A 57671-nucleotide genomic window follows, 5' to 3' on the forward strand; every position below is an offset into this window, starting at 1 on the left:
CGAGTGAACCGGATGTGATGAAACCGTGCAGTGCCGGACACCTGGATGGGGTACGGCGACGTGGGCGGGACTGCGGTGCTGAGGGGCAGACCTCTTCGTCAGACCTCTTCGCCGGGGATGACGTCGTCATCAGAGCCGCGCCGCGGCGGCATGGACGGACCGCGGAAACCGGGACCGCCGGTACCGGGGCCTCCCGGCCCGGTACCTCCGGTGCCGGTCGTGCCCGGGAACGTCGCACCGCCGAAGGTCGCGCTGCCGGCGGGGCCGATCGACATCGAGCCGATCTTCCAGCCCAGGACCAGGAGGACGACGCCGAGGACGACCAGCAGCACTCCCAGGGCCCACAGCAGTCCGGTCAGGGCCGCGGCCGGGTTGAAGAGTGCGAGGAACCCGTAGCCCACCGCCAGGACGCCGGCGATGAGCGTGAGCCACCAGGCGGTGAAGCCGATCCGGCGCAGACTCAGGGACAGCGCGACGGCCAGACCGCCCACCAGCAGCGAGGCGAACGCGACGAGGAAGACGAGCGCGGCCCCGGCAGCCTCCGGGATGAAGAGCAGGAGGAGTCCCAGGATGCCCGGCACCAGCGTCCCCAGCAGACTGCCCTGCTTCCGCACCACGGAGAGGACGGCGGAGACGATCGCGGAGGCCAGCAGCCAACCCGCGAAGACGAGGACGAACGCGGTCGCGGACTGGAACGGCCACACGAGGAACAGGATGCCGGCGACGACGGAGAAGCCGCCCTGCACCATGAAGGACACTCGCAGCCGCTTGAACATGCGGGTGAGTGGATCGGGGCCGCCCGCACCGGGAAGCCCGCCGTTCACGGGTGTCTGACTCATTCCATCTCGCTCTCCACGGGTGCGCGACCTCCCGGATGAACCGGGTGTGCCACCCCGTCGGGTGTCTGGTCCGTACCGGCGTCCGTCGTCTGCTCCAGGTCCAGGAGCCGGCGTCCGACCGGGTACTCGTTCAACACGGCAGGCAGGCGTCCTGATTCCCCGGACTGGTAGACCGCGAGGATCCGTCCCCGTCGAGCGGTCTGCGCGCCCTCCCCGCCGCCGGGGTCACCCGTGCCGGTGCCGGGTGCTGCGACGGCGTCCTCGGATCTCTGATCCGCCGTCACGCGCCGCAGCGTCTGCGCGGCGACGGCGGCGGGGGAGTCGAACAGCGCGACCTCGCGGATCCCGCGAGCCTCCAGCGCTCGCACGATCCGGTCCGCGACGAGTCCGTAGTGGGTGCAGCCCAGGACCACGGAGGCGACGTCGGGCGGGGTGGCGTCCGCGGCCTCGGCGATGGCGGCCTCGATGCGGGCCGGTGAGCCGGCCTCGATCGCCTCCGCCAGGCCCGAGGCCGCGATCCGGGCGACCGGGACGTCCGCGGCGAACGCGTCGATGAGCTTGCGCTGGTAGTCGCTGGCCGTCGTCGCGTCCGTCGCCCACACGGCGAACGGGCGGCCCGTCGCCGCGGCGGGCTTGATCGCGGGGACGGTCCCGATGATGGGGATCCGGGGCTCCAGCTCCGCCCGCAGGGTGCCCAGCGTGTGGACGCTGGCGGTGTTGCAGGCGACGACGATGGCATCCGGGTCCCACGCGGCGAGAGCTCGGGCGGAGCGGAGCACGACCTCCGTGAGCCGGCCGGCGGTGAGCGCGCCGTAGGGCATGTTCTGCGGGTCCATCGCGAGGAGGAGGTCCGCGTGCGGTGCGCGGGTGGCGACGGCGTCCGCGAAGCCCACGAGGCCCAGGCCGGAGTCCAGGAGGCCGATGCGGAGGCGCGTCATGGCGTGTCCTCCGAGGCCGTGGGACTCAGCAGCCGGGCCCGCCTGGCGGCGCGACGATCGCGCCTGCTGCGGCGATCGAGGAAGGCGCGGATCTCGCGCAGCTGCGCGATCGTGAGGCCGTCGTGGAACTCCGGGGCGACCATGAGGAGCCTGTCGTCGTCGTAGTCGTGTGCGAAGCGCGCGTGTGTCGCGGGGGCGGCGAGGTCGTCGTCGACCCACACGGCGCGGCGGTCCGGGTCCTCGTCCAGCCACGCGCGCATGTGCAGCGCCTTCCACCACTTGTCCGGATCCGCCGCGTACCGGTTGAAGGTGTTGTCCGGCATGGGCACGACGTCGAACGTGTGGCGGAACCCCAGTGCGGGCTCCAGCTCCTCCGTGCACCGGTGCGACCACGTGGACAGCCACACGATGTCGGCGTCGTGGGTCTCGACCAGACGGTCCAGGAGGCGGACGATCCGCGGCCGGTAGTGGAGCTCGAACATCCACGCCCGCGCCTTCCGCCGCCGCTCCCGGTAGTAGCGCAGGCCGCGGACGGGGTACGAGTTGAGGACGCCGTCCACGTCGAGGAACAGGGTCGCGGGGCCGTGGGACGACCGCGAGTCCCGCGGGCCCTCGCCCCGGTCCTCCGCGCGCACAGTCGTCCCACTCACGCGTGCAAGCCTACCGGCCCGGAATCGTCAGAACAGGAGAAGCGGCGGCACGAACCACAGCGCCAGCAGCGCGACGACGACGATGATCATCGTCCACGGCAGGCCCACGGACTTCATGCCGTGGCCGGTGATGAGGTCGTCCAGCCGCCGCTCCTGCTGGGCCGTGGGCCACAGGACCACGACCCGCCACACGACGTACGCCGCCGCCACGAGACCCAGCACCCACGCGAGCTGGAACCAGCCCGGCAGCACGAACAGCAGGCGGACGGCCAGGAACGCGGCCACGACCGCGAGGACGGCCCCCAGCAGACCATTGCGGGTGCGGCCGCGGGCGGTTCTGGCCCTGGCGAGGGAGGCGAGGGCCGGGTCGCGGGACTCACTGACGGCCGCCTTCGCGGGGCGCAGCGCCCATGCGCCGGAGGCGGTCCAGAAGATGAGGAGCAGCGCGCCGATGGCGGGCAGGAAGGCTTCGAACATGGTCACTCCTCCGACTGTTCGTTCGAGTCGTCGTTCCGGTCGCTCTGGTCGTCGGACCGGTCGCTCGCGTCCGCGGGCGCGGTCTCCACGAGGTATCCCAGGCCCGCGTCCACCCAGGTCTGGGTGTCGCTCAGGACGACGAGCGCGCGGCCCTCAGGGGTGAAGCCCGCGACGGCCCGGTACCCGCCGGTGCCCCCGTTGTGCCAGGTGACGGTGGCAGCGGAGGTGTCTGCGACCTTGGCGTCCTCGCCCATCGGGGTCGTCATCCAGGCGTAGCCGATGTTGTCGCCGTCCTCCAGTTCCGTCCGCGGTTCGACCGCGTCCATTCCGGGTGCGGAGCCGTCTGCGACCGCACCCATCCAGATCGCCATGTCGTGGGCGGTCGAGCGGATGGAGCCGGCCGGGGCCTCCGCCCCCAGCGTCCACGGGCCGGTGGGGACGCCGGAGTCCGTGTGGCCGGCCGGGGCGCCCGCGGGCAGGTCGGCGTAGGTCTGGGGCACGATCGTCTCCTCCATCCCCAAGGGATCCAGCAGCCGTTCCTGGACCAGCTGCGGATACGGGACCCCGGCGGCCTGCGCGATCGCGTGCCCCAGCAGGGCGAAGCCCGTGTTCGAGTACACGTACGTGCCCGGGTCCGTCTCGAGGTCCGCGGCGCGCTCCAGCATCTGCGGCAGCGACTCGACGTAGCCGTCCATCCGCAGGAAGGTGCGCCACGCCTGCGCGGGCGGGACCGCGTCCGCGGACTTCGGCAGGCCCGTGTGCTGGGTCGCCAGCTGCTCCATCGTGAGATCCCCCGCCGAGGTCCCGGCCAGCTCGTCGAACACCGCACCAAGGGTGGTCCGGGCCGTGAGCTCGTCGCGCTCGATCGCATCCGCGAGGAGCGCGGATGTGAAGGTCTTCGTGACCGACCCGATCTCGAACTGGTCGTGCTCGTCCGCGTGCCAGCCGGCGAAGCGCACGGTGCCGTCCGCCTCGACCGAGGCCGCGGAGACGCTGCGGAGGTAGCCCGCATCCAGGTGCGGGGCGAGGGCGGCGGCGAACTGCTCGTCGCCCGTGGGCTCGCCCGTGAGGCCGCGCTGCCAGGGGACGAAGGCGGCACCGGCGAGCAGAGTGACGGCGGCCAGGGCGCCGGCGAGTATGCGGCGCCTCATGACGTCGCCGCCATGACGAGGGCCAGCAGCGGGATGGTGCGCTCGCCGGGGACCTCCCAGCGGCCTCTGCGGGGGGAGCGCAGCCAGCCGGCGGCGGCCAGCTGATTCAGGTGGTGGTAGACCTGCCCGCTCGTGCCCAGGCCCGGCAGGGCGGACAGCTCCGCGGTCTGGTGCGTGCCGGCGAGGACCGCCTGCAGCAGGGCGAGGCGAACGGGATGCGCGAGGGCGGACAGGGCCGGGGCGGCGTCCGCGAAGTCACCGTCGAGGATCGTCGTGGTGGGCAGCCCGTACTGCCAGCGGTAGCCGCCGTCTCCCGCCGCGAACGTGCCCGCGTAGAGGACGACGTCGTCATCCGGATAGCGCTCCCGCATACCGGTGAGGACCCAGTAGGGATCGTCGGGGGAGGTGGCCGCGGCCGGGGAGTGGGGCGGGGACGACGGGGTGGTGTGAGCGAGGACGGGGTCCGGGTCGGTCGGTGCAGGGGCGCTGGTGGTGGCAGCGGCAGTGGTGGCTCCGGCGGCCTCGGCGTCGGTGGTGGCAGCGGCAGCGGTGGTCCCGGCGTCTCCGGTGCCCGTGGCGGTGGCGGTGCCCGTGGCGGTGGCGGTGCCCGTGGACGCTTCGAGGCGGTCGAGGCGCGCTTCGATCCGCGCCAGCACTGCGGCCAGCGAGTCCGGGGAGTGTCCGTCGCCGGCGGTTCCGACCTGAGTGGGAGTCATCATGGCCATGAATCTACGGAAGTACGTAAGAGCGTGTCAAGGGCGGGTGGTGTCCGGTTGCCCGCGATTCGTGCGTGGCCGGGGCGCGCGTCGCGCGGGTCGTGTCCAGTCGCCAACGTCTCGCGACGCATGGGGTTGATGTCCGAGGGGCCCCGGCGCGCCTATGTGCGTCGGACCTGCTCACGGTGTGTCGCGGGAGGAGGGGCGGCGTCACCGTCCTGCTCCTGTGGGTCCAGGCATCTGACGCGTGGTTCCGGTTCCGCCCCGACTGCACGGCCCGACCACCCGGCATGACGAAATCCGTTCCAGTTCGGGATATGATCCTGCCGTCCCATCGATCCCGATCCTGAGGAGAGCCGCAGCGCCGGCCGTCACCCGCGGATCCCCGGCCTCTGAGGTCTCCATGCTCCTGTCCTCCCCTGCGCGCGCCCGCTTCCTGACCGCGCTGGTCGCCGTCCTCGCGCTCGTCGCTCCGATACTGCTGTCCGCCGCGCCGGCGCAGGCCGCGGTGAAGAAGCCGCTCGACATCGTGACGATCTACTACAACCCGCCCGGAGCGGACCACGCGCGCAACAGCCTGCGCACCAAGGAGTACATCCGGGTGAAGAACACCTCGTCCTCCACCCTCAACCTCACCGGGTACACGATTCGCGACAGCGGTCCGTGGAAGTTCACGTTCGCGAAGGGCACGAAGCTGAAGAGGGGCAAGACCCTCACGATCCGGTCCGGCATCGGGAAGACGAGCTCGACGACCCAGTACTGGGGCGCACCCAGCTACATCTGGAACAACACCGGCGACACCGCCCGCCTCTACAACTCGAAGGGCAAGCTCCTGGAGTCCTGCCGGTACAAGGGCAAGCGCACGAAGGCCACGAAGACGTACGTCCGCTCGACCGCGACGACGGCCTACTGCTGAGCGTCCGTCGCTGAGCGCCGAGCCCATCGCCGTAGGCTGACGCCATGAGCGCGCAGCCGCCCGCGTCGAACGCGGCACCTCCCGCATCCCGGGCCGTCCGCGAGGTCGACGCCGTCATCGTGGGATCGGGCCCCAACGGGCTGGCCGCCGCCGTCACCTTGGCGCGTTCCGGTCTGCGCGTCCTCGTCCTCGAAGCGGAGGCCACGCCCGGCGGCGGCGTCCGCACGCTCGACCTGGGCCTGGCCCCCGGCCTCATCCACGACCTGTGCGCGGCAGTCCACCCGTTAGCCGTCGCGAGCCCCTTCTTCCGCGCCTTCGACCTGCCCGCCCGCGGCGTCGACCTCATCACTCCGTCCGTCTCGTACGCCCAACCGCTGGACGACGCAGCCGCGGTGCTCGCCCACCACGACCTCGAGCGCACGGCGGATGCCCTGGGCGCCGACGGCCCCGCCTGGCGTTGCCTCTTCGCACCGCTGGCGACCGCGCCGCACGCCGTCGTCGAGCTGGCCCTGGGCGACAAGCGCTCCCTCCCGCACCTGCGAGGACTCGCCGACCTGCGGGCCGCCGCCGGATTCGCCATCGGCGCCGCTGTCGACGGCACTCCCGCCTGGAACCTGCCCTGGCGCACCCAGGCCGCCCGCGCCCTGCTCACCGGCGTCGCGACCCACGCGATCGGACGCCAGCCCTCGCCCACGACCGCCGGCACCGGCCTCCTGCTGGCCGCGCTCGCCCACGCGGACGGTTGGCCGATCCCGGTGGGCGGCTCCCAGGCGATCACCGACGCGCTGCTGGCCGACCTGGTCGCGCACGGCGGCGAGGTCCGCACCGGCACCCGGGTGCGCTCGCTTCAGGACCTGCCCCCGGCCTCGGCGGTCCTGTTCGACACCACCGCCGAGGCCGCAGCCGCCATCCTGGACGATTCCCTTCCCAGCCGGGTCGCCCGCGGACTGCGGGGCCTGGAGCACGGCCCCGGCGCGGCGAAGGTCGACCTCGTCCTGGACGGCCCGATCCCGTGGGCGGACCCACGCGTCGGTGAAGCGGGCACCGTCCACGTGGGCGGCACACGTGCGCAGATGGCCGACGCCGAGGCCCGGGTCCGGTCCGGACGCATGCCCGCCCGGCCCGTCGTGCTGGTGAGCGACCCCGGCGGGTTCGATCAGTCGCGGGTGGTGGGCGGACTGCGTCCGGTGTGGGCCTACGCGCACGTCCCGGCGGACTGCCCGATCGACCCCACCCGGTTCGTGCTGGCCCAGCTCGAACGATTCGCCCCCGGCGTCCGCGACCGGGTGGTCGCCGTCCGCGGCACGCCTGCCAGCCGGATGGCCGAGCACAACGCGAACCTGGTGGGCGGGGACATCAGCGGGGGGACGATGAGTCTGGGCCGTTTGGTCGCCCGGCCGCGGTATGCGTGGAGCACGCACCGGCTGGCGAAGGCGGCGGAGGTGCGAGGGGCCGGTGACTCGCGCGGGTTCGGTGAGGCGCGCGGGTCGGGTGCGGCTTTGGGGTCCGATGCCGCGCCCGCGGCGTACCTCTGCTCGTCCGCGACGACGCCCGGGCCGGGTGTCCACGGGATGGCGGGACTGTACGCGGCACGCTCCGTGCTGGCGGACGTGTTCGGCGTCCGCGAACTGCCCGATCTGGGTCCGGGCGGGATTGCGGAGGCAGGGGTCCACCGGGTATCGTAGGCTGGGGATTCACGCGAGGTCGAAGGAGACGAGCATGGAGAAGCGGCTGGCCACCTGGATGTCACCGGAGTCGAACCGGTGGTCGTTCACGCATGTGCGGGAGGTCATCCCCACCGCGCGGATCGCGCGCGGGGAGACGACCACGGAGCTGGGGGAGGCCGCGCACACACTCGATCCGAGCGCGGCGCTGCCGGATCTGGGGGTCCCCCTCGACCGGTACCTGGCGGAGACGCACACGGACTCGATCGTCGTGCTGGCCGACGGCCGGGTGTCCTTCGAGTGGTACGCGGACGGCAAATCAGGCGACGACCTCCATATCAACTTCAGCGTCTCGAAGTCGTTGACCGGCCTGGTCGCCTGGGCGCTGGCATCGGAGGGCGCGTTCTCCTTCGCCGACCGCGTGACGGACTACGTGCCGGAGGTCACGGGGTCGGCCTACGACGTGACGATCCAATCCCTCTTCGACATGGCGGTCCCCCTCGACTTCTCCGAGGACTACGCGATGGGCGACCCGCGGATGCTCGACTACCGCCGCTCGACCGGGTGGATCCCGGGGGAGAGCGAGGGGCTCCACGCGTTCCTCCCCACGCTCCAGCGCAGGGCGGACGAGGGTGCGGAGTTCCACTACGCCTCGCCCACGACGGACATGGCCGGCTGGCTGCTGGAGCGTGTGAGCGGTCGTCGCCTGGCGGAGCTCTACTCGACGTACGTCTGGCAGCCCATCGGCGCGGCATCGGACGCGGACATCACCGTCGACCCGTTTGGCGCGGGTCGGGCGGCGGGCGGCATCTCCTGCACGACCCGCGATCTGGCCCGCGTCGGCCACCACCTCGTGGACGGCGGCGGGGTGTTCGGGGAAGACTTCCTCCGCGACCTCCACTCCGGCGATGCGGCGCGGTGGCAGGCGTATGCGAACATCGCGGACTTCCCGCGCGGCTCCTATCGGAACTTCTGGTACGTGCCGGACACGGACGCTGCGGTCCTCTACGGCGTGGGCATCCACGGGCAGGGGCTCTACGTCGATGTGGAGCGGCGGATCGTCATCGCGAAGCACAGCTCCTGGCCCGTCCCCATCACGGACGCGCTGCACACCGCTCAGTACAGCGGGATGCGCGACCTCGCCGCCCTCGTCGCCGCCTGAGCGCGGCTCGCCGCCTCAGCCCTGCGCCGCGGGAGCAGGCGCCGCAGTGAGGTCCAGGACGTGCGCCGGATCGAAGGTGCCGAACTGCGACAGGAACTCCCGGTCCGCGTCCGGGATCCGGGTGGGGCGCTGTGTTGAGGGATCGAGGACCACCAGGACGTTGAGGCCGTCGAAGACGACCGCGTCGTCCTGGATGCCACGGCACGTGATCGTGAACGAGGAGCCGCCCACACGGCCGATCCCCAACTGGATCGCCAGCTCCGTGCCGTAGAGGACGGGCGTGCGGTAGTTGAGCTCGACGCGCGCCACCAGCTTGGGGGCGGCGATCGCCTCGCGGTCCCGCATCGTGTTGAGCCAGTCGATCCGCGCCTGCTCGACGAGGGTGAGCATGCGGGCGTTGTTCACATGTCCCAGGATGTCCAGGTCCGACCAACGGATCTGCGGGGTGGCGACGTAGGCGGGGAAAACGGTCACAGTGTCTCCTGGGGTCGAGGGCGGTGGAGCCCGCATGTCGGGGAAGCGGCGTTCGGTCGAGCGGGACCGTGTTGCCCGAGGCGCGGGTCACGTCTAGGGTCCAACTTAGCAATCGTTCGACAGTAGACGGCGCGCGGCCCCGCGCGCGCCGGTCACGACACAGGAGTCGTCATGTCATCTCCGTCCCCGTCAGATGCCCAGCGGCCCACCGAACAGCACGGCGCGCACGCGTCCCGTGCCACAGCAGACGGCCCGCCCCGTCCGCTGACCGGTGTGCGGGTCATCGACCTGGGCGGGATCGGTCCCGGACCCTTCGCCAGCATGGTGCTGGCGGACCTGGGGGCGGAGCTCATCCGCGTCCACCGGCCGCAGGAGGCCGCGCAGGGCACCACCGGGACCGGGATGAGTCCCGTCAACCCGGTGCTGGACCGCGGCAAGCGCTCCGTCGTGCTCGACCTCAAGTCCGTCGAGGGTGTGGCCGCGGCCCGTCGCCTGGTGGCCACCGCGGACGCCGTCATCGAGGGCTTCCGCCCCGGCGTCGCCGAACGCATGGGCCTGGGACCGGCCGACCTCATGGGCGAGAACCCGCAGCTGGTCTACGGTCGCATCACCGGCTGGGGGCAGACCGGACCGGACTCGCACCGCGCGGGTCACGACATGAACTACATCGCCGGTTCCGGCGTCCTCTCGCAGCTGGGCCGTGCCGGAGAGGCCCCGCAGTTCCCCACGAACCTCGTCGCGGACTTCGGCGGCGGCGGCATGCAGCTGGCACTGGGCATCGTCGCGGCACTCCTGCGCGCGAAGACGGGTGGCCCCGGCGCGGTCGTCGACGCGACGATGGGCGACGGCGCGAACCTGCTGTGGTCGATGCAGTTCGGCATGGAGGCCCAGGGCGTCTGGCAGGAGGGGCGCGGCACCAACATGCTGGACTCCGGCGCGCCGTTCTACGACGTGTACCGGACCTCCGACGACTTGTTCGTGAGCGTGGGCTGCATCGAGCCGCAGTTCTACGCGGAGTTCGTGGAGAAGCTGGGGCTGGCCGACGCGCTGGGCGGCCTGCAGCCGGGCCATCACCTCAAGCCCGAGCACTGGGACCTCCAGCGGACCGTGTACACGGAGGCGATCGCCTCTCGCACGCAGGCGGAGATCGACGAGCTGTTCGCCGGATCGGATGCCTGCACGATCGGCATCCGCTCCTTCGCGCAGGCGGAGGCCGATCCTCACAACACCGCCCGCGAGCTCTTCTTCCGCGACGAGGCGGGTATCCGCCACCCTGCCCCGGCTCCGCGGTTCGCGGATCTGGGCGGTGCCACCTGGGCCGGTGGTCAGCAGACCGCCGCCGAGGTCGGGGCCGGCTCTGCAGATCCCGCACCTGCCGCTGGTGCGGCTGAGGGTCCGGCGAGCGGGTCCGCCACCGCGGTGCGTGGTGGCGGCGAACCCTACGTTCAGCCCGGCGCGGCACCCCAGGTGGGCGCGGACACGGACGCACTGCTGGCCTCGGCAGGGCTGAGCGCGGACGAGATCACCGCACTGCGGGAGGCCGGCGCCGCGGTCTGAGCACGGCTGAGGAGCCGGCTTCCCCGGACCGGCTCGTGCCGGGGACCGGTTGAGCCGAAGACTGCGGCCGGACGAACCTCCGTCAGTCGCCGGGTGCCACGGTGACCCGACAGACGTGCGTGCGCGACGCGCCGACCTCCAGATGCCGGAGGTCGGCACGCTGCGCGTCCGGGGTCGTCGATCCGGTCTCCTGCGGGCGACCGGCCCACGGCTCCAGGCAGACGAAGTCCCCGCCGGGTGCGGACCAAAGGGTGAGGGTGTCGAACCCCTCCCACGCGATCCGAATGCGCGGACCGTCCCCGTCCAGTCGCCGGTAGACGATCGCCGTGTCCGCGACGTCGGGGAACAGGACCGCGCTCTCCTCGAAGTGCGACCGCCGCAGCGGGACGAGTGAGCCCGCTGCTCCCAGTTCGTCGACCGTGCTGTGCGGTTGCGGCAGCAGCAAGTCATCGGTCAGCCGGTGGAAGACCTGCGGGGTGGGCGACTCGAACTCGACCACGTGCACGGGCGCGTCCTGTGCGATCGGATCCTGCGCGGTCGGGGGCGCGGTCACCGTGGCGGACGACGGCAGTCTCTCGTCCTCGGGACCCGCGGTGGCGGAGTCGCCCGCGGCGCCCGGCAGGGGCCACGCGAAGGCGGGGTGCCAGCCCAGGGCGTAGGGCATGGTCGTGCCCGCGCCGTGATCGTCGGTCGTCGTGTTCGTGACGGTGAAGCGCAGGGTGGCGGTCGCGTCCTCGAGCGCGTACTCGACGCGCAGGGTGAAGTCCCAGGGGTAGGCGGTCAGAGTCGTGGGCGAGGAGACCAGCTCGAGGACCGCGCGCGTCTCGTCATGCTCGATCACCGTGAAGCCGAGGTCGCGGGCCAGCCCGTGCTTGGGCATCGGCCAGGAGCCGGTGGTCCCGGTCGCGTCCTCCGCGCGGATCACGTCGTCCGTGTGACGACAGATCGCGGGGAAGAGCAGGCACGCGCTGCGGTTCCAGGGGTCGCCGGCCTGCCAGAGGAGTTCGCGACCGTGCGCGTCACGGAGCGAACGCGGCTCCGCGCCATGCGACGAGACGCCCAGGGTGAGCTGCGGGGTGCTGAGGGTGATCACGCGGACTCCTGTCGGGTGGCCGGAACTCCCATTCTGCCTGCACTGCCCATCACCCGGTGCGCGTCCATGTGAGGAACTGTTCCGCGGTGAGGATCGGCTTGTCCCACCGGGCGGCGTTCTTCGCCTTCGTCGATTGGGAGCCGGCCTCCGCGACGACCAGTACGTCGGTCTTCGTCTTCGTGAGGGTGGGAACCGCCACGAGCCCGCGGTCCTCCGCCAAGCGGTGAAGCTCCTCCTTTTCCCACCGGCCCAGCGACGGGGTGTCGACCGTGCCGGAGAAGCACACACGCGCACCGTGTACCAGCACGTCGTCCGCCTGTGCGGGGCCGGCGGCCTCGAAGTCGTGCGGCAGTACGGATACCCCGAAGTGCTGCTCAACGTCCCTCAGTCGCTCGACAACCTGCTGGTCGGGGGCGAGGAGGCGCTGCCAGGTGGACGCGAGCAGGTTCGCGAGGATCTGGGCGGAGTCGTCGTCGGGACTCAGGTTGCCGCCCACGACGAACGCGGTGGGTGCGGTCGTTCCCGACGGCCCGGTCGTGCGGGACAGCAGGTAGCCGTGACCCGTGACCGTCTGGCGGAATGACGTGCCGGACCCGGCCAGGGGTGTGCCTGCCGTACGCAGGCGGGCGGAGGCGTCGCGGATCGTGCGGGCGCGCTCCAGAGCCGTGGGTGCGGTGAGGCGGCGGGCCTCGTCGGGCAGCAACAAGTGGGCGGGGATGTCGATCCCCAGCGGCATCTGCTCCACCACGTCGTTGCGCTTGAGTTCGAAGTCGACGAGCGACAACTGATCGTCGATGCCCACGCCCACCGGTACGCGTCCGGCCAGCAGTCCGCTGAGGGCGGGCCATGCCTGCGCCAGCAGCGGCGCCAGCTGGACGTCCCGCGTCGTGAGGGCGAACTCCGTCCCTGCCTGGAAGAGGTCCTGCGTGGGGTTGATGACGGTGCTGACCTCATCGCCGTCGTCGGTCACGACCGCGATCTCGACGGGTCGGGGCCGATAGCGGTCACCCTCGTTGCCGACCGTCAGCACGGACACGAATGCTTCGCCCAGGGCCTCATCCGTGACGGATCCCGTCGACAGGTAGCGGCGCACGCGCTGGTCGGTTTTGAGGTCGCGGGGGATCACATCGCGCTTGAGGACGAGGCCGTCGAGGCTGGTGCATCGCGACAGCGCCACGTACAGCTGCCCGTTGGCGAACGTGCCGCCGGTCAGGTCGACGACGACCCGGTCCAGGGTCTGGCCCTGTGACTTGTGGATCGTGATCGCCCACGCGAGCTTCATCGGCAGCTGCTCGAACGTGCCGACGACATCATGGACGAGGGAGCCGCCCTCCACCCGAGGGCGCGTGATCTCCCAGACGTGGGTGCGGACGTATTCGGTGCGCCCGCCGCGCATCTGCACGGAGACGACACGACCGTCTTCGTCCTCCACGATCGCGGTGACCCGGCCCAGCGTTCCATTGACCCAGCGGCCCGTCTGCTCATTCGTGAGCATCATGACCTGCGCACCCACGGCGAGGCGGAGTGATTCGTCCGTGGGGAACTCGAAGCCGTCCGTGTCCCCGGTGATCGTCGCGTCGAAGGTCTCGATCGGATCGGGAAGACGTTCGAGCATCCTCCTGTTCCTGCTGCCCACGATCCGATTGGTCGTGGCGAGGGTCAGCCAGAACTCGTCGAGCGGCGGTTCGAAGTCCGGGTCGGTCCGACGATTGAGCGCCGCACGCGCGTCGGTGAGCAGCGTGCCCTCCCGGACCGCATTGAGGAGCTCGACCATCCGGTCGTCGCCCTGTTGGCGGAACACGGTCGTCAGTTCGACGAGCGGGAACGTCTCCGTGTCGAAGGAGTGGGCGGAGAAGAAGAACGGAGTGCCGAAGTTCGTCTCGATCCAACTGGCCTCCGCATCCGTCACGACGGGCGGCAGCTGGTAGAGATCGCCCACCAGCACCAGCTGCACGCCTCCGAACGGCGTGCCCGGCCGTGGCCCGAACCGTTCGAGCGCGGCTGTGAGCGCGTCGAACAGGTCCGCCCGCACCATTGATGCCTCATCGATGATGAGGGTATCGAGGTCGCCCAGCGCCTGCGCGAAGCGCCGAGGGTAGTACGCGCCGCTGCGGACGTGTTCCACCGTGACTCCCAGGGGGAACGAGAACAGGCGGTGGATCGTGTACCCGTCCACGTTGAGAGCCGCGATGCCCGTGGGAGCGACGGTGATGGTGCTGCGGTCCGTCTGCGACAGGAAATGCCGGATCAGCGTCGACTTACCGGTGCCGGCCTTACCCGTGAGGAAGAGGTGGTGTCCCGCGTGCAGGTGGTCGAGGGCATCCCGGAAGTCCGGAGTGATCGTGATCGATCTGGCCGCGGCCGGCGACGAGGCGGACGTGGGTGCGGGACTCTGTGAGGGAGGAGCAGGAGCGGGCACCGGATCAGGATCCGAGGTCGGTGCCGGAGCGGAGACAGGGGGTATCGGCTCTGGTGGAACGGGTGGGGGCGGGGCGTCAGGACGCGCCGGTGCCTGCAGTCCCTTCGCCTCGCGGTACTGGTCGACGATCTGAGCCTTCAGCCGTCCCCGTTCGCCCACCGCGATCCCGTTCTGTCGCGCCCACGCGCGGATCGCGCCGGGCGACTCGTCCACTGGGCGGGGACGAGGCGGCTCTGCAGAGGGCTCAGCCGGGGCAGGGGGCCGGGATGGGGGCGGTACCGGTTCTTGGACAGGAGATAATGCGGGTACGGGGGCTGCGGGACCCGGCTTCGTGCGGACAGGCATCTGTGCGGACGGACGGGGAGGACCCGACTGTGCCGCCTGCAGAGCGTGCGTCGCCGATCCCGCCGGGGCGTGTCCCGTGCGCTGATCCTCCGCGAGATACGCCTGCAGGATCTGCACGACCGCAGTCGCATCCCCCAGCGCGCTGTGCGCCTTCCTGTTCCTGATCCGCAGCGCCCGGCAGCAATCCTCGAGCTTCCGCCTCCTGAGTTGCGGCAGGTACAGGTGGCTGGCCTCGAACGTGCAGTACGTGGAGCAGCGGGGGAACGGCATGGACGCGCGTGCGAACTCGGCGCGCAGGAACGCTTCGTCGAACTCGACGTTGTGAGCGACGACGACCAGGCCGTTCAGCAACGACCCGATCGCCTGCGCGACGTGGGCGAACAGTGGAGCGTGGGCGACGTCCCGGTCCGTGATGCCGTGGACGTGCGTGGCACCCACCGGCTGCTCCGGATTGATCCGGGTGGACCAGGAATCGACCTGCGCGCCGGTCTCGTCCGTGCGGATGATCGCGATCTCGACGATCCGCTGAGTCTGCGGGTGGAGGCCCGTGGTCTCCACGTCGATGACGGCGAACCGCGGGTGACGGGACGCCGCAGCCGACGCACGGTGCGCACCCTTCGAGCGGAACAGGTCGAACATGCCCACGGCGGTCCTTCCACACAGGTGACGAGCAGTGCTCCGATCTTCGCAGATTGCACGGACACGGCCTGCAGGTGCCCAGCCGTCCGCGGATGACCGGCGGGTCGTGCGGTCGTCTAGTGCTCAGCCGTCCCTGGCCCTCTGTCAGTCCGGGCCATCAGTGCGTGCGGCTCGCAGGTCCTCCACCAACTGCTCCTGCGTCAGCACCGTGAAGCCGATGCCGTCGCCACCCGCGTCCCGGTGCGCTGCGATCGCGCGGCGGACCCGTTCCGCGCAGAAGGCGGCAATCGTCGGGAAGTCGGCCGCGACCACCCGTGCGGGAGGCGGGCCGCCGCCCTGGGGAACTGCGGCCTCGGCGGCGGTGTCGTCCACATCCGCGGAGGCGGTCAGGCTGCGGCCGCCCGTCGACGAGTACTCCGTGCGCAACGGCTCCGGCAGCTGCGCCAGCAGGAACCGGCGGCGGCCGCCGTCGCGCAGGTTCGACCGCAGCACGGCCTCCGCCGTCGTGCCGGACCCGGCGAAGAAGTCGAGGACCAGCGCGTCCGGATCGTCCCAGGTCTGGGACTCGATGAGGCTGCGCAGCAGCTCGACGGGCTTGGGGTAGCCGAAGATCCCGCCCAGGTTCAGCCGCTCCAGGTCCGTGCTGCCGTCCGCGTTCATGACCCGGATGATCGAGTAGAGCTTCGAGGTGGCGTCCCGGGCGGGGGTGAGGCGGACGACCGCGTGCCGGCGCTCGCCCGTGGCGGCGTCCGGCTGGCCCCACGGCTGCAGGCGGTACTCGCCGGTCGCGAGCTTCGCGTCGACCTCCGCGAGCTTCGCCTCCCCGCGGACCCGGGCGATGTCCTCGTACATGAGGCGGCGCTCCTCGCCCCGCCGGTAGCGGCCGAAGCTCACCCGCAGGAAGTCGTCCTCGACGAGCATGCGCTCGCCGTCGATCACCTCGTAGCGGGCCGGCGGCTTCTTCTCCGTCACGAACGGCCCTACCTTCGCGGCGTCCTTCCCCCAGACGTGGATGTAGTCGTGCCCGCGGACGAACGTGCGCGCGTTCCCGCCGCCCTTCGCCCGCTGGTGGATGAGCGTGCCCAGGCTGTTGGCCTCGCCGAACACGTCGTGGCCCAGGATCTGCGCGTAGGCGGATTCGCGGTCGTCGATGTGGAGGAAGAGGACCCCGTCCTCGCGCAGCAGGTCGCGGGCCAGCTCCAGACGCGGGCGCATGAAGTCCAGCCATTCCGCGTGCCTCGGGGCGCCGCGGGTGGAGCCGGTCGTGCCGAACCGGTCGTGGTAGGCGTGGGCGTTGCCCGTGTTGTAGGGGGGATCGATGTAGACGACCTTGACCGTGCCGCGCAGCCGGGGGAGCAGGGCGCGGAGGATCGGAAGGTTGTCTCCCTCGACCAGCAGGCCGGAGGGAGAGTCGGCGGACAGGAGCGGTGCGAGGGGATCGGAGGCGGAGGGGGTCAGCACCGCTCCAGTATCTCGGAGCGGGGAACCCCCTCGCCCGCCGCCCCGTCAGTCGGACAGGTCTGCCGCCAGGTCGCTCTCGCTTCCCGAGGCATCCCCGATCTCCCCGGCGTCGTCGGTCGACTCCACGAGCGCGTCATCAGCGCCCTCGACTCCGGATCCCGGGGGCCCTTCCGCGCCGGGCTCGACGCTGCGCATCTGCCGGGCGGCGTCGCGGTCTGCGAGCTCCTCGCCGATCGGAGGCAGGTCTCCGGCCTCAGCAGCAGCGTCTCGGATGTCCTCGTCCGTGGGGTCCAGGGTCGTCGGATCGTCGACGACGCGCTCCTCGTCCGGTGTGGTCGGCACGGGATCGGTCTGGTCGCTCATGGCACCTCCTCGCCTCGTCCATCAGGTCATCCCATCGTCCCACCCGCGGCCGCTCGACGACAGGGGTCCGCCGCAGTCGGGATCTCGTGGCAGGTCAGCGCCTCCGGCACTCATGGTGATCTGGGACACTGATGACATGAGAACCACTCCGCAGCGCATCGCCGTCGTGGGCGGTGGGATCATCGGCACCGCCGTCGCCCGCGAGCTCGCCCTCCGCTTCGACGACGCCACCGTCACCCTGTTCGAGAAGGAATCGACGCTGGCCGCCCACCAGACCGGGCACAACTCCGGGGTCGTCCACGCGGGCCTCTACTACGAGCCGGGATCGCTCAAGGCGCGACTGTGCCGCGAGGGGGTCGAGAAGCTCGTCCGCTACGCCGTGGAGAACGGCATCCCCTACGACGAGTGCGGCAAGCTGGTCGTCGCCCAGGACACGGACGAGGTCGACCGTCTCGAGGCGATCTTCGAGCGCGCGAAGGCCAACGGCGTCCCCCACGTCCGCCTGCTGGACCGCCACGAGATGCGCGAGGTCGAGCCGGGCGTCCGCGGCGTCCTCGCCCTCCACTCGCCGCACACCGCGATCATCGACTACGCGACGCTCACGGAGTCCCTGGGCCGCGACCTCGAAGCGGCCGGCGGCCAGATCCGGTACAACACGGAGGTCGCCCGCCTCGACACGCTGTCCTCCGAGGTCCGCGTCATGCTCGCCCTCCCCGGCGCCCAGGGCTCGAAGGTCACCGAGCCGGCCGGCACGTTCGACCTCGCGATCACGTGCGCCGGTCTTCAGGCCGACCGCCTGGCCGTCGCCAGCGGCCTCGAGGAGGACCCGCGGATCGTCCCGTTCTACGGCGACTACTTCGTGGCCTCGGGCCCGGCCGCCCAGGTGGTCAAGGGCCTCATCTACCCGGTGCCGGACCCCGCCTACCCATTCCTGGGTGTCCACCTGACCCGCAGCATCGACGGGTCGCTGCTGCTGGGCCCCAACGCATTCCTGTCGCTGGGCCGCGAGAAGTACGAGCGGAAGATGGGCCCTATCGGCGGCCTCGACTTCGGCGATCTGGGCCGGACCCTGGGCTACAAGGGCTTCTGGAAGTTCGCCTCCCAGAACATGAAGGCCGCCGCCCGCGAGGCCCGCACCGCGCTCAGCCCCCAGGCCTTCCTCGCCGAGGCGCAGAAGTTCGTGCCGGACCTCGACACGACCGCCGTCAGCCCCGGCCCCCGCGGTGTGAGGGCCCAAGCCCTGAACCCGGACGGCACCCTGGTCGACGACTTCGTCATCACCAGCCGAGGCCGCCTCACCCAGGTGCGCAACGCACCCTCACCGGGGGCCACCAGTTCGCTGGCGATCGCCCGCCACGTCGTCGACGAGGCGCTCGCCTCCCTCGACTGACGCGAGGGGACTGGACTGACGCGAGGGCGCGGTCCGATCGCCGCGCATCAGTCCAGATCGAGCTCGTCCTTGTCCAGGCCGGGGAACTGCAGCTCGTACTTGAACAGCTCGCCCTCGTCCTGCTCGATGATGACCGATCCGTAGTAGGTGCGCTCGTCCGTCTCCAGATCGCAGATCCCGGAGCCGCGACCGTCGTACATCGACACATCGTGGGCGCAGACGACCTCCGTGACGGGGACGTCGAACTTGTTGACGAACAGGTCCTTGATGTCCGCCTCCAGCGCCTCCGCCGGGAACGTCCCGGTTCCGTCCTCGTCCAGCTCGACGGAGGAGTCACCGGCCAGCGATTCAGTCGAGATCCAGTCCTCCTCTTCCTCGCCGGACCCGCCCGCACCATCAGCCCCGTCAGTCTCGCCAGCGACACCCGCCCCGGCCTCCGTGGTCGCCCCCGCCTCCGGGGAGTCGGCGGTGGGCTGGTTGGGGGGCTCGCCCGCGCCGTCCGTGCCCTCCGTGGAGGGATCGACCTGCACGCAGCCGGCCTGGGCGGAGCCGCACGGCTCGTCCGTGCCCTGGCCGAAGGGCAGGAGGCCGCAGCCGCTGAGGGTGAGGGCGCCGGCGACACCGGCCGCCGCGAGGAGGCCCCGCGCGGAGCGGGCCAGTGGCGTCACTGCTGCGTGTGTCGACTCACCCTGGTCCCGCGCGACGGCGGTGCGATCGTGGTGGAGTCCCATGTCATGTCCTTCCAGTGGGTCCGCGCGAGTGCCGCGCGGCGGATGCGGTGAGTCCGGATGATCAGAACTCGAGCTCGTAGTACACGTTCTGGCCCTCGACGCTCGTCACCTTGACGACGCCGTAGTGCTCCTCGCCGCCGGACGTGACCGTGCACGACTGCGAGCCGGTGTTCCGGAAGATGCTCATGTCGCCCGAGCACTCGACGGCGCTGACCGGCGTGCCCTGCTCCTCGTACGCGTCCGCGATGTCGCCCTCGAGGGTGGCCTGCGGGATCGTGCCGTTGCCGTTGTGGTCGATCGTGAAGTCCGCGGACTGCTCCGAGGTGCTGTCGCCCCCGGTGCCGGTGTCGGTCCCGGTGTCGCCGGTGTCGGTGCCCGCGCCGTCCCCCGTACCGGTGCCGGTGTCCGTCCCGGTCCCCGTGTCCGTCTCGGCGTCGCCGCCGGTGCCCGGGTCCGGCGCCGTCGTCTCGTCCGTCCCGGCTGCGGGGTCCTGCGACGCCTCGCCGGCGGGAGGCTGGCCCCCGTCCTCGCCGAAGTTGATGGTCACGCCGTCACAGGCGGACAGCGACACGGCTGCGGCGAGGCCGCTCACGGCGACTGCGGTGCGGAGAAGGATCGTGGAGCGCATGATGGTTCCTCACGTCTGAGATCTGGAAACGCGTCCAGCCTCTCAGCGCGGAACCCCCTGCAGGCGCCCGTTCGTGTATGCGTCCCGTGTCGCGTGTTCCCGTCCCGCAACACCCGGTGCACACCCCGTCACGGCGGCAGCGTCACGCCTGCCCCCACCGGCGAGGTCGCCTCGCCTGCGACGGCGCTCCGCCGGCTGTCACTCGCCCTCGCGCGCTCCCGGCCGCCAGTACCCCATGAACGAGCACGACTTCCGCTCGAGCCCCTGCTCCTTCAGCAGCACCTGGCGCAGTCCGCGGACGGTCGTCGCGTCCGCGGCGACCCACACGCGCAGGCCGCCGCCCTCGGCACCCTCCTCCCAGAGGATGCCGGCCTCCGTCGTGCTCACGTTCTCGTCGAACTCGACCGCGCCCGAGGTCTCGGTCGCCACTGCGTCTCGGCCCGCCTCCGCGGTCCAGGCCGCCGTCCAGTCGCGCACGGCGGCGGTGAGCCGCTCGCCACGGGCGTGCTCCTCCCCGGCCCCGGCGCCGGGGGAGCGGGGCAGGTAGGTGACGGCGACCTCGGCGGCGGTCTCCAGCTCCATCGCATCCGCGGAAGCCGGCACCTCGACGAAGGCGGCTCCGGTCACGTGCGCGGGCAGGCTGCGGAGGATGTTCGCGATGGCTGGCTGGGCGGTCTCGTCGCCGGCCAGCAGCACGGTCGAGGCGCCGCTGCGGCGCCAGGCCAGGCCCTGCGTGTCGGCCTCCGGGTGGTCCGCGTGCGCGCCCACGAGAAGGGCGCGGTCGCCCACCTGCGCCTCGAGCGCGAAGCGGCTGGCAGGTCCGCTGGTCCCGTGGGTCACGAAGTCGACGTCGACCTCCGCCTGCTCCCGGCGCACGAAGCGCGCGGTGTAGGTGCGCATGACGGGGCGCTCGTCGTCGGGCTGGTCGCGCCACCAGTCCATCCACGACGGCGCCGCCGCGGCGGAGTCCAGCTGCTGGTCCGTGCCCAGGACCAGTTTGATGCGCTGGTCCAGGCAGGTGTCCGCGAACTCCGCCAGGTCGGGCCCGGCGAAGGTGAGGCGGACGAAGTTCTCGCTGAGCGTCTGCCTCCCCGCGAGCGTGACGGCGAACGGACGGTATGCGGAACGAGGTGCCATGGGTGGGGGTCTCCTGGGAGGGCGGGGTGGGTCGTAACGCACCCCACACTAAGGCACACCTCACTTCCGCGGCCAGGGAGTGGGGTGGCGGCTCGAGGGGTGGGCCGGGGTGGCCACCAGCTCCCACCCGTGTGACAGAACATGACGATGCATGACGAACATCGGCGCTGCCGCGGGGCGATCCGGGCAGTCTTGAGGGTCGACACCCCGCACGCTCTCCCGGAGGCACCCCATGACGACCACAACGCACTCGTCCGCTCCACGGCGGCCTGCCGCCGGTGGCCTCGACCCCCAGGCACGTCGCCGGCAGCGCAAGTCCTTCTTCGCGAGCATCGTCGGCCAGCTGCTCGAGTGGTACGAGTGGAGCGCCTACGCGGTGTTCGCCCCGTACATCGCCGCGGCCCTCTTCAACCCGGACGACACCGTGTCCGGACTGCTCGCGACGTTCGGCGTCTTCGCGATCGGCTTCCTCTTCCGTCCGCTGGGCGGCATCGTCTTCGGTCGCATCGCCGACCGCCGGGGCCGTCGCTTCGTCCTCGTGACGACGATGCTCCTCATGGCCGGCGCGTCCGTGGCGATCGGCCTCCTGCCCACCTTCGCGTCGATCGGCCTCGCCGCCTCGCTCCTGCTGCTCCTGGCCCGCATCGTCCAGGGCTTCGCGCACGGCGGCGAGTCCGCGACCGCGAACACCTACATCGCGGAGATCTCGCCGGCGCGCAGCCGCGGCCTGTGGGGCTCCGCCGTCTTCATGACCATCTTCGGCGGCGCGTTCCTCGCCTTCGTCGTGGGCGGCATCATCACGGGCTCGCTCGCGGAACCGCAGGTCCAGTCGTGGGGCTGGCGCATCCCGTTCCTCCTGGGCGCGGTGCTGGCCGTCGTCGCACTGTGGCTGCGCGTGGGCATGGTCGAGTCCGAGGTCTTCGAGGCAGAGGAGGACGCCGAGGCCCCGGCCGGCTCGTCCGACGCCGCGGACTCCCCGGTCCCCACCGCCCGCACGGAGCGCGACCCTGCGCAGGACGGGCTGCCGGCGGAGTCCTTCTCTGCACGAGCGCTCGCCCCGCTGCCGCCCGCGCTGTCGCTGGTCCTCGTCTTCTTCCTGGTGTCTGGCGTCGCGGCCAGCAACTACACGTGGACCTCCTACGTCTCGACGTACGCGCAGACACAGGAGGGCATGGACCCGAACGGGGCCTACTGGTCGCTTGTAGCCGCACTCGTCGTGGGACTCGCGTCGCTGCCGTTCTGGGGCTGGGTGTCCGACCGGGTGGGGCGCAAGCCCGTCCTCTACGTGTTCAGCATCGGCATCATCGTGACGGTGTTCCCGCTCACGGGCTTCATCGACGACCGCCCGTGGACGCTCTTCGTGTCGACGTCGATCGCGCTGTTCCTCCTGTCCGCGGGCGCCGGGCTGCTGGCCTGCGTCATGGCGGAGACGTTCCCCACCTCCAGCCGCACGGCGATGATCGGCTTCGCATACTCGATGGCGACGGCCGTGTTCGGCGGCACGACCCCGTACGTGAATCAGCTGGCGGTCTCTCAGGGCGTCCCGTGGGCGTCGAACCTCTTCATCGCGTTCGCCGCCGCGCTGGCACTGTGGGCCGCGTGGCGCCTGCCGGAGCGCAAGGGCATCGACCTCACGATCGTCCGGTGACCCGAGGCCGGCGCGCCCGGAGCTGACGGGCCCGCGCAGCCTCTTCCGCTGGACCCCTCTCCTCACGACACGCCGCGTGAGTGTCCGGGACACCTGGTTTCGCCTATGTGTTTCGGACACTCACGCGGCGTGTCGCGGTTCTGGGGGATGGGGTCGGGGCGGGAGGCGGAGTGGGCGTGACGGAGAGGGGCGCTTCGGCGTCCCGGTCGTCAGTCCCCCTCCGGAGCGTGGCGCTCCAGGAACGAGTAGACCTCCGTCGTATCGACGCCGGGGAAGACGCCCGGCGGCAGGGCGGCCAGCAGTGAGGCGTGCGTGCGTGCGGACGGCCAGCTGGCGTCCTCCCACTTCTGCGCCAGATCATCCGGCGCCTGCCGGCAGCACGCGGGATCCGGGCAGTTCGAGGCGGATCGCTTCGTCGTCTCGCGGCCCTCGAACCAGCCCACATGGGCGAAGGGCACGCCCACGCTCACGGAGAAGTCGCCGCCGGGCAGGACGCGTGCGGTGCACCAGAACGTGCCCGCGGGGGTGTCCGTGTACTGGTAATAGGGACTGAAGCGGTCCGCGACCCGGTGCACGGTGCGCGAGGTGAAGCGCTTGCACGCGTACTGCCCCTCGATCGCCCCCAGTGGATCCGTGGGGAACGGGAGGCCGTCGTTCGAGTAGGCCTTGTGGACCGTTCCAGAAGAATGCACCTTCATGAAGTGCACCGGCAGCCCCAGATGGGCCGTCGCGAGGTTGGTGAAACGGTGCGCGGCCGTCTCGTACGAGACCCCGAACACGTCACGGAGCCCCTCAATGGAAATCTCACGATTCTTCTTCGCCTTCTGGAGCAGCGGGACGGCCTCCGACTGGGGCAGCAGAAGGGCCGCCGCGAGGTAGTTCGCCTCGACCCGCTGCGTGAGGAATTCCTCGTAGTCCGCGGGCGCGGAATGGCCCAGCAGATGCGACGCCAGGGCGGTCAGCAGGTGCGACCGCGGATCGTGCCCCGTCACGTCGTCATGCGACAGGTAGAGGCGCTGGTTGCGGGTGTCCGACACCGCGCGGGTGGACGACGGCAGGTCGGAGACGTAGTGGAGTGAGTACCCCAGGTGGTCGGCGATCCGCGCGGTCTGCCGCTGCGACAGTGGTCCGCCGCTGTAGCCGATCCGGTCCAGGACGTCCTGGGCCACCTGCTCCAGTTCCGGGAAGTGATTGCCCTGCACGCGCATCTGCTCGCGCAGCACGCGGTTGACGCGCCGCGCCTCCTCCGGGGTCGCGGCGCGGCGCCGGACCATCGTCGACAGCTGGCGCTGCAGGCCCGCGATGGCCTCGAGCGCGTCCTGCGGCAGCGACTTCACCTTGACGGCGGGCAGGTGGAGCGACGTGTACAGCGGGGAGAGCTGGTTCCTCTCGACCTCCAGCTCCAGGGCCTGCCGCGCATCGACGGGGGTGGGGTCCAGCAGGTCGTCCGTCGTGACGCCCAGGGCGGTCGCGAGGTCGCGCAGCTGGCCCAGCGCGGGCTCCCGCTTGCCGTTCTCCAGGACGGAGATCTGCGAGGCCGCGCGGCCGATCCGATCGCCCAGCTCGCCCAGCGTCAGCCCGGCCTCCGTCCGGAAGTGCCGGATGCGGCGGCCGATGCTCAGCGCATCAGCCGTGGGCTGTGAGCGGGCCTCGTCCGAGCCCTCTGTCGCGCGTCGCACGCGTGCGGAGATCACCATGTCACCACTGTGACACAGACCACCGACTTTTCAAAAGAATGGAGATTCTGCATCCACACAGAAGAAGCCCTGAACTTCTTCGAGAGTTCTTCACATCAGCCGGTTCCGCTCCGGAAGACTGGATGTCACAACGCAGCACCCCGCCGCACCGATACGACGCAGCACCGCTCCGGCGGAGCACGGAGGACCGGCCGCGGCCCACCCCAGAAGGAGACAGACGCATGACGCAGCAGGACATCCACGACGCACAGGCCATCCAGCGCGACTGGGCCACGAACCCCCGGTGGTCGGGCATCGCCCGCGACTACACCGCCGAGGACGTCGTCAAGCTCCGCGGCTCCCTCATCGAGGAGCACACGCTGGCCCGCCACGGTGCCGACCGTCTGTGGGACCTCCTCCACACCGAGGACTTCGTCAACTCCCTGGGCGCGCTGACCGGCAACCAGGCCGTCCAGCAGGTCAAGGCCGGCCTCAAGGCCATCTACCTCTCCGGCTGGCAGGTCGCGGCGGACGCGAACGTCGCCGGTCAGACCTACCCGGACCAGTCGATCTACCCGGCGAACTCGGTTCCGCAGGTCGTCCGCCGCATCAACAACGCGCTCATGCGCGCCGATCAGGTGGAGCGCTCCGAGGGCGACCTCAAGGTCGACGACTGGTTCGCCCCGATCGTCGCGGACGCGGAGGCCGGCTTCGGCGGCACCGCGAACGTCTACGAGCTCATGCGCGGCATGATCGCGGCGGGTGCGGCCGGCGTTCACTTCGAGGACCAGCTGGGCTCGGAGAAGAAGTGCGGTCACCTGGGCGGCAAGGTGCTCGTCCCCACGTCGCAGCACATCCGCACGCTCAACACGGCCCGCCTGGCGGCGGACGTGGAGAACGTCCCCACCCTGGTCGTCGCCCGCACGGACGCCGAGGCCGCCACGCTCATGACGTCCGACATCGACCCGCGCGACCAGAAGTACGTCACCGGTGAGCGCACGGCCGAGGGCTTCTACAAGATCACGAACGGCATCGAGCCCTGCATCGACCGCGCGCTGGCCTTCGCTCCCTACTCGGACCTGCTGTGGATGGAGACCTCCACGCCGGACCTCGAGGTCGCGAAGCGCTTCGCCGAGGCGGTCCACGCGGAGTACCCGGACCAGATGCTCGCGTACAACTGCTCGCCGTCGTTCAACTGGAAGAAGCACCTGGACGACGCGACGATCGCGAAGTTCCAGCGCGAGCTGGGCGCGATGGGCTACAAGTTCCAGTTCATCACGCTGGCTGGCTTCCACTCCCTCAACCACTCGATGTTCGACCTGGCTCACGGCTACGCCCGCGAGCAGATGAAGGCGTACGTCGAGCTGCAGGAGAAGGAGTTCGCCTCCGAGGACCGCGGCTACACGGCCACGCGTCACCAGCGCGAGGTGGGCACCGGCTACTTCGACCTCGTCGCCACCGCCGTCAACCCGGATTCGCAGACGACCGCGCTCAAGGACTCGACCGAGTCCGCTCAGTTCTCCAGCTGAGCCACAAGCCGAGGTCCCGGCCGACAGGTCGGACACCTCACCGCCCGGATCAGTCGACCGAGCCAGTCGGCTGATCCGGGACAGGCGGATCGGCCGGTCCGGCGCAGGGTTTCTGGGGTTTCCCTGCGCGGGGCCGGCCGATTTCCTCATCCGCCCACCCGACTCACACCCTGACTCGCACTCTCCCGCACGTTCCCCTTCCCCGCACCACTCGCACAGGAGTCACCATGTCCACCCATACGGCACCCGCATCGCAGGAGCTGAACCCGTCCATGTCCGCTCGGGCCGCAGGCGGCCGCATGGTTGTCGCCGGCCCGATGGAGCCCACGTTCGACACCGTCCTCACCCACGAGGCGCTCGACTTCCTGGCAGCCCTCCACGCCGAGTTCCTCACGGAGCGCCGGGTCCTCCTGGCCGACCGCGAGCCGCGCCACCGCGCGATCGCCCGCGGCGAGCTGCCGACCCACCGCGAGGACACCCGCCACATCCGCGAGGATGCGAGCTGGACGGCGATCGGCCACGAGGGCGCGCCCGGCCTGTCCCGCCGCCGCGTCGAGATCACCGGCGCACCGGACGGCCGGACCGCCGTCAACGCGCTCAACTCCGATGCAGACTCGTGGCTCGCGGACTTCGAGGATGCGATGTCCCCCACCTGGAGGAACGTCGTGCTGGGCCAGGTGAACCTGCGCGCGGCCGTGCGCAACCGCCTCAAGCACGTGACCCGGGTGGGCAAGTACTACGAGCAGCGCTCCAGCCGCCGCCCCGATGCCGCTCAGCCCACGATCGTCGTGCGTCCTCGCGGCCTCCACATGCCCGAGGCCCACCTGCGGTACGTGGACCGGAACGGTGCGGAGACCGCGGCCTCGGCGTCGCTGGTGGACTTCGGCCTGTACGTGTTCCACAACGCGGCCGAGCTGGCCGCCCGCGGCAGCGGCACCTACCTCTGCATCCCCAAGATCGAAGGTGCCTCCGAGGCCCGCTGGTGGAACCGCCTCCTGGAGCGCTCGCGCCAGCTCCTGGGCCTGGAGCCCGGCACGCTGCGCACGACGGTCCTCATCGAGACGGTGGGTGCGGCGATCGAGATGGAGGAGATCGTCTGGGAGCTGCGCGACCACTGCGCCGGCCTGCACGCCGGTCGCTGGGACTTCATCTTCTCCATGACGAAGGCCTTCCGCCACGACCCGACGTTCCTCCTGCCGGACCGCAAGGAGGTGACGATGGAGCTGCCGTTCCTCACGCACTACGCGCAGCGCATCATCGACGTGAGCCACCGCCGCGGCGTCCACGCGCTGGGCGGCATGGCGACCGCTTTCCCCGACCGGGAGGACCCGGAGCTCACCGCGGCGGCCCAGGAGGGCGTGCGCCACGACAAGGAGCGGGAGGCAGCGCAGGGCTTCGACGGCACCTGGGTCGCCCACCCCACCCTCATTCCGGTGGCCCGCACGGCCTTCGAGGAGGTGCTGGGCGATGCCGACCACCAGATCGAGCGGATCCCCGCGACCACGGGTTCGGGCGAGAGCGGTCAGATCACGGCGGCCGACCTGCTGTCCCGCGATGGGCTGCCCACGCCGGAGGACCTGCGTGAGCACGTGAGCGAGGAGGGTGTGCGCACGAACATCCGCGCCTGCCTCGCCTACCTGGACGCGTGGCTGTCCGGGAAGGGAGCGCTCAAGGTCGACCACCTCGTGGAGGACGTCTCCAGCGTCGAGATCTCCCGCGCGCAGATCTGGCAGTGGATCCGCCGCGGCGTGAAGATGGACAACGGTCGCGTGCTCACCCGCGTTCTGGTGGACCGCTACGTGGCGGAGGAGCTGGCGATCACCTCGCGCAACCCGCTCGACCACTTCTGCGACTCCGCGGACCTGCTGCGCTGGGGCGCGCTGGGCGACGACCTGCCGGACTCGTTCACGGTCGAGGCGTACCAGCGGTTCATGATCGACCGCACGGTGCGCGAGGGCGGCCGCACCGCCGCCTGAGCCCCGCCCGGGCGCACGGAGGGTCCCGCCAGGGTCGGCCGGTCCGTGGGCCCGTGCGCACCGCCGCCGAGGCCCCGGTCCCGTTCGCGGGACCGGGGCCTCGGTAGGATGTGGCGGACACCACCGCCGTTCTCGTGAGGAGCCCGATGAGCCAGGGCATGCAGTCGATCGACCGCGCTGCGGCACTCCTGACCCTCATCATCAACGCATCGACGCCGGTGTCCTTCACGGAGATGGTCGAGCAGTCGGGCCTGGCCCGGTCGACGGTCTCGCGCCTGCTCACCTCCCTGCACGAGAACGGGCTGCTCGAGCGGATGGCGGACGGACGCTACCGCGGCGGGCCGCTGTTCGCCGCGTACGCCGCCCGCTTCGACCGGACGGAGGCGCTGGCCGCGGCTGCCGCCCCCACGCTGGAACGGTTGGGGGAGAAGACCGGTGAGACGGTGAATCTGGGCCTGCCCAGCGGCGACCGGGTCGTCCACGCGGCGCAGGTCGATTCGCAGTACGTGCTGGGTGCCACCAACTGGGTCGACATCGAGGTGCCCTCGCACTGCTCGGCGCTGGGTCTGGTCCTCCACGCCTACGGCGTCCTCGACCTGCCGTCCGGACCGCTGGCACGCTGCGCGGACGGCGTGCTCGTGTCCGAGGTGGCGCGGGAGGAGGAAGCGCTCGCGATCCGGACACGCGGCTACGCCATCACCCACGGAGACTTCGAAGAGGGCCTCGACGCGGTCGCCGCACCGGTGCGCGGTCCCGGCGGTGCGGTGCTGGCCGCTTTGGGGATCTCCGGGCCCTCCGTGCGCCTGAGCCCACGCATCGACGAGCTGGGCCGCCTTCTGGTGAGCGAGGCGACCGAGCTGGCCCGCGGTCTCACGAGCCTGTCCGCCGCCGGCGACTGACCGGGCAGGAGGACAGGGCGGGACCCGCACCCGCCCGTGCGGGTCCGCACGCTCAGTCCTCGCCGGAGGCCAGCCACGCCTCCGTGCGCTCGATCTCGTTGAACGTGTAGACGTGGGCCGGATCGCCCCCCCCCCCACCACCGCCGGATCGCGGCGGGGATCCTGTCGTGGGGACAGGACATGGACGCGGAGACGCTGCCGTTCCAGGTGGACCTGGGCTACCAGGTGCCGCGCGACAAGCCCGGCGACTACGTGGGCCGGGTCGCACTCGAGGCGGCGCGCGCCGCGCTGGAGGACGGTCGTCCGCCGTTCTCGCTGCAGCTCGCGGGCCTGCGCACCGCACTGGGCACCCGGCTGTGGGTGTGGCTGCCGGACGTCTACGCGGAGACCCCCGGCACGCCCGTCGAGGCGGAGGTCGTCCCGATGCCGTTCCGGCCGTCGACCAACCCCAACCAGCGGGAGCGGCTGCGGGAGAAGGGACTGGACTCCGCTGCGTGAGACGGCTGGTGAGGGTATGCGGGCCTCGCTATCGGAACACGCGCCGTCGCGCTAGTCTTGAGTCATTGAAGATAACGGAGGGTCCGCCGCACGCGCGCGGCGCCGCCCGCCGCTCATGACAGGGAGGACGCGCACGATGGACATGATCGACAACGGCCCCAACCCCAACGCCTTCGACATCGAGGAGGCGACGCTCGCGAACGACGACTACCGCCGTGTCGTGTGGACCGGACGCCACCTGCAGGTCACGCTCATGTCGATCCCCGTGGGGCAGTCGATCGGCCTCGAGGTGCACCCGGACAACGATCAGTTCCTGCGGATCGAGGGCGGCCAGGGCCGCTGCGTCATGGGACCCGCGGAGGACCAGCTGAACTTCCAGCAGGACGTCTCCGACGACTGGTCGATCCAGGTCCCGGCCGGCGTGTGGCACGACGTCATCAACACCGGCTCGGAGCCGCTGCGCCTGTACTCGATCTACTCCCCCGTCCACCACGCGCACGGTCGCGTGCACCCCACGTTCGAGGACGCGGAGGCCGACGAGGAGGCGGGCGAGGACGTGCCGCCGGCATGGACCGGCCACGAGCTGCCGCAGTGGACGGTGGGTCCCGTCCGCTGACGGGACCCCACGCCCGCGGCACACCCGACGCAGCAGTGCGTCTGAATGCCACTCTGCTTCGCACTTCTCTCGCGTTGTGCATGCGAGTATTCCTGCGGTTCGCGAGAGAAGTGTGAGGTAGCGGGAATCGCGGTGCGGGAGAGGACTCTGGGGACGGACGCCCCGCACTGGAACGGAACCCCCGTTACAGCACGACCTCGATGAGGGCCGGGCCCTCGGCGGCCAGGGCGCGATCGTAGGCCGCCGCCAGGTCCTCCATCGTCTCGACGCTCTCCGCCGGCACGCCGAAGCCGCGGGACACGGACACCCAGTCGATGACGGGCCGGTCGATGTCCAGCAGGGTCGCGGCGGTGTCGCCCACGACCTCGACGCCCACGTTCTTCATCTCGTTGCGCAGGATCTGGTACTTCCGGTTCGCCAGGATGAGCGTCACGACGCGCACGCCCTCGCGGGCCTGCGTCCACAGCGTCTGCGGCATGTAGAGACCGGACCCGTCGGACTCGAGCGCGATGACCGTCCGGTCCGGGCACGCGATCGACGCGCCCGTGGCGACCGGCAGCGCCCACCCGATCGATCCGCCGGTGGGGTTGAACCAGTCGTGGGGCCGCGCGTTCTGCGTGGCCTCCGGGAAGGTGCGGCCCGTCGTGATCGACTCGTCGACGACGATCGCGTCCTCCGGGATCGCCTCCGCCAGGAACACGCCCAGCTTCTCCGGGGTGATGGTGCCGGTGGGGCGCTGCGGCAGGTCCAGGTCGACCGGCTGCGCCTCCGCCGCCTTCGTCCGGGCCGCCTGCGGCAGCGAGTCGAGCACCGCCTGCAGCGGGATGTCCGCGCGCGTCGTCTCCGGGGTCAGGTCGATGAGATGCGTGCCGGGCGCCTCGAGGCGGCTGCGCTTCGTGGGGTAGGCGAAGAACGCGACCGGCGGCTTCGCGCCCACCAGCACGATCGTGTCGAACTGCGCCAGCACCTGCTGCGCCTCATCGACCGAGTACGGCAGCTTCTGCGCCGCGAACCGCCCGGCACCCCGGCTCACCCGGGGAGCGAAGGTCCCCGTGAACACCGAGGCCCCGGTCGCCTGCGCGATCCGGCCCGCCGCCGCCAGTGCATCCGCGCGCGGGGTGCGTCCGCCCAGGAGGATCGCACCGCGGGAGCCCGCGTCCAGCAGGGCCCGGGCCGCGGCCTCGGCGATGGGGGCGTCGACCACCGGCAGCGGTGCGGGCTGCGCCGTGGACGGGGCCGGGGGTGCGGACAGGTCGTTCCAGGCGGCGTCGGCCGGGAGGATGAGGGAGGCGACCTGGCCGCGGCGGGCGACGGTGATGGCGTCTGCGACGTCGTGGGACAGCGCCTGCCCGTCGATCGAGGTGCGCACCCAGTGCGAGAACGGACGCGCGGTGCCCTCGATGTCGCTGGTGAGCGGCGCGTCGAGCGCGCGGTGGTAGCTGGCGTGGTCGCCGATCACGTTGACGACCGGGGAATGGGCGCGCAGCGCGTTGTGCAGATTCGACAGGCCGTTGGCCATGCCCGGCCCCAGGTGCAGGAGGGTGGCTGCGGGCTCGTCCGTCATGCGGGCGTAGCCGTCCGCGGCGCCCGTGACGGCGCCCTCGAACAGGCCCAGGATGCCGCGGACGCCGGGCGTCCCGTCCAGGGCGGCGACGAAGTGCATCTCCGAGGTTCCGGGATTCGCGAAGCACGTCGTCACTCCGTTGTGCTCCAGCGTGGCCAGCAGGGAATCGGCACCGTTCACGGGGGCTCCTCTCAGTCGGCCGGCGGGCCCGACCAGTGGGTCGGAGTGCGTGCGACTGTGCGCGCGTACCGGCGTGTGAGGCCATCGTCGCACAGGACGTGCGACGATGAGGGCGTGATCCCACTCTTCGCAGATCCCGTCCTGGACGTCGCGCGGGAGACCGCCCTCATCGCCACCCAGCGCATGCTGGCCTGGGCGGACCGGCTCACCGCCGCGACCGTCGATGCGAAGGACGGCGGCAACGACCTCGTGACCGCCGCGGACGCGGAGATCGAGGCCCTGGTCCGCCACCACCTGACCGTCCGCCGGCCCGGCGACACGATGGTGGGCGAGGAGGGCGCAGCCGCTCGCGCGCTCGCGGACGTCGAGGGAGGCGAGCAGGTCGCGGAGCTGCTGGTGCAGGCCGCCGAGGCCGGGGCCGGCCTCCGGTCGCAGGCGAACCCGGGTGCCGCCCTCGTGTGGCACGTCGACCCCATCGACGGGACGGTCAACTTCGTCCGCGGCATCGAGCACTTCTGCTTCTCCGTGGGCGTCCGCCTGGCCTCTGCGGACCCCGCGTCACCGGACGACGGCTGGGTCGCGGGCCTCGTCGCCGCACCCCTGCTGGACCGCGTCTGGTTCGCGGTGGACGGCCGCGCGTGGGCCGCGCCGCTGGCGATCCTCACGGACCCGACCGCAGCGGCACGGGAGCTGGATGGGTCAGGGGCTCCGGCCTCGGGCAGGGTCGTCGCGACCGGGTTCGGCTACGCAGCGGAACGGCGCGCCGTGCAACTGGCCGCGCTGGCCCGCGTCATGGAGGACTTCGACGACGTGCGGCGGTGCGGCTCGGCGGCGATCGACCTGTGCATGGCTGCCGAGGGCCGCGTCAACGCCTACTACGAGCGCGGCCTGGGCGTCTACGACTACGCCGGCGGCGCCTACATCGCCCAGTGCGCGGGACGCTTCGTCCACCGCCGGGCGGACTCGTTCCTGCGCGCGGACACGGGGGCGACGATCGCGGTGCCGGACGAGGAGACGGCAGGAACAGCGGCACGGGGAACGGCGGGGGACGACGTCGAGGCCGGGCTGCACGCCGGGACTGCGGTCGGGAGCGCGCCCGAGGCCGGGACCGGGGACGTCGCACCCGCACCCGAGCTCACGGTCGTGGCCGACACCCGCGAGCGGTTCGAGGTGCTGCTGGCCCGCGGCTGAGGGGCCGGCGGCTGCTCCTCAGAAGTAGCAGGCCAGAAGGCCGCGGGGGCCGTCGATCACGTCGATCGGGGTGTTGAAGATCGCGGACAGGGTCTCCGGCACCATGATCTCCTCCGGCGTCCCCAGTGCGACGACCTCGCCGTGCTTGAGCGCGCAGATGTGATCCGCGTAGTGACCGGCGAAGTTGATGTCGTGGAGCACGATGACGATCGTCTTCCCCAGCTCTGTGGCGGCGCGCTTGAGGTGCTGCATCATCTGGACGGAATGCTGCATGTCCAGGTTGTTGAGCGGCTCGTCCAGCAGCACGTAGTCCGTGTCCTGCGCCAGCACCATCGCGACGTACGCGCGCTGCCGCTGCCCGCCGGACAGCTCGTCCAGGTAGCGGGACTCCAGCTCACCCAGGTGCAGGAAGTCGATCGCCTGGCTGATGATCCGCTCGTCCTCGACCGTGAGCCGGCCGCCGGAGTGCGGGAAGCGGCCGAAGCCCACCAGCTGGCGCACCGTCAGCCGCGTGACGAAATGGTTCTCCTGGCGCAGGATCGAGATCGTCTTGGCCAGCTCCTTCGACGGAGTCTTCGACACATCCAGCCCCGCGACCGTGATGGAGCCGGCGTCCATCCCCATGAGCCGCCCGATCATCGTGAGCAGCGTCGACTTCCCCGCGCCGTTGGGTCCCACGAGCGCGGTGATGCCGCCCTGCTGGATCTCCAGGTTGACGGGGCCGATCGCGACCTCGGAGGTGTAGCGGCGCAGAACGGAGCTGAGGGTGATCACAGGCGGCCCTTTCGGAGGATGTAGACGAGGAAGAAGGTGCCGCCCACGACCTCGATGATGATGCCCACGGAGCCCTCGGCGTAGAAGACGTGCTTGAGGATGAAGTAGGAGCCCGCCAGCACGACGACGCCGATGAGCCAGGCCAGGGGGAAGAGCAGGCGGTGGTCGTACGTGTCGCCCAGCTGGTAGGCGAGCATCGCGACGAGGAAGCCCAGGAAGGTCAGGGGGCCCACCAGTGCGGTCGAGACCGCCATGAGGGCGGAGACCAGCAGCAGGACGACGATCATCTGCCGCCGGTGGGCCATGCCCAGGTTGATGGCCGTGTCCCGGCCCAGCGCCATGACGTTGAGGCGCCCAGCCTGTGCCCACAGGAGGATCCCGGTGACGCCGGCCAGTCCGATCGCCCAGCCCAGGTAGTCCGTGTCCGCGTTCGCGATCGAACCGATGAGGCGGGCGGTGAGGATGTCGAACTCGCTGGGGGTGAGCAGCCGCTGCATGAACGTCGCCGCGGCGCCCAGGCCGCCGCCCAGCACGATGCCCACCAGCAGGGTGATCTGCAGGTTCCCGCCCCGCCGGGCCAGCAGCCAGCCGTAGAGGAGCGCCGCGAAGCCCACCATGAGGGCGATCTGGAGCAGGAACTGCCCCACTCCGGTCAGGAACGTGATCCCCGCGGCGCCCAGGACGTAGACGGCGGAGGTCTGCACCAGGCGGTAGAGGGACTCGAAGCCCATGACGGACGGGGTGAGGATCCGGTTGTTCGTGATGGTCTGGAACGCGATCGTCGCGATCGCCTGGCAGAACGCCACCACGACGATGACGATGATGCTCTCCGCCCGCATCTGCGCGATGAGCCAGAATCCGCGCGAGCCGAACTCCATGGGGTTGTCGTACGCCAGGGTGCCCAGGACGGACGCCGCGGCCAGCACCGCGAGGACGGCCAGGACGATCCAGTAGCGCAGCGCGGCGCGCCGTGAGGGCAGGGCGCCGGAGCGGCGGTGGGCGTCCGTCTCCGCGAACAGCCCGCCGCGGGAGGCGACGGGGTCGTGCCGCCGGTCCTGGTGCGGACCGGAGGTCTCCTGGCGGGTGATGGCTGACATGGGGGATTCTTCCGTGGGGGACGGTGCAGGTGAGGGGTGCCTGTCGCGGGTGCGGCTCAGCTCCGCCGCACGATGAGGGCGATGAAGACGACGGCGCCCACGACGGCGAGGATGAGGGAGACCGGAACTTCGAACGGCGCGATGATGGTGCGGCCCAGCAGGTCGCAGACCGTCACGAGCGCGATGCCGGTGAGGGCGACCCACGGCAGGTTCGAGCGCAGGTCGTCGCCGCGGAACATCGACACGATGTTGGGGACGATGAGGCCCAGGAACGGCAGGTTGCCCACCACCACGGTGACGATGCCGGTCGCGATGGCGATGAGGCCGGTGCCCAGCAGGACCACGGCGCGGTAGTCGAGCCCGATGTTCGTGGAGAACTCCTCGCCCAGACCGGCCGCGGTGAAGCGGTCCGCGGCGACGAACACCGCGACGACCACGACGATGACGACCAGCAGCGGCTCGTACTTCCCCTGGATGATGCCGGTGAAGGAGCCCGCGAACCAGATGCCCAGGCTCTGGAGCATGTCCGTCTGCAGGGCGATGAAGGTGGAGACCGCGCCCACGACGGCGCCCAGCATGATGCCGACGATCGGGACGATGACGGAGGACCGCAGGGTGATGCGCTGGAGGAACGCGAAGAAGATCGATGTGCCGATGAAGGCGGTGATGACCGCGACGATCATCTTGACGACCAGCGGGGAGCCCGGCGCGACGATCATGACGAGCAGCAGTCCCAGGCCGGCCCACTCCGTCGTGCCCGTGGTCGTGGGCTCGACGAACCTGTTCTGCGTGATCATCTGCATGACGAGACCGCACATCGCCATCGCAGCACCGGCCAGGACCAGCGCGATGGTGCGGGGGATGCGGGTGATCGCGAACATCTGCGCGCCGTCCTCCGCTCCGAAGATGTCGTACTGGCCCACGAAGAGGCTGGCGACGACGAGCCCGCCCACGACCAGGAGGCCCACGACCATGGGCCAGGTGAAGAGGCGGGAACGCCGCGGAGCGCGGTCGGCCGGCCCCACCCCGGACACGATGTCCGGGGTGGGGCTCGCCGCCGCGCTCTGCGGTGCGGGGTCTGCGCTCAGTTGCCCTGCTCCATCGCGTCGGCGATCGAGTTGTAGAACTCGGTGTAGGTCACGAGGCCCTCGTCCAGGTAGGTGAACTCGGGCATGTAGACGATGTTGCCCTCGGAGACGGCGGTGACGTTCTGCAGGGCGGGGGAGTCCGCGATGAGCTCGTCCGCAGGCGTGTACTCCTCGCCGGAGTTCGCACTGACGCCCGCATCGCGGTCCATGACGAGGATCCAGTCCGGGTTCGAGTCCGCGATGGCCTCGACGGAGATGTCGTCGCCCTGGTGGTCCTCGGACGCGTCCTCGACCTCGAGCGCCGGGGTCAGGCCCAGCTCGTCGAAGGCCGGGCCCAGCGTGCGACCGGTGCCGGGCGCGGCGTAGTTGATGTCGCCGCCGGAGGTGATGACGCCCATGACGGTGTCCTCCGAGTCATAGGCGGCCTCGACGCGCGACGTGGCCTCGTCGTACTCGTCGACCAGCGCCTGCGCCTCGTCCTCCTTGTCGAACACCTTGCCCAGCTCCGTCACCTGGCGCTTGAGCTCGTCGCCGAAGGGCTGGTCGTCACGGACGTCCAGGTCGAGCATCGCCGCGTCGGGTGCGAGCTCCGCGATGTCCTCCTTGTACTGCGCGTAGCGCTGACCGATGATGACCGTGTCCGGAGCGGCCTCGACGATCGCCTCGAGGTCGGGCTCACGGTGGCTGCCGGTGTCGAGGATCTGGTCGTTCTCCTTGTAGGAGAGGTCCGCGCGCATGAGGGAGACGGCGCCGGTGGAGAGCTCCACGCCCCAGTCGTCCAGCAGCTTGAAGGTGCGGTTGTCGAAGGCGGCGACGCTCTGCGGCGGCACGGCGACGTCGACGGCGCCGTCGTTCGTCTCGACGGAGACGGTCTCGCCGCTCGCGGCGGCGTCCTCCGAGCCCTGCTCACCCGCGTCGCCCGAGCCGCACGCGGTGAGGCCCAGTGCGAGGACTGCTGACGAGGCGAGGACGACGCCGAGGCGATTCTGTCGCTGCATGGTGGTGTTCCTTCTTCCGGTAGACAGGGGACGGCCGCGACGCGCCCGCCCCGGGGCGAACCGCGGCCGGTCGGCCTGAGCGCAGTCTCTTAGTGAGCTGAGCCTTGCCTCCTAGTGTGCAGAGCGAAACGCATTAGGTAAAGCCGGGCTTCGCTAAAAGAGACGCACTCCACATGAGGTGCGTCACGGCGGATCCGGGCCGGGCTGTGGTTCGATAAGAGGATGGAGTCCGCCGTGCCCGCCGTGCCCGCCCGTCACCGTCTCTTCGCGAACGGGCGTGTCTACGCGCATCGGGGCCCGGCTGAAGAGGCGCTGCTGGTCCAGGACGGTCGCGTCGTCGCGGCGGGCACGACGGCGGAGCTGCGGGAGCGGGCCGGAACCGGGGCGCTCGAGGAAGTGGATCTGGAGGGCCGCGTCGTCCTCCCGGGCCTCATCGACGCCCACCTCCACGCGATCTCGACCGCGAACACCATCGCCGAGGTCGACCTCCGGCAGGTGCGCAGCCTGCGTGCCGCTGTGGACACCGTCGCCGCCCACGCGGCCGCGCTGGGCCCGGGCGAGTGGGTCACCGGCGGACGCTGGGACTCGAACACGTGGGACATGGGGCGCGGGGATTCGTACCAGCCCGACCGCGTCGCCCTGGACGCGGCGCTGCCGGACCGCCCGGTCGCGCTCTGGTCCGTGGACTACCACACGCTGTGGCTCAACGGGGCGGCGCTCGAGGCCGTGGGCATCGACGACCGCACGCCCAACCCCGTGGGCGGAGAGATCGTGCGCGACGGGTCCGGTCGTGCCACCGGCATCCTGCGCGAGGACGCCGCGACGATCGCGGAGCGGCGCATGCCCGCGCTGTCGCTGGACCAGCGGGCCCAGAATCTGCTGACGGCGCAGCGGAAGTGGCTGGCGGAGGGGCTGACCGGCGTCCACGACATCGACGGTGCCCCCTCGCAGGAGGCGTGGGACGCGCTGCGAGCCGACGACGGTCTGCTGCTCCGGGTCGTCAAGTACCTGCGCCTGGACGAGCTGGACCGGGCGCGGGCGGAGGGGTGGCGGACCGGCGACCAGCTGGGCCGGACGCGCACCGCCGGTGAACCCCAGGTCGTGCTGCCATGGGACTCGCCGGAGGTCGACGACTGGTTCGTCCGCGGTGGCCTCAAGCTCTTCTCCGACGGCGCGCTGGGCTCGCAGACGTCCTTCATGACGGACCCGTTCCCCGCCCGGCCCGGCGAGGACCACCTGCCCAACTACGGTCTGCCCATCGCCGGCGAGGACCTGCTGGTCGAGCAGATCGAACAGGCGCTGGAGGCCGGGATCGCGCTGGCCGTCCACGCGATCGGCGACCGGGCGAACCACCATGTGCTGAGCGCGTTCGCCCGCACCCGCGACAGTTCGTCGCGCGCACAGCAGCGGCACCGCCGCCCCCTGCGGCACAGGATCGAGCACGCGCAGTTCGTCCGCCCGGAGGAGGTCGCGCTCTTCGCGTCCCTGGGGATCGTCGCGTCGATGCAGCCGCGCCACTGCATCTCCGATCTGCACCTGCTCGAGTCGCTCCGTCCGGACCCCCGTCTGGCCGCCTACGCCTGGAAGGACCTGGCCGCCGCGGGCGCGGCCGTCGCCTTCGGCTCCGACGGCCCCGTCGAGCCCACGGACCCGTTCGCCGGGATCTACGCGGCGATGACGCGGGCGCACATCGACGGCGACCCGACCACGGTGTTCCAGCCTGAGCGCAGGATCCCGGCGTGGGACGCGATCGCAGCCCACACCTCGGGAGCAGCCCACGCCGCCGGGCTGGAGAACCGCGTGGGCACTCTGGCCCCGGGCATGGCGGCGGATCTCATCGCGATCGACGTCGACCCGTTCGTCGCGGACGGCGGCAGCGGCTTCACAGGGGAGTACGACAGTGAGGCCGCCCTGTTCGAGCACGCGCTGGCTGTCCGCGACGCGACCGTCCACCTCACCGCCGTCGGCGGCGACGTCGCCTTCGCACGACCGTGAGCGGGGCGGGCGCGCCTCGCAAAGTCTCATCCGCATGCTGATCCGCGCCCCGGCCGATCCCCGCCGGATCGCGCCACCGCACCCCGGGACCCGTGCGGTGGCGCACCGCCCCCGGGTCGCCTATCCTGTCTGTGACCGCCGCAATGACACTGCGTGGGAGAGCCGCTGACGCGGCGCCGAAGGTGCAATCCCTCCCCGGGAATCTCTCAGGCCCAGTACCGCGCATCGTGCAGGCGACTCTGGAGCGGACCGCCGCCACCCCCGTGGTGGTCGGGACGTCGACAGAGCGGGGAGGACGAACCGCAACGCGTCCGTCCCCGTGGATGGGCGCATCCACGGAGGAGACCCATGACCGCTGGTGCAGAGATCCGAACCCCCGACGCGGCCGCCGCGCTCGCCCATGTGACCGCGACGTCCGGCGACGGTGCCCGTCCGTTCGCGGACCGCCACATCGGCCCGCGTGCGCAGCAGACGCAGGAGATGCTCGCAGAGCTGGGCTTCGAGTCCCTCGAGGCGCTCGCCGCCGCCGCGGTGCCGGCGAACATCGCACAGGGGTCCCCGCTCGCGTTCCCCGCACTGGGCGAGAAGGAGACGCAGGACCGCCTGCGGGAGCTCGCATCGAAGAACACGATGCGCGTCCAGATGATCGGTCAGGGCTACCACGACACGATCACGCCGGCCGCGATCCGCCGCAACGTGGTGGAGAACCCCGCCTGGTACACGGCCTACACCCCGTACCAGCCGGAGATCAGCCAGGGCCGCCTCGAGGCACTCCTCAACTTCCAGACGGCCGTGCAGGACCTCACGGGCCTCGACATCGCGAACGCGTCGCTGCTGGACGAGGCGACCGCCGTCGCCGAGGCCGTCCTCCTCATGCGCCGCGCCTCCAAGAAGGGCACGACGGTCGTGCTCGACTCGGAGCTGCACCCGCAGTCGATCGCGATCGTCCGCGTGCGGGCCCGCGCGATGGACTTCTCCGTCCGCGTCGAGGACCTGTCGCAGGGCCTCGTGGGCGAGGACGTGTTCGGCATCGTCGTCGCCCAGCCGGGCACGACCGGTGCGATCCGCACCTTCGACGACGCGATCGCCGGTGCGAAGGAGCGCGGTGCGCTCGTCACCTTCGCCGCGGACCTCCTGGCGCTCACCCTCCTCAAGGACCCGGGCTCGCAGGGCGCGGACATCGCGGTGGGCTCCGCCCAGCGCTTCGGCGTCCCCCTGTTCTTCGGCGGCCCGCACGCCGCCTTCATGGCCGTGAAGTCCGGCCTGCAGCGCCAGTTGCCGGGCCGCCTGGTGGGCGTGAGCCACGACGCGGACGGCAAGCCCGGCTACCGCCTGGCCCTCCAGACGCGCGAGCAGCACATCCGCCGCCAGAAGGCGACGAGCAACATCTGCACCGCGCAGGCACTGCTGGCCGTCGTCGCGAGCTTCTACGCCGTCTACCACGGCCCCGTGGGCCTCACCCGGATCGCCTCCCGCATCCACCGGCTGGCGACGGGCTTCGCCGAGGCCGCCGTCGCCGCCGCGGGCACGTCGCTGGCCGCGGGTGAGGACGCACAGTTCTTCGACACCGTCGCACTGACCGTCCCGGATGCGGACGCGGCCGTGGCCGCGACCGAGGCCGCGGGCGTCAACATCCGCCGGATCGACGGCACGACGGTCGCCGTGAGCTTCGGCGAGCCCCACACCGTCGCGGACGCGAACGCGGTGCTGACCGCTCTGGGTGCCGCCCGCACCCTCGACGCGGACGCGTTCGAGGCCGCCGGTCAGGGCTCCTTCGGGGACGCCGCCGTCGCGGCCCCGGCCTGGAGCGAGGACCTGCACCGCACGACGGAGTTCCTCACGCACCCGATCTTCCGCTCGATCGGCTCGGAGACCCAGCTCATGCGCTACATGCGCACGCTGGCGGACCGCGACCTGGCGCTCGACCGCACGATGATCCCGCTGGGCTCGTGCACGATGAAGCTGAACTCCGCGGTCGAGATGGAGGCCATCACCTGGCCGGAGTTCGCCTCGATCCACCCGTTCGTCCCCGCGGAGCAGTCCGCCGGCTGGCGCGAGCTCATCCAGGAGCTCGAGGACCTGCTGGTCGACGTGACCGGCTACGACCGCGTCTCGCTGCAGCCCAACGCCGGCTCGCAGGGCGAGTTCGCGGGCCTGCTGGCGATCCGTCGCTACCACCTGGCAAACGGCGATGCAGACCGCCGCATCTGCATCATCCCGCAGTCCGCGCACGGCACGAACGCCTCCTCCGCTGTACTGGCCGGACTGGACGTCGCCGTCGTCAAGACGGCGGCGGACGGGTCGATCGACCTCGAGGACCTCGACGCGAAGATCGAGAAGCACGCGGACCAGCTGGCGGCGATCATGATCACCTACCCGTCGACGCACGGCGTCTTCGAGGAGGACGTCCGCGCGGTCTGCCAGAAGGTGCACGACGCGGGCGGCCAGGTCTACGTGGACGGCGCGAACCTCAACGCGCTCATGGGCCTGGCTCAGCCGGGCGAGTTCGGCGGCGACGTCTCGCACCTCAACCTCCACAAGACGTTCTGCATCCCGCACGGCGGCGGTGGCCCCGGCGTGGGCCCGGTCGCGGTGCGTGAGCACCTGGCCCCCTACCTGCCCGGTGACGCGACGGACCCCCGCCACGTCGCGGGCGAGGACGACGACCTGGGCAACCCCATCAGTGCCTCGATGTTCGGCTCCGCCGGCGTCCTGCCCATCAGCTGGGCGTTCCTGCGCCTCATGGGCGGCGAGGGCGTGACGGAGGCGTCGCGGATGGCGCTGCTGACGGCGAACTACGTCTCGAAGAAGCTGGCGGACGTGTTCCCCACGCTCTACTCCGGCGACACGGGGCTCGTCGCGCACGAGTGCATCCTCGACCTGCGCGCGCTCACCTCCCAGACCGGCGTGACCGCGGAGGACGTGGCGAAGCGACTCATCGACTACGGCTTCCACGCGCCCACGCTCGCGTTCCCTGTCGCGGGCACGCTCATGGTGGAGCCCACGGAGTCGGAGGACAAGGGCGAGATCGACCGCTTCATCGAGGCGATGGTCTCGATCCGCGCGGAGATCGACGCGATCGGCACTGAGTACGACTACGAGGGCTCGCCGCTGAAGAACGCGCCGCACACCGCGACGTGCGTCATGGACGACTGGGACCAGCCGTACTCGCGTGAGACGGCTGTGTTCCCGGTGCAGGGCCTGCGCCTCACGAAGTACTTCCCGCCGGTCCGCCGGATCGACGGCGCGTACGGCGACCGCAACCTCGTCTGCTCGTGCCCGCCGCCGGAGGCGTTCGAGAACGTCTGATCCAGACACCCGCCTCCCACCCCGACGCTTCCTGAGGAGTCACCGATGACCAAGTCCACCGCCCTCCACGACCTGCATGCGCAGCTGGGGGCCTCCTTCACCGACTTCGGCGGCTGGGACATGCCGCTCAAGTACGGATCCGAGCTGGCCGAGCACCGCGCGGTCCGTGAGTCCGCCGGCATCTTCGACCTCTCCCACATGGGCGAGGTGCGGGTGACCGGTGCGGACGCCGCTGCGTTCCTGGACTTCGCCCTGCTGGCGAAGTACTCGATCGTGACGGTGGGCCGTGCGAAGTACGGCCTCATCCTGGACGCCTCCGGCGGTGTCCTGGACGACCTCATCACCTACCGGCTGGCGGACGATCAGTTCCTCGTCGTGCCCAATGCGGGCAACGCCCCCGCCGTCGCCGAGGCCCTGGTCGCCCGCGCGGAGGAGTTCGCCTCCCAGCGGGTGCCGGGGGCGGACGTGACGGTGACGGACGAGTCCGCGGACACGTCCCTCGTCGCCGTGCAGGGACCCCGGTCCGAGGCCGTGGTCCGCACGGTCGCCCGCGAGGCCGACCAGCAGGGGATCGAGGAGCTGGGCTACTACGGGTGGATGACCACGGGACTGGCGACGGCCTCGGGCGAGGTCGAGGTTCTGCTGGCCCGCACGGGGTACACCGGCGAGGACGGGTTCGAGATCTACCTGGGCAACGCGGACGCCCAGCCGGTCTGGGAGGCGCTGGTCGCCGGTGCCCAGGGTGCCGGCATCGATCTGACGCCGTGCGGGCTGGCCTCCCGCGACTCGCTGCGGCTGGAGGCGGGCATGCCGCTGTACGGCAACGAGATCACGCTCCAGACCACGCCTGCGGACATCGGGATGGGGAAGATGGCGGTGAACGCGCTGAAGCGCGAGCACCTCTTCGCCCGCGAGGCGATCGAGCGGCAGGCCGAGTCGGAGCCCGAGCGGGTGCTCGTGGGACTCGCGTCCGACGGCCGCCGGGCCGCGCGCGCCGGATCCGCCGTGCTGATCGACGGGCAGGAGGTGGGCACGGTGACCTCGGGTCAGCCCTCGCCCACGCTGGGCCACCCCGTCGCGCTCGCGTTCCTCGACCGGGCGCATGCGGCGAAGGGCACGGAGCTCGACGTCGACATCCGCGGCAGGTCGCACCCCTTCCGCGTCGTGCCGACGCCGTTCTACAAGCGGGCCTGACGCCCCGCGCGGCGGCCGGTCCCGTTCAGCCGCTGCGCAGCCCCGCTCGCACCTGCACACCCGGACACCTGCACACCTGAGTCTCCCGCACACCCCGACACGAAGAAGGTCCCTCATGGCACAACTGCCCCCGCTGCCCCCGCAGTACTCCTACTCCGCCGAGCACGAGTGGGTGAACGCCACCGCGGACGCGGTCGTGGGCGCGACGCTCCGGGTGGGCATCACCGCGGTCGCCTCCGATGCGCTGGGCGAGGTCGTCTACGCGGACATCCCGGAGGTGGGCGCCACCGTCACCGCCGGCGAGATCTGCGGTGAGGTCGAGTCCACGAAGACGGTCTCCGACCTCTTCTCGCCCGTGACCGGCGAGGTCACGGCCGTCAACGAGCTGGTGTCCGCGAACCCGGGCATCCTCAACTCGGACCCGTACGGCGACGGCTGGCTGTTCGAGGTCGCCGTGACCGCGGCCGGCCCGCTGCTGGACGACAAGGCCTACGCGGAGGCCAACCACCTGGCCTGAGGCGGTGACCGGGCAGGTGCCCCGCGCACTCGCCCGGCCGGGGCCTCGGCGGCCCCACGACAGCGGATCGACGGCGATCCGCGACGATTCCATGCGTTTGGAGGCAGACATGCCCATCAGTGTCTTCGACCTGTTCACCGTGGGGATCGGGCCCTCGAGCTCGCACACGGTGGGACCCATGCGAGCGGCGGCGAGCTTCGTCGACCTGGTGGGGGAGCGGATCGAGGAGGTCCGCGCCCTCGAGGTCGACGTGTACGGCTCGCTGGCGGCGACCGGCAGGGGCCACGGCACCTTCGATGCGATCCTGCTGGGCCTCGAGGGATGCCAGCCGGATCAGGTGCTGCCCGACGAGGTGGACGAGCGGTCCGCGCGGATGGCGGAGACCGGCATCGTCCGGTTCGGCGATCGCGTCGAGATCCCGTTCACCGTCGCGGACATGCGGCAGCGGCCGCTCACCGTCCTGGAGCGGCACACGAACGCGCTCGAGCTGCGGGCGCGCACGGGGACGGGCGAGGAGCTCACGCACGAGATCTACTACTCCGTGGGCGGCGGCTTCGTCGTCACCCAGTCGGATGAGGAGCAGGCGGTGCTGGGCACGGCCGCGGGCGACTCCGCGCGGGAGCCCGCGACCCCGTACGACTTCCGCTCCGGCGACGACCTCCTGCGGATCGCGCGGGAGGAGGGCCTGGCGATCTGGGAGATCATGCTGGCGAACGAGCTGGGCGCCGGCCGGACGGAGGCGGAGGTGCGGGAGGGACTCCTGCACATCGCGCAGGTGATGGAGGAGTGCGCTGCGAACAGCCTGGACCGCTCCGGCCACCTGCCGGGCGGCCTCACGGTGCGCAGGCGCGCGCACGACTGGTTCCTGCGACTCAAGGAGGAGGACCCGCACCGCGATCCGCGCTACTACCAGGAGTGGGTCAACCTCATCGCGCTGGCCGTCAACGAGGAGAACGCCAGTGGTGGCCGGGTCGTCACCGCACCCACGAACGGGGCCGCCGGCATCATCCCGGCGGTGCTGCACTACGCGCTCCACTACGTCGACTGGGTCGTGGACGGCGGGGATGAGGCGCGTGCGGAGGCGACGGTGCGCTTCCTGCTGACCGCCGGCGCGATCGGCGTGCTCTACAAGGAGGGCGCCTCGATCTCCGGTGCCGAGGTGGGCTGCCAGGGCGAGGTGGGCTCCGCGTCGTCGATGGCGGCCGGCGGCCTGGCCCAGGTGCTGGGCGGCACCGTCGAGCAGGTGGAGAACGCGGCGGAGATCGCGATGGAGCACAACCTGGGCCTCACGTGCGACCCGATCGCCGGTCTGGTGCAGGTGCCGTGCATCGAGCGCAACGCGATCGGTGCGGGCAAGTCGATCAACGCGGCGAAGATGGCGATGTGGGGCGACGGCGAGCACTTCGTGAGCCTCGACGAGGTCATCGCGACGATGAAGGCCACCGGAGCGGACATGAGCGACAAGTACAAGGAGACCGCGATGGGCGGCCTGGCCGTCAACGTCGTGGAGTGCTGAGAGGCGCTCAGCGCTCCAGCAGGTCCTCGACGCTCGTGCCGGGCAGTGCGACGGTCACGTGCGTGCCCCACGGATCGCGGACGGTGACGCGGTCGCCGTCATCCGCACTCTGGAGGCCCGCAGAGGTCAGGCGTGCGGCGACCGACTCGAGGTCCTCGCGCGCGGGCACCGTGATCGACACGTCGCCCAGGCCCAGTGTGGCGGCACGGGGCCCCGCACCGCGGCTGTTCCACGTGTTCATCGCGACGTGGTGGTGGTAGCCGCCGGCCGAGGCGAAGAGCGCGCCGGGGTGCGAGCCCAGCATCGTCTCGAAGCCCAGGGAACCCACGTAGAAGTCGCGCGCCTGCGCGATGTCGCCCACCTGCAGGTGGACGTGGCCGATGATGCCGGCGTGGTCCTCCGCGTGCGTGAGGGCCTCCTCCGTCAGGTGCTGCTGCAGGTAGCGGTTGGGATCCAGGTAGATCGAAGCCATGTCGACCTCGCCGTTGGCCTGGTACGTCCACGCGGAGCGCGGGCGGTCGCGGTAGAGCTCGATGCCGTTGCCCTCCGGATCCGTGAAGTAGAACGCCTCGCTCACCAGGTGATCGCTGGAGCCCACGAAGCGGCTGGCCGGGTGCTGTGCGGCACGTGCGACGGTCGCGGCCAGGGAGGCCTCGTCCTCGAACAGGAACGCGGTGTGGAACAGGCCGGCCTGCGAGGGGTCGACGCCGGGGAGGCCCGCCGTCTTGATGAGGCGCAGCAGCGGGACACCGCCGCGGCCCAGCACGCGGACGACGTCACGGCCCTGGCTGCGCTCCTCGATCGGCGTGAGGGCCAGCGCATTCGCGTAGTACGCGCTCATGGTCTCCAGGTCGCCCACGTGCAGCGTGACGGCGCCCATCGTGGTCGCGGGGTTGAGGGTCTTGTCGAGGGTGGGGGCGATGCTCATGGTGACTCCAGCGGTGGGTCGGGCGGTGATGCCTCCAGTGTAGATAGTTGAAAGTTGAATTACAAGGGTGCGTGAGGGGGCTCACCCTCCCGGCCAGTAGTGGGAGTCCGGGGTCGAGCGCGAGCCGAAGATGGCCTGGCCCACGCGCACGCAGTCAGCGCCCTCCTCGACGGCGATCTCGTAGTCGCCGGACATGCCCATCGACAGTTCGCCCGGGCCGATGAGGTCGGGGTTCTCCTCGCGCGCCCGGTCGCGGATCGAGCGGAGGAGGCGGAAGCATGCGCGCACGTCACCCGCGTCCGTCGTGAGGGTCGCGAGCGTCATGAACCCGCGCACGCGCAGTGCGGTGAAGGCGGGCAGCTCTGCGAGGAATGCCGGCACCTCCTCGGGCGGGAGGCCGTACTTCGAGTCCTCGCCGGAGGTGTTGACCTGCACGTGCACATCCAGGCTGCGCCCGGCCGCCTGGAGGCGCCGATCGAGTGCCGCGGCTGCGCGCAGGCGGTCCAGCGCCTGGAACTCCGAGGCGAAGGCAGCGACATCGCGCGCCTTGTTCGTCTGCAGGTGGCCGACGACCGACCACTGCACGTCCAGATCTGCGAGGTTCTCCGACTTCCTCTTCGCCTCCTGGACCTTGTTCTCGCCCAGTTGCGTGCAGCCCGCCTCCACTGCGAGCCGGATGCGGTCCTCGGGGACCGTCTTGCTGACGGGCAGCAGGCGCACGTCCCGGGGGTCGCGGCCCACCCGCAGCGCTGCGGCCGCGATCCGGTGGCGCACCTGCGCGAGGCGGGTCCGGAATTCCGCAACGGTCGTGGCCGGGGAGTAGTCGTCGTGGTGCACGGATCCTTCATCGGATTTTGGCATATGACAAAACTAGCACCGCACTATGCTGTGCGGTATGAGCGATATAGGTCAGAGAGCCTCGCGGCCGGAGGCCGTGCCGCAGGGCACGCTGACCGTGGGTCCGGGCCTTGCGATGCGACTCGTGGGCGCGCGCCCCGCACACCACCGATCGAAGGAGACCGCCCCGTGTTCACCGGACTGAGCGCATTCCCCCTCACCCCTGTCATCGACGACCGCGCGGACCTGGCGGCCTGCGCCCGCATCACTGCACACGTCCGCGACGCCGGCGTCGACTCGATCACCGTGCTGGGATCGACCGGGCTCTACGCGTACTTCTCGCGGGAGGAGCGCAGGGACGTCACGCGCACCGCGGTCCAGCACGCGGGCGACACCCCCGTGATCGTGGGGGTGGGCGCGCTGCGGACCCGCGATGTCCGCAGGCACGTCGAGGACGCGCAGGAGGCCGGTGCCGCGGGTGTCCTCCTGGCCCCGATGTCGTACCACCCGCTCACCCGCGACGAGGTGTACGCGCTCTTCGAGGACGTGACCCGGGACCTGTCCGTCCCGCTGGCGGTCTACGACAACCCCACCGTCACCCGCTTCACCTTCGACGACGACCTCTACGCGGCGATCGCAACGCTTCCCGGCGTCGCGTCGATCAAGATCCCCGGTGTCCCCGCCGGTGCGGATGCGGCGGCCCGCCGGGTCGCGGAGATCCGCGCGCGGATCCCCGACCACGTGACGATCGGGGTGTCCGGCGACGCCCACGCGGCTCGCGGCCTCATCGCCGGCTGCGATGCGTGGTACTCCGTCATCGCGGGGACCGTCCCGCAGGCCGCGCGGACGATCTCGGATCCCGCCGGCCAGGGAGATCGCGAGGCGGCGCAGCGCGCCTCCGACCGACTGTCCCCGCTGTGGGACCTGTTCGCGGCGCACGGCGGCAGCCTGCGCGTGGTCGCCGCGCTCGCGGAACTGCGCGGACTCTCGACCGCTCCGACGCTCCCGAGGCCGCTGCTGGGTCTCGATCCCGTCGCCCGTGCTCAGGTCGCACAGGTGGCGGAGGCGCTGGATCTCTCCTGACGCTGGAGCAGCGCTCCACACAGAGTCGGACCGCCCTCCGACGTGACGCACTGCGAGGAGGTTGTGCCTCCGGCGATCAGGACCTGCGGTTGCGGTGCTTCTCCCAGAACTCCGGCTGCGTCACCTCGTCCGTGCCGTCCCACGCGTCGATGCCCTGGAGGTCGGCCATCCGGTCGCGGTGGAACAGCGGCTCCTGCCCGGCCCGACGCTGATCCATGTAGTCGCGCAGGACTCGCAGGACGACCGGGCTCAGCAGCAGCACCGCGATGAGGTTGATGAACGCCATGATCGCCATCGCGATATTCGCCGCCGTCCACACGGCATCGAGGGCGACGACGGCTCCGCCGAAGACGGCCGCCACCACGATGAGGCGGTAGACCGTCAGCGCGCCCTTCTTCCGCGTGAGGTACTCGATGTTCGTCTCGCCGTAGTAGTAGTTGCCCAGGATCGAGCTGAAGGCGAAGAAGAAGATGGCGGAGGTGAGGAAGTGGACGCCCCACTCGCCCACCTGGGCGGCGAGTGCGGTCTGCGTGAGCTGCGATCCCTGCGGGGTGCCGTACTCCGGATTCGACAGGAGGACGATGAAGCCCGTGATCGAGCAGACGAGGAGCGTGTCGAAGTAGACGCCCAGCGACTGCACCAGTCCCTGCTTCGCCGGGTGCGAGGCGGACGAGGTCGCGGCGGCGTTGGGGACGGAGCCGATGCCGGCCTCGTTGGAGAACAGACCGCGCCGGATGCCCTCCATCATGATCGTGCCCAGCGCCGCACCGGCGATCGACTGGAAGCCCAGCGCGTCCGTCACGATCGTGCCCAGCATCGCGGGGATGGCACCGATGTTGAGGATCACGACGATGATGCCCAGGATCAGGTAGAGGACCGCCATGACCGGCACGATGACAGAGGCGATCGCGGAGATGCGCTGCACGCCGCCCACGAAGACGATGCCGGCGGCCACCGCGAGGACGAGGCCCACGATGATCGAGAAGCCGCTGCCGGAGGCCTCCGTGCCGAAGCTCGCCGCCAGCGAGTCGGTGATCGAGTTCGACTGAACGGTGTTGAAGACGATGCCGTAGACGACCGCGACGATGACCGCGAAGAGCGCGCCGACCGCAGGGGCATTCAGCCCCTTCGTGATGTAGTACGCGGGGCCGCCGCGGAAGGCGGCGCCGTCCTTGACCTTGTAGAGCTGGCCCAGGGCGGACTCCGCGAACGCGGTCGCGCCGCCCACCACCGCGGTCACCCACATCCAGAAGACCGCGCCGGGGCCGCCGACGCTGATCGCCAGTGCGACGCCGGTGATGTTCGCCGTGCCCACGCGGCTGGCCGCGGAGATGCAGAACGCGCGGAACGGCGAGATCTGCTTCTTCCCGTCCGCATCGTGGCCCGCGGGCTCGCGGATCAGCCGGAACATCTCCGGCAGCAATCGCAGCTGGACGACGCCGGTCCGGACCGTCAGGTACAGGCCGACGGGGACGAGGACGGCCACGAGGACGTAGCCCAGGAACCCGTCGACACTGGTGATGAACGAGGTGAACGCTTCCATCGGAGGAACCTTCCCGGGAGGGTCGGAGGGGCACGGCGCTGGCCGCGCGCACGGAACTATGGCCTCAGTCTGTCACTCCCACGGCCTCGGCGAGGTCAGCGGAAGATCGTGCCCAGCCTCTCCAGCCCCTCCGCGATCGTCTCGACAGGGTTGGAGACGAAGCTCAGCCGGATGGTCGACGGACGCGGATCTGCGACGTAGAACTGCGCGCCGGGGATGTAGACGACGCCCGCCTGCACCGCGTCGGTGATCGACTCGTTCGCGTCGAAGCCCTCCGGCAGGTTGGCCCACAGGAACATGCCGCCCATGGGGGTGTTGAGCGTGTACCCGTCGGGCAGGACGGCGTCGAGGCCCTGCACCATCGCGTCGCGACGGCGCCGGTACTCCGCCCGCACGGGCACCAGCTTCGCGTCCAGGTCGTTGTGGGTGAGCCAGTCGACCGCCGCCAGCTGGTCGATCGTCGACGTCTGCAGCGACGTTCCCTGCTTCGTCGTCGCGAGCGTGTCGAGCACCTCCTGGGGCCCGCGGATCCACCCGATCCGCAGACCCGGCGCCAGCACCTTCGACAGCGTCCCCAGGTACAGGGACTTCTGCCGCAGGCGCGGGTCCGCGCTGATGGGGGTCATCGTCCACTCGTCGTACCGCAGCTCCGAGTACGGGTCGTCCTCGATGAGCCAGATGTTGTAGCGGGCCAGGATGTCCGCGACCTCGCGCCTGCGGGATTCCGGCATCGTCACCCCGGTGGGGTTCTGGAAGGTGGGGATGAGGTAGATCGCCCGCGGCTGGTACTGCAGGATGGCGGCCTCGAGCGCCTCCGGCACCAGTCCGCCGGAATCCGTGTCGACGGGCCGGAACTGGGCGCGCGACAGGGCGAACGCCTGCAGGGCGGACACGAACGTGGGGTTCTCCGTCAGGACGATCGAGTCCGGATCGAGGATCACCTGTCCGACGAGTCCCAGGCCCTGCTGAGAGCCGGACGTGATGAGCACGTCGTCCGCCTCCGAGTGCAGCCCGTTGTGCGTCATCCGCGCGGCGATCGCCTCGCGCAGCTCCGGTTCGCCCTCCGTCGACGAGTACTGGAGCGCGCGGGCCCCGTGCTCCTCCAGCACCCGTTGATACGACTTGCCGATCCCGTCGACGTCGAAGCTCTCGCTGGCCGGCGCCCCTCCGCCGAAGCTGATGACGTTCGGATCCTGCGCGAGCGCCAGCAGCGCGCGGATGGGGGAGCCGCCCAGCGAGGACACGTGCGCGTTGATCGGCGGCATCGGGAGGTGCTGTGCACGAGTGACCATGCTCACATGGTGGCGGTCGCCTCCCGTGATCCGCAAGAGGACGCGCCCAGATCCAGTCGTGGCCAGCCCGACAGGCGCCGCAGCACCTGCCGATCGTGGGTCGCGACGACGACGGCGCCGCTCGCGGACTCGAGGCCCGCCAGCAGGTCGTCGACCAGCGCCATCGACAGGTGGTTCGTGGGTTCGTCCAGCAGGAGCACGTCCGGTTCCTCCGCGAGCGCACGGGTCAGCCGCCGCCTGCGCAGCTGCCCCGGCGACCGGTGGTCGCGCGGATCGTCGCCGGGCTCGGGCCCGTCCTCCTGGCGCACATGCGCGACGCGGACCGCACCGTGCCGGCGCACCGACCCCACATCGGGCCCGAGGCCGCCCGCCAGTACCGCGAGCAGCGTCGACTTGCCTGCGCCGTTGGGGCCGACGACCAGCAGCCGGTCACCGCCGGCCAGCCGGACGGTCACCGGACGCGGGGAGCGGTCGGTGACCGCGACCTCGGCGGCGGTGAGCAGCGGCGCGCCGGGCTGGGTGGTGCCCACCGGCACGGTCAGCCGCGGTGGGGGCGGGGGCACGCTGAGGGCGTGGCGGCGCAGCTCGTCCTCGCGACGGTGCAGTGCCTGCACGACTCCGGGCGCGCGCGACTGACGCTGGTGCTTGTGGGTGCCCTTGTCCGGTCGCCAGCCGGAGGTGAGGCGGCCGCGGGCCTGGTCGACAGCCTCCTGGAGGCGCCGGTGTTCGGCCTGCTGGTCGTCGTAGGCGGACTGCCAGGCGTCGCGCTCGCGGTCCCGTCCGGTCCGCCAGCCGTCCCAGCCGCCGCCGTACAGCCGGGGCCGTCCGTCGGACGTGGGGTCGAGGTCCAGGAACTCGTGGGCCGTGTCCGCCAGCAGGGCCGCGTCGTGGGAGACGAGGAGCAGGCCGCCCGTGCGGTTGGTGAGGGTGGCGGTGAGGAACTCAAGGCCGGCGGTGTCGAGGTGGTTCGTGGGCTCGTCGAGGACCAGCAGCTCCGGCTGCGCGCCCAGGACGCAGGCCAGTCGCACGCGGTACCGCTGGCCCACGGACAGGTGCGCCAACGGGCGCGTGCGGTCGGTGACCGCGCCCAGCGCCTCGAGGGCGATGTCGACCCGTCGCTGCGCGTCCCAGGCGTCCAGCTGCACGCACCGGTCGAGGGCGCGGGCATAGGCGTCCGGGGCGCCGGGGGACTCCGATGCCAGGGCGGCGCTGGCCTCGTCGAAGGCGGCGAGGGCGTCGAGGGCCGGGCGGATCGCCGCGTCGACCAGTGCACCGACGGTCAGGTTGGCGGGTGCGGGCAGTTCCTGGTCCGCGATCGCGATCGTGCCGGCGTGCTCGACGGTGCCCGCGTCCGGGGTCAGGCGGCCCGTGAGGATGCGCAGCAGCGTCGTCTTGCCGCTGCCGTTCTCGCCCACGACCGCCAGCTTCGTCGTCGCGGACACGGTCACGTCGACATCCGTGAGGAGGGGACGCGATCCGGGGGAGTGGTGGATGCCGCGGGCACGCAGGTGGGCGCGGTCGCCGGCGGGGGTGTTCAGAGTGGTCGTGGGGGTCTGCGGGGCAGACGAGAGGGGAGATGTGCGGGGCACGGATCCTCCTGGATGCAGGCACGCTGACGGTGCCGGTCGGATGGAATGCGTCCGACAGCGGAGGAGAGGGGTGTGAGAACCGGGTCGCGTCCGCCGTCAGCGGCGGGTGCGGAGCCGTCCGTGCAACATCATGCGGACAAGGCTACGGGCCGTGGGGAGAGGGAGGCAAGGTCAGGTGCGGTGTGATGTGCCTGCCGCGGGTGTGAGGTATCCGTCATGAATTCAGGCGTTCTTCATACGATTCTCTGGGTACTCTCGAAAGTGACGACCGGGTCGGTGCGTCCATCGACCGACCCGACCGCCGTCTTCATCGTCAGACCTGCTCGCCGATGTTCGCGGCGACCGGCAGGGAGGACACCAGGATGAAAGCGACTGCAGTGCCGCAGGACTCGACGACGCGCTTCACCGGGCTGGCGCGGATCTACGACAGGTTCCGGCCGGGCTACCCGGCGGAGTGCCTGAGCTGGCTGGCCGACACACTGCGCCTGGGCACCTCGTGCCACGTGGCGGATGTGGGTGCCGGCACCGGCAAGCTGTCGGAGGAACTGGTCTACGAGGGCATCCGGACCGTCGCAATCGAGCCCAACCCGGACATGTTCCAGGTGCTCGAGGCGAAGTCCGCGACCACCAGCCTCCTCACCGCGGTGCAGGCGACGGCAGAGGACTCGACGCTGCCCGACGCCTCCATGAACCTCATCACCGCCGGGCAGTCGTTCCACTGGTTCGACCAGCAGCGCTTCCGGGCGGAGTGCCGCCGTGTGCTCAAGCCGGGCGGACAGGTCGCGCTCCTGTGGAACTCGCGCAGGCGCGACAGCGACTTCACGCAGGCCACCGCTGACGTGTTCCGCCGCCACATCTCCGACTTCCCGGGCTTCAGTGGCGACCACAAGGTGAGTGCGGAGGAGTTCGACGCGTTCTTCGAGCCCGACGGCTTCGAGTACCGCGAGTTCGCCCACGACCAGATGCTCACGGTCGACGAGTTCCTGGGCCGCAACCTGTCCGCGACCTATGCGCCCCGCGAGGGCGACCCGGCGTACGCTCCGCTGGTCGCGGACCTGCGCCGGCTGTTCGACGAGCACCGCGAAGTCGACGAGGTGCGCTTCCCGCTCACGACCCGCCTGTTCCTGGGCGGCGTGGGGGTCTGACTGCCGGACATGTGCTCCAAATCTCAACGATCTGGGCCATGATGGTGGTCGTGACACGAGAGGACGACCACCGATGACCGATGCAGTGACCCAGGGCGGGATCGCCGACAACACCGGGAAGTTCACGGGATTGGGTGCGATCTACGCGCGCAGCCGTCCGGGATACCCCGCCGCGCTGCTGGACATGCTGGTCCAGCGGGTGGCGAGCGGAACGGACGGGGATGGTGCGGCTTCGACTGCGGCGACCTCGGTGTCCGGGCCGGTCGTCGCGGATATCGGTGCCGGCACGGGCAAGCTCACCGCAGAGCTGCTGCGCCGCGACTGGGATGTCGTCGCCGTCGAGCCCAACGACGACATGCGCGCGGCGCTCACCGCGACGATCGGGGAGGCGGACCGGCTCACCGTCGTGGGTGCTCCGGCCGAGACGACCGGCCTGGACGCGGCGACCATCTCGTTGGTGACCGTCGCGCAGGCGTTCCACTGGTTCGACATCGAGGCCTTCCGCGCGGAGTGCCGACGCATCCTGGTGCCGGGCGGGCAGGTGGCGCTCATCTGGAACTTCCGCCGTGCGGAGGAGGAGTCCGTCCACGCGGTCATCGAAGCGTTCCGTGCCCGCGTGGGAGGATTCACCGGACTCACGCTCGCAGAGAAGGTGACGGACGTGGAGCTGGCGCAGTTCTACGGCGGATCGCACTACCAGCGGCTCGAGTACGACAACGACGAGCTCATCACGTGGGACACGTTCCGCGAGCGCCATCTGTCGCTGTCCTTCGCGCCCAAGGAGGGCGACCCGGCCCGCGAGCCGCTCGTCGAGGACCTGCAGCGGATCTTCGATCGGTACGCGGTCGACGGCCTCTACCGCTTCCCCAACTCCACGCACGTCCTGGTGGGCGACGTGCGCTGAGGCCGCGAGACTCCGGCGGCCGGTCGCGTGAATGCGTCAGCCGACCGCCGGAGCGCGCGGACTCAGGGTGCCAGGTGGACCGCGGCCTCGGCGCTGGCGACGCGGAAGGTGAAGGTCTCCTGCAGGTACAGGTTCACCTTCTCCGCATCGTGCGAGTCATAGCCGATGGAGACGTCCTGGCCGATGTGCAGCTCGTAGTCGCCGCCGCGCTCGGAGACGACCAGGGCGCCGTCGATCGCGGGTGCCCAGATGACGCGGCCCTGGCCCAGGATGCGCTGGATGTGAGCGGAGACGGGGTTTCCCTCGTCGGCCGACTCGGCCAGCTGGGTGTAGAGCTCGGCCGACAGCAGCAGGTTGTAGGGGCCAGCGACACCGTCGAGGCGGAGAGCCGTGATGGCCTCGGCGACTGACGACGTGAGGTCCTTGATGTCCGACTGCAGCTGGATGGGCTTGTGCGGGCTGGCGGCGATGATGCCGGAGAAGCCCACGTCGTGTGCGGAACCGCTCAGCACCGCGTTGTCCTCCGCCTTCGCCAGGCGCATCGCGGCGTCCTTCGCCGGATCCCAGTCCGCGTCCACCGCGCCGCGGGCGACGCTGTCGACCTCGTCGCGGTCGACGGAGAACGGCACGCGCAGCTCGATGACCGGCAGCACGACGCGGGTGCGGCCGCGCACGCCGTCGACGTCCGTGCCGGTCTCCTTGACGCGTCCCGTGGTGAGCGAGGAGAACTCGTATCCGCGGGGCTCGGGCATCTCGACGAAGCGGCGGCCCGCGATGTGCCGGCGGAAGGTCTGCTTGACCTCGTCCTCCAGATCCGCCCAGGCGGCGTCGGACAGGGGTGCGAGTTCACGATGAAGGTTGTTCATGGTCGTCCCTCCTCAGGATCGTGCCGAGGTCCGCGTCCCGAAGTTCGTGAGCGCCTCGTTTTCTTGAGTGATTCTAGTTTACTGCGGATCGAGGTGGTCTACCAGTGAGTATGCACTCACTGATCCGGGTGCTGTCCAGGGTCTGCATGCGGCTGGCTGGAGCCTGCTCCCGGCTGGCCGAGATGCGCGGCCGGCTGGCCATGGACGGACGGTCCGGCCTCGCCGGGTGAGGCAGGCGCGGCAGGTGAGACGGGCGCGGCAGGGGCGGCGGCCTCGGCGGTGGTGGTCTCCACCTTCCGACGCCTGCCCAGCAGCCAGAGGACGACGATCACGACGGCGAGGATGACGAGCGGCACCAGCATGAATGGTCCGCCCTGGCCGGCGGAGCGGTCGAAGCCCTCCGTCATCTGGCCGGCCAGCGCGCCGACCAGCAGGAGGAAGAGGTTGTTCGCGATGTGGATGGCGATGGCGGCCTCGAGCCCGCCGGTCAGCTGCGTGAGGATCGAGAGGAGGATGCCGAAGCACAGGTAGTAGAAGATGAGCCACGGATCCTGGGCGAAGTGGAAGACGGCGAACAGCGGCGCGCTCACGGCGGTGCCGAGGATGAAGGACCAGCGCGGTGAGCGGACCCAGCTGCCGGCCGAGCGCTGGACGACGCCGCGGAACATGTACTCCTCGGCGGCGGCCTGGAGCGGGGTCGTGAGGATGATGATGCCGATGAAGGCGACGACGGTGCCGTCGATCTGCAGGTCCTGATACGTGGGATCGAGGAAGCTCGACGCGGCGAACAGCAGGTAGACCGGCACGACGACCGCGGCAGCGAGGGCCAGCCATGACCAGCGGAACCGGCCGACGACGGAGTGGAAGTGGCCCCAGCGCAGACCGATGAGGAAGCGGTGGGCGAGGAACGCGACTGCCGCGGAGGCCAGGAGGCTCACGTTGGTCGCGGCGAGCAGCGTCGGCGACATGGACACCTGCCCCTCCATGAGAGCGTCCGTGTCCGCGTTGCCCAGGGCCAGGTCGACCGCGATCGCGACGAAGCTCAGGATGAAGGAGAACGTCAGGATCGCCACGATGACGAGGACGATGCTGACCAAACCGCGCCACCAACCCGTGCGCGGTGTGCGGTAGGACGAGGTGAAGGGGAGACCCGGCAGGGGCGCGACAGGCCCGCGGGCGGCGGCTTGCACTTGGGCGGCGTACTGCAGTGCGGCCTCATTCGGTGCGGGGTGATGCTGAGCCGGCGGGTGGGGCTGCGCCGATTGCTGCGCCGGCTGCTGTGCCCGTTGCTGAGTCGGGTCCTGCGGCGGCGGAGGCCCGCCTGGTACCGGTCCTTCCGGTGCGGGTCCGGGATTGGGCGGGGGCGGCGGGGGCACAGCATCGCTCATGGACTCACCCTATCCGGGCACAGGGCGCGCTGATCGGGTGAATCGCCTGCTGGTGGCACGACCGACCACGTGCCACCACCGCCGCGCCCTCTGTGCCGCCTTCCGTGCACCCACTAGTGTGGATGGACCAGGGACCGTCGTATCCGCACACCATCGGGGCCCGCAGGATGCCTGTGCCCCTCGTCAGGAGACAGAGGAATGGCCAACCGCCTCGCCCACGCGACCAGCCCGTACCTCAACCAGCACGCGGACAACCCGATCGACTGGCATGTCTGGGGGCCGGAGGCGTTCGAGGAGGCCGCCCGCCGCGACGTCCCCGTCCTCGTGAGCATCGGCTACGCGACCTGCCACTGGTGCCACGTCATGGCCCGCGAGTCCTTCTCGGACCCGGAACTGGGCGCCCTGGCGAACGAGTCCGTCGTCGCGATCAAGGTCGACCGGGAGGAGCTGCCCGCCGTCGACGGTTTCTACATGGACGCCCTGCTGGCGATGCGCGGCCAGGGCGGGTGGCCGCTCACCGTCTTCACGACCCCGGACAGCCGCCCGTTCTTCGCCGGCACCTACTTCCCGCCCCAGCCGCGCGACGGCATGCCCAGCCTGTCGCAGGTCATCACGACGATCGCGCGCACGTGGCGGGACGACCGCGATCGGGCCCAGCAGATTGCCTCCCAGCTCGCGCAGAACCTCATCCGCCTCCCGGACCTGTCGCTGGGACTGCCCGCCGAGGCCCCCACTCCTCAGATCGACGACGACACCCTGACTGCGGCGGCCGAGAACCTCCTGGCCGCCCAGGACCGTCGCTGGGGCGGCTTCGGGCAGGCCCCCAAGTTCCCGCCGCTGCTGAGCATCGTCCACCTGCTGCGCCGGCACGCACGGCTGGGCACTTCGCCCGAGGCCGCGGACCTGGACGCCGTCCGCCGCACGTTCGCGGGCATCGCCTCCGGGGGGATCCGGGACCACGTGGATGGCGGGATCTCCCGCTACAGCGTCGACGCGCAGTGGCACATCCCCCACTTCGAGAAGATGCTCTTCGACAACGCGCAGTACCTGCGGGCCGCCGTCGACTGGCTGGAGACGGAGC

At 71.0% G+C, this 57671-nt stretch carries 48 protein-coding genes and 1 riboswitch (1 of these 49 only partly in view); of the genes, 21 read left to right on the forward strand and 27 right to left on the reverse strand.

Annotated elements, in window-relative coordinates:
* Nucleotides 1-98: 98 nt before the first annotated feature.
* From HGBR_RS06430 to HGBR_RS20730, 6 genes are read right to left on the reverse strand one after another with little or no spacing between them, the layout of a single operon-like run.
* Complete coding sequence (locus HGBR_RS06430; RefSeq protein WP_083882768.1) at nt 99-839, reverse strand: DUF308 domain-containing protein; 741 nt, start codon at nt 837-839, stop codon at nt 99-101.
* Nucleotides 836-1777: a glutamate racemase gene (locus HGBR_RS06435; RefSeq protein WP_019158512.1), complete on the reverse strand. Its 942-nt coding sequence runs from the start codon at nt 1775-1777 to the stop codon at nt 836-838. Before HGBR_RS06435 ends, HGBR_RS06430 begins: the two co-directional genes overlap by 4 nt.
* The gene (locus HGBR_RS06440; RefSeq protein WP_245533283.1) at nt 1774-2427 is read right to left on the reverse strand and encodes an HAD domain-containing protein; all 654 of its coding nucleotides are present in this window, start codon (nt 2425-2427) and stop codon (nt 1774-1776) included. The genes HGBR_RS06435 and HGBR_RS06440 overlap by 4 nt, the downstream gene beginning before the upstream one ends.
* A gap of 27 nt (nt 2428-2454) precedes the next feature.
* A complete protein-coding gene (locus tag HGBR_RS06445; RefSeq protein WP_019158514.1) occupies nt 2455-2904 on the reverse strand; it encodes a hypothetical protein in 450 nt (149 codons plus the stop codon).
* A gap of 2 nt (nt 2905-2906) precedes the next feature.
* Nucleotides 2907-4055, reverse strand: a complete 1149-nt coding sequence (locus HGBR_RS16765; protein ID WP_019158515.1) for a serine hydrolase domain-containing protein — start codon at nt 4053-4055, stop codon at nt 2907-2909.
* The gene (locus tag HGBR_RS20730; protein ID WP_245533284.1) at nt 4052-4774 is read right to left on the reverse strand and encodes an ArsR/SmtB family transcription factor; all 723 of its coding nucleotides are present in this window, start codon (nt 4772-4774) and stop codon (nt 4052-4054) included. Before HGBR_RS20730 ends, HGBR_RS16765 begins: the two co-directional genes overlap by 4 nt.
* Before the next feature lie 400 nt (nt 4775-5174).
* On the opposite strand from HGBR_RS20730, the gene HGBR_RS06460 reads away from it, so the two are divergent.
* Genes HGBR_RS06460 through HGBR_RS16775 form a run of 3 tightly spaced genes read left to right on the forward strand, consistent with a single transcriptional unit; the run spans nt 5175 to nt 8513 of the window.
* A complete protein-coding gene (locus HGBR_RS06460) occupies nt 5175-5687 on the forward strand; it encodes a lamin tail domain-containing protein (RefSeq protein ID WP_019158517.1) in 513 nt (170 codons plus the stop codon).
* Nucleotides 5688-5731: 44 nt separating this feature from the next.
* Entirely contained in the window at nt 5732-7372 is a 1641-nt protein-coding gene (locus HGBR_RS06465) for a phytoene desaturase family protein (RefSeq protein WP_019158518.1), read from the forward strand.
* A gap of 34 nt (nt 7373-7406) precedes the next feature.
* A complete protein-coding gene (locus HGBR_RS16775; protein WP_019158519.1) occupies nt 7407-8513 on the forward strand; it encodes a serine hydrolase domain-containing protein in 1107 nt (368 codons plus the stop codon).
* 15 nt (nt 8514-8528) lie between these two features.
* On the opposite strand, the gene HGBR_RS16780 is transcribed toward HGBR_RS16775, so the two are convergent.
* Nucleotides 8529-8987, reverse strand: coding sequence for an acyl-CoA thioesterase (locus HGBR_RS16780; protein WP_019158520.1), 459 nt, complete (start codon nt 8985-8987; stop codon nt 8529-8531).
* A 171-nt stretch (nt 8988-9158) separates the two neighbouring features.
* On the opposite strand from HGBR_RS16780, the gene HGBR_RS06480 reads away from it, so the two are divergent.
* On the forward strand, nt 9159-10544 hold the full coding sequence (locus HGBR_RS06480) for a CaiB/BaiF CoA transferase family protein (protein WP_019158521.1): 1386 nt from the start codon (nt 9159-9161) through the stop codon (nt 10542-10544).
* Nucleotides 10545-10626: 82 nt separating this feature from the next.
* Here the strand turns inward: HGBR_RS06480 and HGBR_RS06485 are convergent, their stop codons facing one another.
* The 4 genes from HGBR_RS06485 to HGBR_RS06500 form a co-directional block, all read right to left on the reverse strand.
* Entirely contained in the window at nt 10627-11637 is a 1011-nt protein-coding gene (locus HGBR_RS06485) for an aldose epimerase family protein (protein WP_019158522.1), read from the reverse strand.
* Nucleotides 11638-11686: 49 nt separating this feature from the next.
* On the reverse strand, nt 11687-15040 hold the full coding sequence (locus HGBR_RS16785) for an exonuclease domain-containing protein (protein WP_147522384.1): 3354 nt from the start codon (nt 15038-15040) through the stop codon (nt 11687-11689).
* A 144-nt stretch (nt 15041-15184) separates the two neighbouring features.
* Nucleotides 15185-16501 carry a site-specific DNA-methyltransferase gene (locus HGBR_RS06495; RefSeq protein ID WP_019158524.1) on the reverse strand — a complete coding sequence of 439 codons (1317 nt, stop codon included), beginning with the start codon at nt 16499-16501 and terminating at the stop codon, nt 15185-15187.
* 45 nt (nt 16502-16546) lie between these two features.
* The gene (locus HGBR_RS06500; protein WP_019158525.1) at nt 16547-16864 is read right to left on the reverse strand and encodes a hypothetical protein; all 318 of its coding nucleotides are present in this window, start codon (nt 16862-16864) and stop codon (nt 16547-16549) included.
* Between the two features lie 136 nt (nt 16865-17000).
* On the opposite strand from HGBR_RS06500, the gene lhgO reads away from it, so the two are divergent.
* On the forward strand, nt 17001-18254 hold the full coding sequence (gene lhgO, locus HGBR_RS06505) for an L-2-hydroxyglutarate oxidase (protein WP_026077391.1): 1254 nt from the start codon (nt 17001-17003) through the stop codon (nt 18252-18254).
* A 47-nt stretch (nt 18255-18301) separates the two neighbouring features.
* Here lhgO and HGBR_RS18745 read toward each other — a convergent pair whose 3' ends face one another.
* From HGBR_RS18745 to HGBR_RS06520, 3 genes are all read right to left on the reverse strand, one after another.
* On the reverse strand, nt 18302-18985 hold the full coding sequence (locus HGBR_RS18745; protein WP_019158527.1) for a hypothetical protein: 684 nt from the start codon (nt 18983-18985) through the stop codon (nt 18302-18304).
* Nucleotides 18986-19046: 61 nt separating this feature from the next.
* Entirely contained in the window at nt 19047-19613 is a 567-nt protein-coding gene (locus tag HGBR_RS06515) for a DUF4333 domain-containing protein (protein WP_019158528.1), read from the reverse strand.
* 198 nt (nt 19614-19811) lie between these two features.
* Nucleotides 19812-20750, reverse strand: coding sequence for a siderophore-interacting protein (locus HGBR_RS06520; protein WP_019158529.1), 939 nt, complete (start codon nt 20748-20750; stop codon nt 19812-19814).
* A 232-nt stretch (nt 20751-20982) separates the two neighbouring features.
* On the opposite strand from HGBR_RS06520, the gene HGBR_RS06525 reads away from it, so the two are divergent.
* Nucleotides 20983-22398, forward strand: coding sequence for an MFS transporter (locus tag HGBR_RS06525; protein ID WP_019158530.1), 1416 nt, complete (start codon nt 20983-20985; stop codon nt 22396-22398).
* Between the two features lie 209 nt (nt 22399-22607).
* Here the strand turns inward: HGBR_RS06525 and HGBR_RS06530 are convergent, their stop codons facing one another.
* The gene (locus tag HGBR_RS06530) at nt 22608-24095 is read right to left on the reverse strand and encodes a helix-turn-helix transcriptional regulator (protein WP_019158531.1); all 1488 of its coding nucleotides are present in this window, start codon (nt 24093-24095) and stop codon (nt 22608-22610) included.
* A gap of 221 nt (nt 24096-24316) precedes the next feature.
* Here HGBR_RS06530 and aceA point away from each other — a divergent pair, with 221 nt between their 5' ends.
* The 5 genes from aceA to HGBR_RS06555 all read left to right on the forward strand — a co-directional run bounded on the left by aceA (nt 24317) and on the right by HGBR_RS06555 (nt 29592).
* Entirely contained in the window at nt 24317-25603 is a 1287-nt protein-coding gene (gene aceA / locus HGBR_RS06535; RefSeq protein WP_019158532.1) for an isocitrate lyase, read from the forward strand.
* Nucleotides 25604-25830: 227 nt separating this feature from the next.
* Entirely contained in the window at nt 25831-27579 is a 1749-nt protein-coding gene (locus HGBR_RS16795; RefSeq protein WP_019158533.1) for a malate synthase, read from the forward strand.
* A gap of 146 nt (nt 27580-27725) precedes the next feature.
* Nucleotides 27726-28478 carry an IclR family transcriptional regulator gene (locus tag HGBR_RS06545; protein ID WP_019158534.1) on the forward strand — a complete coding sequence of 251 codons (753 nt, stop codon included), beginning with the start codon at nt 27726-27728 and terminating at the stop codon, nt 28476-28478.
* A gap of 180 nt (nt 28479-28658) precedes the next feature.
* Entirely contained in the window at nt 28659-28976 is a 318-nt protein-coding gene (locus HGBR_RS06550) for a hypothetical protein (protein ID WP_019158535.1), read from the forward strand.
* Nucleotides 28977-29112: 136 nt separating this feature from the next.
* Complete coding sequence (locus tag HGBR_RS06555; RefSeq protein ID WP_019158536.1) at nt 29113-29592, forward strand: cupin domain-containing protein; 480 nt, start codon at nt 29113-29115, stop codon at nt 29590-29592.
* 184 nt (nt 29593-29776) lie between these two features.
* On the opposite strand, the gene HGBR_RS06560 is transcribed toward HGBR_RS06555, so the two are convergent.
* Complete coding sequence (locus HGBR_RS06560; RefSeq protein WP_019158537.1) at nt 29777-31336, reverse strand: acetolactate synthase large subunit; 1560 nt, start codon at nt 31334-31336, stop codon at nt 29777-29779.
* 114 nt (nt 31337-31450) lie between these two features.
* Between HGBR_RS06560 and HGBR_RS18750 the strand changes: the two genes are divergently transcribed.
* The gene (locus HGBR_RS18750; RefSeq protein WP_019158538.1) at nt 31451-32527 is read left to right on the forward strand and encodes an inositol monophosphatase family protein; all 1077 of its coding nucleotides are present in this window, start codon (nt 31451-31453) and stop codon (nt 32525-32527) included.
* Between the two features lie 18 nt (nt 32528-32545).
* Here HGBR_RS18750 and HGBR_RS06570 read toward each other — a convergent pair whose 3' ends face one another.
* From HGBR_RS06570 to HGBR_RS06585, 4 genes are all read right to left on the reverse strand, one after another.
* On the reverse strand, nt 32546-33301 hold the full coding sequence (locus HGBR_RS06570; RefSeq protein WP_019158539.1) for an iron ABC transporter ATP-binding protein: 756 nt from the start codon (nt 33299-33301) through the stop codon (nt 32546-32548).
* Nucleotides 33298-34398: an iron chelate uptake ABC transporter family permease subunit gene (locus HGBR_RS06575; RefSeq protein WP_019158540.1), complete on the reverse strand. Its 1101-nt coding sequence runs from the start codon at nt 34396-34398 to the stop codon at nt 33298-33300. Before HGBR_RS06575 ends, HGBR_RS06570 begins: the two co-directional genes overlap by 4 nt.
* A gap of 56 nt (nt 34399-34454) precedes the next feature.
* The gene (locus HGBR_RS06580) at nt 34455-35372 is read right to left on the reverse strand and encodes an ABC transporter permease (protein WP_083882794.1); all 918 of its coding nucleotides are present in this window, start codon (nt 35370-35372) and stop codon (nt 34455-34457) included.
* Nucleotides 35373-35482: 110 nt separating this feature from the next.
* Nucleotides 35483-36484 carry a siderophore ABC transporter substrate-binding protein gene (locus tag HGBR_RS06585; RefSeq protein ID WP_019158542.1) on the reverse strand — a complete coding sequence of 334 codons (1002 nt, stop codon included), beginning with the start codon at nt 36482-36484 and terminating at the stop codon, nt 35483-35485.
* A gap of 234 nt (nt 36485-36718) precedes the next feature.
* On the opposite strand from HGBR_RS06585, the gene HGBR_RS06590 reads away from it, so the two are divergent.
* The 5 genes from HGBR_RS06590 (at nt 36719) to HGBR_RS06610 (ending at nt 45015) form a co-directional block, all read left to right on the forward strand.
* Nucleotides 36719-38479 (forward strand): amidohydrolase, encoded by a 1761-nt coding sequence (locus HGBR_RS06590; RefSeq protein ID WP_026077394.1) that lies wholly within the window; start codon nt 36719-36721, stop codon nt 38477-38479.
* 144 nt (nt 38480-38623) lie between these two features.
* Nucleotides 38624-38710, forward strand: a riboswitch (glycine riboswitch).
* 117 nt (nt 38711-38827) lie between these two features.
* A complete protein-coding gene (gcvP, locus tag HGBR_RS06595; protein WP_019158544.1) occupies nt 38828-41788 on the forward strand; it encodes an aminomethyl-transferring glycine dehydrogenase in 2961 nt (986 codons plus the stop codon).
* A gap of 45 nt (nt 41789-41833) precedes the next feature.
* Nucleotides 41834-42982: a glycine cleavage system aminomethyltransferase GcvT gene (gene gcvT / locus HGBR_RS06600; protein WP_019158545.1), complete on the forward strand. Its 1149-nt coding sequence runs from the start codon at nt 41834-41836 to the stop codon at nt 42980-42982.
* Nucleotides 42983-43106: 124 nt separating this feature from the next.
* The gene (gene gcvH, locus HGBR_RS06605; protein ID WP_390620763.1) at nt 43107-43499 is read left to right on the forward strand and encodes a glycine cleavage system protein GcvH; all 393 of its coding nucleotides are present in this window, start codon (nt 43107-43109) and stop codon (nt 43497-43499) included.
* 109 nt (nt 43500-43608) lie between these two features.
* Nucleotides 43609-45015, forward strand: a complete 1407-nt coding sequence (locus HGBR_RS06610; protein ID WP_019158547.1) for an L-serine ammonia-lyase — start codon at nt 43609-43611, stop codon at nt 45013-45015.
* A gap of 7 nt (nt 45016-45022) precedes the next feature.
* Here the strand turns inward: HGBR_RS06610 and HGBR_RS06615 are convergent, their stop codons facing one another.
* The gene (locus HGBR_RS06615; RefSeq protein ID WP_019158548.1) at nt 45023-45943 is read right to left on the reverse strand and encodes a VOC family protein; all 921 of its coding nucleotides are present in this window, start codon (nt 45941-45943) and stop codon (nt 45023-45025) included.
* An 81-nt stretch (nt 45944-46024) separates the two neighbouring features.
* The gene (locus HGBR_RS06620) at nt 46025-46780 is read right to left on the reverse strand and encodes a YggS family pyridoxal phosphate-dependent enzyme (protein ID WP_019158549.1); all 756 of its coding nucleotides are present in this window, start codon (nt 46778-46780) and stop codon (nt 46025-46027) included.
* A gap of 189 nt (nt 46781-46969) precedes the next feature.
* Between HGBR_RS06620 and HGBR_RS06625 the strand changes: the two genes are divergently transcribed.
* Nucleotides 46970-47863, forward strand: a complete 894-nt coding sequence (locus tag HGBR_RS06625; protein WP_019158550.1) for a dihydrodipicolinate synthase family protein — start codon at nt 46970-46972, stop codon at nt 47861-47863.
* Between the two features lie 76 nt (nt 47864-47939).
* Here HGBR_RS06625 and HGBR_RS06630 read toward each other — a convergent pair whose 3' ends face one another.
* The 3 genes from HGBR_RS06630 to HGBR_RS06640 all read right to left on the reverse strand — a co-directional run bounded on the left by HGBR_RS06630 (nt 47940) and on the right by HGBR_RS06640 (nt 52287).
* Nucleotides 47940-49406 carry an alanine/glycine:cation symporter family protein gene (locus HGBR_RS06630; RefSeq protein WP_019158551.1) on the reverse strand — a complete coding sequence of 489 codons (1467 nt, stop codon included), beginning with the start codon at nt 49404-49406 and terminating at the stop codon, nt 47940-47942.
* A gap of 95 nt (nt 49407-49501) precedes the next feature.
* Nucleotides 49502-50698 carry an aminotransferase-like domain-containing protein gene (locus HGBR_RS06635; RefSeq protein ID WP_040364751.1) on the reverse strand — a complete coding sequence of 399 codons (1197 nt, stop codon included), beginning with the start codon at nt 50696-50698 and terminating at the stop codon, nt 49502-49504.
* Between the two features lie 2 nt (nt 50699-50700).
* Nucleotides 50701-52287: an ABC-F family ATP-binding cassette domain-containing protein gene (locus tag HGBR_RS06640; protein ID WP_019158553.1), complete on the reverse strand. Its 1587-nt coding sequence runs from the start codon at nt 52285-52287 to the stop codon at nt 50701-50703.
* Nucleotides 52288-52649: 362 nt separating this feature from the next.
* Between HGBR_RS06640 and HGBR_RS06645 the strand changes: the two genes are divergently transcribed.
* Together HGBR_RS06645 and HGBR_RS16805 are read left to right on the forward strand one after the other, a co-directional pair.
* The gene (locus HGBR_RS06645; RefSeq protein ID WP_026077396.1) at nt 52650-53432 is read left to right on the forward strand and encodes a class I SAM-dependent methyltransferase; all 783 of its coding nucleotides are present in this window, start codon (nt 52650-52652) and stop codon (nt 53430-53432) included.
* 73 nt (nt 53433-53505) lie between these two features.
* Nucleotides 53506-54336 carry a class I SAM-dependent methyltransferase gene (locus tag HGBR_RS16805; RefSeq protein WP_019158556.1) on the forward strand — a complete coding sequence of 277 codons (831 nt, stop codon included), beginning with the start codon at nt 53506-53508 and terminating at the stop codon, nt 54334-54336.
* Between the two features lie 62 nt (nt 54337-54398).
* On the opposite strand, the gene HGBR_RS06655 is transcribed toward HGBR_RS16805, so the two are convergent.
* Nucleotides 54399-55202 (reverse strand): family 1 encapsulin nanocompartment shell protein, encoded by an 804-nt coding sequence (locus HGBR_RS06655; RefSeq protein WP_019158557.1) that lies wholly within the window; start codon nt 55200-55202, stop codon nt 54399-54401.
* A gap of 116 nt (nt 55203-55318) precedes the next feature.
* Nucleotides 55319-56299, reverse strand: coding sequence for a CPBP family intramembrane glutamic endopeptidase (locus tag HGBR_RS06660; protein ID WP_161601851.1), 981 nt, complete (start codon nt 56297-56299; stop codon nt 55319-55321).
* Between the two features lie 489 nt (nt 56300-56788).
* Between HGBR_RS06660 and HGBR_RS16810 the strand changes: the two genes are divergently transcribed.
* Nucleotides 56789-57671: the beginning of a DUF255 domain-containing protein gene (locus HGBR_RS16810; protein WP_019158559.1), read on the forward strand. Its footprint extends 1256 nt past the window's final position; only the first 883 of its 2139 coding nucleotides appear in the window; the start codon lies at nt 56789-56791; its stop codon lies beyond the right edge, outside the window.

It is taken from the genome of Brevibacterium senegalense (assembly GCF_000285835.1).
GTDB classification, from domain to species: domain Bacteria; phylum Actinomycetota; class Actinomycetes; order Actinomycetales; family Brevibacteriaceae; genus Brevibacterium; species Brevibacterium senegalense.

What these genes read in the sequence shown, in the direction of transcription:
- HGBR_RS06430 (WP_083882768.1), bottom strand. Translation starts at nt 839, where the DNA reads ATGAGTCAGACACCCGTGAACGGCGGGCTTCCCGGTGCGGGCGGCCCC.
- HGBR_RS06435 (WP_019158512.1), bottom strand. Translation starts at nt 1,777, where the DNA reads ATGACGCGCCTCCGCATCGGCCTCCTGGACTCCGGCCTGGGCCTCGTG.
- HGBR_RS06445 (WP_019158514.1), bottom strand. Translation starts at nt 2,904, where the DNA reads ATGTTCGAAGCCTTCCTGCCCGCCATCGGCGCGCTGCTCCTCATCTTC.
- HGBR_RS16765 (WP_019158515.1), bottom strand. Translation starts at nt 4,055, where the DNA reads ATGAGGCGCCGCATACTCGCCGGCGCCCTGGCCGCCGTCACTCTGCTC.
- HGBR_RS20730 (WP_245533284.1), bottom strand. Translation starts at nt 4,774, where the DNA reads ATGATGACTCCCACTCAGGTCGGAACCGCCGGCGACGGACACTCCCCG.
- HGBR_RS06460 (WP_019158517.1), top strand. Translation starts at nt 5,175, where the DNA reads ATGCTCCTGTCCTCCCCTGCGCGCGCCCGCTTCCTGACCGCGCTGGTC.
- HGBR_RS06465 (WP_019158518.1), top strand. Translation starts at nt 5,732, where the DNA reads ATGAGCGCGCAGCCGCCCGCGTCGAACGCGGCACCTCCCGCATCCCGG.
- HGBR_RS16775 (WP_019158519.1), top strand. Translation starts at nt 7,407, where the DNA reads ATGGAGAAGCGGCTGGCCACCTGGATGTCACCGGAGTCGAACCGGTGG.
- HGBR_RS06480 (WP_019158521.1), top strand. Translation starts at nt 9,159, where the DNA reads ATGTCATCTCCGTCCCCGTCAGATGCCCAGCGGCCCACCGAACAGCAC.
- HGBR_RS16785 (WP_147522384.1), bottom strand. Translation starts at nt 15,040, where the DNA reads ATGTTCGACCTGTTCCGCTCGAAGGGTGCGCACCGTGCGTCGGCTGCG.
- HGBR_RS06500 (WP_019158525.1), bottom strand. Translation starts at nt 16,864, where the DNA reads ATGAGCGACCAGACCGATCCCGTGCCGACCACACCGGACGAGGAGCGC.
- lhgO (WP_026077391.1), top strand. Translation starts at nt 17,001, where the DNA reads ATGAGAACCACTCCGCAGCGCATCGCCGTCGTGGGCGGTGGGATCATC.
- HGBR_RS18745 (WP_019158527.1), bottom strand. Translation starts at nt 18,985, where the DNA reads ATGGGACTCCACCACGATCGCACCGCCGTCGCGCGGGACCAGGGTGAG.
- HGBR_RS06515 (WP_019158528.1), bottom strand. Translation starts at nt 19,613, where the DNA reads ATGCGCTCCACGATCCTTCTCCGCACCGCAGTCGCCGTGAGCGGCCTC.
- HGBR_RS06520 (WP_019158529.1), bottom strand. Translation starts at nt 20,750, where the DNA reads ATGGCACCTCGTTCCGCATACCGTCCGTTCGCCGTCACGCTCGCGGGG.
- HGBR_RS06525 (WP_019158530.1), top strand. Translation starts at nt 20,983, where the DNA reads ATGACGACCACAACGCACTCGTCCGCTCCACGGCGGCCTGCCGCCGGT.
- HGBR_RS06530 (WP_019158531.1), bottom strand. Translation starts at nt 24,095, where the DNA reads ATGGTGATCTCCGCACGCGTGCGACGCGCGACAGAGGGCTCGGACGAG.
- aceA (WP_019158532.1), top strand. Translation starts at nt 24,317, where the DNA reads ATGACGCAGCAGGACATCCACGACGCACAGGCCATCCAGCGCGACTGG.
- HGBR_RS16795 (WP_019158533.1), top strand. Translation starts at nt 25,831, where the DNA reads ATGTCCACCCATACGGCACCCGCATCGCAGGAGCTGAACCCGTCCATG.
- HGBR_RS06545 (WP_019158534.1), top strand. Translation starts at nt 27,726, where the DNA reads ATGAGCCAGGGCATGCAGTCGATCGACCGCGCTGCGGCACTCCTGACC.
- HGBR_RS06550 (WP_019158535.1), top strand. Translation starts at nt 28,659, where the DNA reads ATGGACGCGGAGACGCTGCCGTTCCAGGTGGACCTGGGCTACCAGGTG.
- HGBR_RS06555 (WP_019158536.1), top strand. Translation starts at nt 29,113, where the DNA reads ATGGACATGATCGACAACGGCCCCAACCCCAACGCCTTCGACATCGAG.
- HGBR_RS06575 (WP_019158540.1), bottom strand. Translation starts at nt 34,398, where the DNA reads ATGTCAGCCATCACCCGCCAGGAGACCTCCGGTCCGCACCAGGACCGG.
- HGBR_RS06580 (WP_083882794.1), bottom strand. Translation starts at nt 35,372, where the DNA reads ATGGTCGTGGGCCTCCTGGTCGTGGGCGGGCTCGTCGTCGCCAGCCTC.
- HGBR_RS06585 (WP_019158542.1), bottom strand. Translation starts at nt 36,484, where the DNA reads ATGCAGCGACAGAATCGCCTCGGCGTCGTCCTCGCCTCGTCAGCAGTC.
- gcvP (WP_019158544.1), top strand. Translation starts at nt 38,828, where the DNA reads ATGACCGCTGGTGCAGAGATCCGAACCCCCGACGCGGCCGCCGCGCTC.
- gcvT (WP_019158545.1), top strand. Translation starts at nt 41,834, where the DNA reads ATGACCAAGTCCACCGCCCTCCACGACCTGCATGCGCAGCTGGGGGCC.
- HGBR_RS06610 (WP_019158547.1), top strand. Translation starts at nt 43,609, where the DNA reads ATGCCCATCAGTGTCTTCGACCTGTTCACCGTGGGGATCGGGCCCTCG.
- HGBR_RS06615 (WP_019158548.1), bottom strand. Translation starts at nt 45,943, where the DNA reads ATGAGCATCGCCCCCACCCTCGACAAGACCCTCAACCCCGCGACCACG.
- HGBR_RS06630 (WP_019158551.1), bottom strand. Translation starts at nt 49,406, where the DNA reads ATGGAAGCGTTCACCTCGTTCATCACCAGTGTCGACGGGTTCCTGGGC.
- HGBR_RS06635 (WP_040364751.1), bottom strand. Translation starts at nt 50,698, where the DNA reads ATGGTCACTCGTGCACAGCACCTCCCGATGCCGCCGATCAACGCGCAC.
- HGBR_RS06645 (WP_026077396.1), top strand. Translation starts at nt 52,650, where the DNA reads ATGAAAGCGACTGCAGTGCCGCAGGACTCGACGACGCGCTTCACCGGG.
- HGBR_RS16805 (WP_019158556.1), top strand. Translation starts at nt 53,506, where the DNA reads ATGACCGATGCAGTGACCCAGGGCGGGATCGCCGACAACACCGGGAAG.
- HGBR_RS06655 (WP_019158557.1), bottom strand. Translation starts at nt 55,202, where the DNA reads ATGAACAACCTTCATCGTGAACTCGCACCCCTGTCCGACGCCGCCTGG.